This window comes from Paraburkholderia acidipaludis NBRC 101816 (assembly GCF_000684975.1).
GTDB classification, from domain to species: Bacteria; Pseudomonadota; Gammaproteobacteria; order Burkholderiales; family Burkholderiaceae; genus Paraburkholderia; species Paraburkholderia acidipaludis.
The window spans coordinates 57,231-113,678 of the sequence record NZ_BAXZ01000004.1; the positions used below are offsets into that span (position 1 = coordinate 57,231).

Consider the following 56,448-nt stretch of genomic DNA (forward strand, 5'->3'; position numbering starts at 1 on the left):
TGCCGGTGTTGACGATCAAAAGCCCTTTTTCGGCCGTGGCGGCCGCCTGCTTCTTTTCGTGGCCTTCACGGCGGCGTTGGGTCATGCGCAGGTGCGAATCGGGATCGGTTTTCATGGGCGAAACGAGGTTGGAGAATGCGGGGTTCTTGACGTGTGCGTATGCACGGTAAGCTCAGCGGGGCGCTTGCGCGATGGTGACGACCGCGGCCACCGCCACGGTCACGCCGTCCAGCGCGAGCTTGCCGCGCGCCAGCGGTCCGCCGCCGGCAGCGAGCCGGGCGCAAGGCTCGCTCACGCCGTCGACGCCGAACTTCGCGCGCGCTGCGCCTGATGGCCCGGCCTCGACCGGCATGGCGGCGATGGCTTGGCGCGCATACGCGCGCAGCGGCAGGCCGTGGGCCGCGCAGAACGCGAGCAGGGCGGGCTCGCCGGCTTTCGCGTCGAGCGTTCCCACGGCCGTTATGCGCGCGAGCGGCGTGTCGGCGAGCGCAGTCTGCACGGCGCGCTCGATCTGCGCGAGCGTCACGCCGCGGCGGCAGCCGATGCCGAGCGCGAGCGATGCCGGGCCGGTTGAACCTGACGAGCCTGGCGAGGCGGAGGGCACGGGTGACAGGCCTGCGGACGTAGCGGAATTCACGGTGAGCGCGTAGAAACTGGGCAGCGGATAAGGCGGTAGGCCAGGCAGTGGACCAGGGCGGCGCGGGCTTCGGCAACGTGCCCGGCGGATGCGCGCATACGATAGCACACGGCTTTTCGCGTCCGGGCGTGCGGCTTCGGCGCCAGGGGTAAACAACGGCGCGCGTTCGGGCCTTTCCTTGACGATCCCATGGCCCACGCCTACACTCGCACGCACTCTGGTGCTCGCGCGCGCGTTCCTTGCGCGCGCAGTTAAACGGGAATCAGGGAGCCATCCCGGCGAGGGACCGGCCAACCTGAACTGCACCCGCAACGGTACAACGATCGCTTCGCCCCGCACGGGCGAGGCAAGCCGCTTCGATGCATGCGTGCCGCATGCAGGTCATGCCACTGCGCGGCCGGTCCATGAGGACCGGCGCGCGGGAAGGCGGAGCGGCGTTTCGTCAGTCCGGATACCGGCCAGACACGAGGGATTCGCGCTGCGGGGAGGCGGCGCCGGATCCATGCTCCACGCCCGCGGCCATTCGCGCCGAAGGAATACCTCATGAACATGCGCAAGATCCCCGTCACCATCGTCACGGGCTTTCTCGGCAGCGGCAAAACCACGCTGCTGCGTCACATTCTTCAGCACGCGGGCGGCTTGCGCGTGGCGGTGATCGTCAACGAGTTCGGCGAGCTCGGCATCGACGGCGAAATTTTGCGCGGCTGCGGCATAGGCTGCGACGAGAACGGCAACGAACGGGAAGGCCAGCTCTACGAACTGGCCAACGGGTGCCTGTGCTGCACCGTGCAGGAGGAGTTCTTCCCGGTGATGGAGCAACTGCTCGAGCGCCGCGGCGAGATCGATCACGTGCTGATCGAAACCTCGGGGCTCGCGCTGCCCAAGCCGCTCGTGCAGGCCTTCAACTGGCCGTCGATTCGCAACGCCTTCACGGTCGATGCGGTGGTGACGGTGGTGGATGGTCCCGCCGCCGCGAGCGGCCAGTTCGCCGAGAACCCCGAAGCCGTGGATGCGCAGCGCAAGGCCGACCCGAATCTCGACCATGAGTCGCCGCTGCACGAACTGTTCGAAGATCAGCTTTCGGCCGCGGATCTCGTGATCCTCAACAAGACCGATCTGATCGAGGCGGCGGCGCAGGATGCGCTCATCGAAGAGCTGCGCGAGGAACTGCCGCCGCAGGTGAAGATCGTGCGCGCGCAGCATGGGCAGCTCGATCTGCACACGCTGCTCGGGCTCGAAGCGGCTTCGGAGGAAAGCATCCATCTGCGCCACGACCACCACGGTTCCGCCGACGATGCCGATCATCACCACGACGAATTCGATTCGGTTGTCGTGACGGCCAGGGTGGCGTCGCGCGAGGGCGCGATCGAGGCACTACGGCGCCTCGTGGATGCGCACACGATCTATCGCGTGAAGGGCTTCGCCGCGCTGCCCGGCGCGCCGATGCGGCTCGTGGTGCAGGGCGTGGGGCGCCGTTTCGACAGCTACTTCGACCGCCGCTGGAACGAGCAGGAAGCCGCAGCGCAGCCGCTCGCGAGCCGCTTCGTGCTGATCGGCGAGGATCTCGACGCCGCCACGCTGCAACGCGCATTCGAAGCCGCGCTCGAACCGGCCGCGCTGGCCTGATCGGCGCACGCTAACCGCAGCGGCCTTTCTCTCATGCATCTGTTGCGAACGACGCCGGGCGGCTTCGTCGACGATACGGCCGGCGTGGTCCGCATCGACCAGCAGCCCGCCGACATCGTCATCCTCAGTTCCGCCGACACGACGCTCGCGCTGCTCGCGAGTATCGTGCCGCGCCTGCCCGCCGGGTTCCCGAGCGTGCGGCTCGCGAACGTCACGTATCTGCGCCAGCCGGCCTCGGTGGACTTCTATGTGGACGACGTGCTGCGGCATGCGCGCGTCGTCGTCGTCGATCATCTGGGCGGCGAGGCCTACTGGCCCTACGGCATCGAGCAGGTGGTCGCACTGGCCGGGCAGCGCAACCAGTTGCTCGCGATGTTCTCCGGCGACCTGCAGGAAGACCCGGGCCTGATTGCGAAGAGCCGCGCCGAGCCCGAATTCTGCCGGCTGCTGTGGCGTTACCTGCGCGAAGGCGGCGCGGCGAACGCCGAGGGTTTCCTGCGCGCGCTCGCGTGGCGCGCCTTCGACTGGGGCAGCGAACCGGCGCCGCCGCTCGCGCTGCCCGCGGCCGCGCTCTATCATCCGTCGCGCGACGTCGCCACGATCGAAGACTGGCGCGCGCGCTGGCAGCCCGATGCGCCGGTGGTCATGCTGCTCTTCTATAAGGCGCATCTGCAGGCCGCCAACACGGCGGCGTTCGATGCCCTGATCGATGCCTTGACGGAGCGCGGCATGAATCCGCTGCCGCTTGCCGTTACGTCGCTCAAGGACACGCTGAGCCGCGACGTGATCGACGGGCTCTGCGCCGCGCACGACATCGCGCTCGTGCTGAACACCACGGCTTTCGCGGCCTCGTCGCTCGACGATCCCGCGCCGCTCGCGCTCGCGGGCGACGCCCCCGTGCTGCAGGTGATCCTCTCCGGCGGCAACCGCGAAGACTGGCTCAAGGACAATCACGGCCTCAATTCGCGCGACATCGCCATGCATATCGCGCTGCCCGAAGTGGACGGCCGCCTCATCACGCGCGCAATCAGCTTCAAGGGGCTCGCGTACCACTGCAAGGCAACCCAGGTCGACGTCGTGCGCTATCAGCCCGACGCGGAACGCGTGGCGTTCGTGGCGGAGCTGAGCCGCCGCTGGTGCCGTTTGCGCAGTCTGCCGAACGCGCAGAAAAAGCTCGCGCTCGTGCTCGCGAACTACCCGACGAGCGAAGGCCGCATTGGCAACGGCGTGGGACTCGACACCCCGGCCTCGGTGGTCGGCATCCTGCAGATGCTGCGCGACGAGGGCTACGGTGTGGCCGACTTGCCGGACGACGGCGGCGCGCTCATGGCGCGGCTCACGCAGGGCGTGACCAACGACCCGGACACGCGCGCGCTGCGGCCCGCGTGGCAAAGCCTCGCCCTCGACGACTACCGGCGCGCGTTTGCGCGCCTGCCCGCCGCCGCGCAGAACGCGCTCATCGCGCGCTGGGGACCGCCCGAGCAGGACCCTGCCGTGCGCCGCGGCCGCTTCATGATCGCGGGCTGGCGCTGCGGCGAGGTCTTCGTCGGCATCCAGCCGTCACGCTCGCGCGGCGACGACACCTACGCGAACTATCACGACGCCGATCTCGTGCCGCCGCACGCGTACCTCGCGTTCTACTTCTGGCTGCGCGAGACCTTCGGCATCGACGCGATCGCCCATGTGGGCAAGCACGGCAACCTCGAATGGCTGCCGGGCAAAAGCGTCGCGCTGGCCGACACCTGCTGGCCCGACATGGCGCTCGGCCCGCTGCCGCACCTCTACCCGTTCATCGTCAACGATCCCGGCGAAGGCAGCCAGGCCAAGCGGCGCGCGCAGGCGGTGATCATCGATCATCTGATGCCGCCGCTCACGCGCGCCGAAAACTACGGTCCGCTACAGGATCTCGAACGGCAGGTCGATGAGTATTACGAAGCATTGATGGTCGATCCGCGCCGCGCGAAGCTTCTGCGCCGGACCATTCTGGAGACGATCGTCGAGCACCGGCTGCACGAGGAACTCAGCATGCCGGCGCCGCGGGACGAAGCGACGGAAGACGCGTTGCTCACGCGCGCCGATGCCTGGCTCTGCGAACTGAAGGAAGCGCAGATTCGCGACGGGCTGCACATCTTCGGCGCCTCGCCGCAGGGGACGCAGCGGCGCGACACGCTGCTGGCGCTGGGCCGCTATGCGTGCGGCGACGGGCAGGGCGCGAATGCCGGGCTGATCGACGCGCTCGCGCGCGATCTGCGCATCGATCATCTGCTCGACCCGGCCGCCGTGGACTGGGCCGCACCGTGGACCGGGCCGCGCCCGGCCCTGCTCGAAGCGGCGAGCGACACGCCGTGGCGCCACGCGGGCGATACGCGCGAGCGGCTGGAGGCGCTGGCGGGGTCGCTGGTCGCTAACGTATGCGATGCCGGTACAGCGGACTGCGAAGCATCGCTGCCTCACGCGGCGAAAGTGCTCGCGCGCCTCGCCAACGACGTGCTGCCGAGCCTCGACGCCTGCGGCACGGAGGAACTGCGCCAGTTCCGCCGCGCGCTGGAGGGCCGCTTCGTGCCGCCGGGCCCGAGCGGATCGCCCTCGCGCGGCCGGCCCGACGTGCTGCCGACGGGCCGCAACTTCTATTCGGTCGACACGCGCGCGGTGCCGACCCTGGCCGCCTGGTCGCTCGGCATGAAGTCGGCGCAACAGCTGATCGAGCGCCATCTGCAGGAGCATGGAGACTACCCGCGCGCCGTGGGGCTCTCGGTCTGGGGCACGGCCACCATGCGCACGGGCGGCGACGACATCGCGCAGGCGCTCGCGCTGATCGGCGTGCGGCCGAAGTGGGCGGCGGGAAGCCACCGCGTGATCGACTTCGAGATCATGCCCGTGGAGGCGCTCGACCGGCCGCGCATCGACGTGACGCTGCGCGTCTCCGGCTTCTTTCGCGACGCGTTTCCGAACGTCATGCATCTGTTCGACGCGGCGGTCCAGGCCGTGGCCGACCTCGACGAGCCGCCGCATCTGAATCTGCTGCGCGAGCGCGTGCTGCGCGAGCGCGATGCGCTCGTCGAGCGCGGCGTGAAGGCTGACGAGGCGCGCCGCCGCGCCGGCTGGCGCGTGTTCAGCGCGCGGCCGGGCCATTACGGCGCGGGCCTGCAGGACCTGATCGACCAGCGCCAGTGGCAGACCGACGCCGATCTCGCGCAGGCCTACCAGGCGTGGGGCGGCTATGCGTATGCCCAGAACAGCGCGGGCGACGAAGCGCGCGACGCGTTCGGCGCGCGTCTCTCGGCCATCGACGTCGTGCTGCAAAACCAGGACAACCGCGAGCACGACCTGCTCGACTCGAACGACTACTACCAGTTCCAGGGCGGCATGGCGGCGGCGGCGCGGCATTTCTCGCGCGCGCAGCCGAGCCTCTATCACGCCGACCACAGCAACCCCGCGGCACCGCGCATTCGCCCGCTTGCCGAGGAGATCGCGCGCGTGATCCGTTCGCGCGTGGTCAATCCGAAGTGGATCGACGGCGTGAAGCGCCACGGCTACAAGGGCGCGGCGGAAATGGCGGCGACCGTCGATTATCTGTTCGGCTACGATGCGACGGCGCGCGTGGTGGGCGACCACCAGTACGCGCTCGTGGCGAACGCCTATGTCCACGACGACGCGACGCGCGCCTTCCTCGAACGGCACAATCCGCACGCGCTCCATGCCATCTGCGAGCGCCTGCTCGAAGCGATCCAGCGCGGGCTGTGGCAGCAACCCGGCGCCCACCGCGCGCAACTCGAACAACGTCTGCTCGAAGCCGGGCAGCAACTGGAAGGATCAGGCCCATGAGTGCTGCGGCGCTTCCCCTTGCTTTTCCGTTCACCGCCCTGGTTGGCCAGGCGCCCTTGCAGCAGGCGCTGCTGCTCGCGGCCGTCGATCCGGCCATTGGCGGCGTGCTCGTGAGCGGCCCGCGCGGCACCGCGAAATCCACGGCGGCGCGCGCACTGGCCGCGTTGCTGCCCGACGGCGCATTCGTCACGCTGCCGCTTGGCGCGAGCGAGGACAAGCTGATCGGCTCGCTCGATCTCGAGGCGGCGCTGCGCGAGAGCGCCGTGCGCTTTTCGCCGGGGCTGCTCGCGAAGGCGCATGGCGGCGTGCTCTATGTCGACGAGGTCAACCTGCTGCCCGACGCGCTCGTGGACGTGCTGCTCGACGCGGCGGCGAGCGGCGCCAACACAGTGGAGCGCGACGGCATTTCGCATACGCACGAAGCGCGCTTCGTGCTCGTGGGCACGATGAACCCGGAGGAGGGCGAGTTGCGGCCGCAACTGCTCGACCGCTTCGGGCTGATGGTCGAACTGGAGAACCGCTTCGATGCAGCGGAGCGGCAGCGCATCGTCAAGGCGCGGCTCGCTTTCGACGCGGATCCGCACGCGTTCTGCGCGTCGTGCGACGCGGCGCAGACGGCGTTGGCCGGGCGTTTGCGCGCCGCGCGCGAGCGCGTGGGCCTGCTCGCGCTGAGCGACGCGGTGCACGAGCGCGCAGCGACGCTGTGCGTTGAAGCGAAGGTCGACGGCATGCGTGCGGACATCGTGATGCTGCGCGCGGCGCGCGCGCTCGCGGCGTTCGAGAACGCACAGGAAGTGAGCGCGGCGCACGTCGATCAGGTGGCGGCGGCCGTGCTCGCGCACCGGCGCCGGGCGTTTGAGGATCCCGCACCGTCGGGCGGCAGCGCTGGTCGCTCGCCCGCAAGCGCAGACGATTTGCAGTCCCAGGCAGATGCGGACTGGGGTGCGCTTCCGCCCGAGCCGGTCGCGGCGGCACCCGTGAAGGGCGTGATTCCGCTGCCCGCAAAAAAACGCTGACCCGTCGGGCAAGGGCTGCCGCTTCTGCACAGGGCGGCGCCCGGCGGCTGAAAGACCCAGACCCGGGCACAGGCTTCGGCCCCGTTCGCGCAACGCGCGACGGCGGGCCGGGCGCGCGCATTGCGTGGACGCCCACGCTCGCCGCCAAACGCCGGGCGCCGCTGCATCTCGATCACCTGCGCTATGCGCGCAGACGGACCGCCACAGGGGCGCTGCACTGCTTCGTGCTGGATTGCTCCGCGTCGATGCTGGCGCGCGGACAGCTCGCGCTCGCCAAAGGCGTGCTCGTCGCCCTGTTCGACCGCGCGCGCCATGCCCGCTTCCAGGTCGCGCTGATTTCGTTCGCCGGCGCGGGGGCGGAACTGCGTTTCGGCCCGGCCGTGCCGCGCTGGTGGAACGAACGCTGGCTCGCGCCCATCGGCGCCGGCGGCGGGACGCCGCTCACGGCGGGCGTTGCGGCGGCGGCACGCGTGCTCGAATCGTCGGCGCGCCGCAATCCCGGCCGCCCCCGCCATCTATGGCTCATGAGCGACGGACGCAGCACGCAATGGCCCGCGCGTCCGCGTTATGCGGATCACATCACGGTAGTCGATTTCGAAGCGGCGGCGGTGCGGCTTGGCCGCTGCGCCGCGCTGGCCGAGGCGTGGGATGCGCAATGCATCGACGCGCGCGCGCTGCTGGATCACGCAGCGCCGGCATCAGCGGACTGAGCCGGTCCAGTAAAGCACGTCGTCCTGGCGGTCGAAGACGTAGACCTTCATCGCCATCTGCTCGGTGGCGCTGAGCTGGTCGAGTTCGAGTCCGAGCGTTGCGGGTGCGTCCGGGCCCGCATTGGTGCCGCCTTCGTGCTGCACGTTGCGGATCACGGCGCTCGTTTCGATCGGCGTGATCACCTCGCCCGACTGCACGGTGAAGGCAATGCGCAGCCGCTCGCCCACCTTGCCGAGCGCCCACGGCGCGGAGATGGACAGCCCCAGCGAACTGATGCTGCGCGCGAGCGCGATGCCCTCGTAGCCGGCGCCGTTTTCGCCGAGCCCGTAGCGCACGGGAATATGCGCGCGCACGCGGATCGATTTGCGCTCGCGCAGCCGGCGCACGGTGCCGGGCTTCGAGAGGACCAGATATTCGAGCGGCGCCTGGCAGATCGCCTCGATGGAGCAGACGAAGCGATAGACCGCCTGGCTCGCGATGGCGACGAGCTCGACGTTCTCGCCCGGCATCAGTTCGAGCATGCGTCCGCCCACATGCGGCGGCGTCACGAACATCATGTCGTTGGGTGCGAAACCAATCAGCCGGCACGGCTGCATCGGCCCGCTGCTGCCGCGCATCTGCGAGCGCAGGCCCATGAGCGCGCCGAGCGTGAGATGCATTTCGCGCAGGGCCGGCGGAGCATCGACGCTGCGCGGGCCGGCTTCTTCTTGCGGGGTCCCGGGCGCTTCGGGTGCACTGAGATCCCCGCGCTGCGGCGCGAAATGCTCGAAGAGGAAGCGCCGCTCTGCGTCGTTGACGAGAACGGCGCCGCGCGCGAGAAGCAGCGTTCCGTCGCGATCGACCACGGGCCAGGCGAGCGGCTGGCCAAGCGGCAATGATTCGGGCGTGAGCAGAACCGCATGCGTAATGGATTCTTCTGCAAGGATCATCGGCGCGCTCCGGGGAAATGACACAATTTACATGTTTACGGCGCGCTGCGAAAAAAATCCAGAAGAATCGCGGGGGGCGCAACGCGTTTCGGCAGACTCACGGCGAAAGCCGCAAGTCCGCGTCCGTCGCGCCGGGCGCGTGCCGCGTCAGAACTTGTGGAGCATCGCCACGCGGGCCACGACCTGGTTCTCCGTCGAAGAGGCGCCCGGTGCGGCGACGATCTGCGCGTCGTCGAACTGCGTGCCCGTGTTGCCGCCCGCGACGTGCTGCCAGGCGCCCTGGATGTAGACCGACGTGCGCTTGCTCAGGTCGTAGTCGAGCATGATTTCAGCCGTGTGCCACTTCGGGCTGTAGTTGCCCGCCGTCGTGTCGAGCTTGCCCATCGTGTAGATGTACGAGGCGCCGAGCCAGAGGTTCGGACGCAGGAAGTACTGGCCGTTGATCTGGAAGTTGTCGAATTGCCAGCGCGTCCATGCGCCGCCGTTGGCCGGCGTGAGCGAGCCGGAGAGGTAGCTGTTCGCGGTCGGCTGGTCGACGTTGGTGTGCGAATAGGCGAAGGCGACGTTGAACGTCTTGAAGTCGTACGCGATGCCCGCGTCGATGTTCTCCTGCGCCGAGCCGGTGAACACCGAGTCGTTGGTCACGGCGCCGGACGTGCCCTGGCCGGGGTTGTCGATGCGCATATAGGCGGCCACGGCGGTCAGGCCGGCGTACTGGTACTGGCCCGCGAGGCTGATGAGACGGTTGTCCGCGAAGCCGCCCGCGGTATTGCTGAAGCCGTACATCGCTTCGCCCGTGAGGCCCGCGATGGTCGGCGAAACATACTTCACCGAGTTGTTGACGCGGTAATCCCAGTCCGTATTGTCGTTGTCGAACGGCGTGGCGCCCACGTCGCCGGCCCAGTTGCCGCCGGCGGTGATTGCGCTGAACAGGTCGACGGTCGGATCGTACTGGCGGCCGAGCGTCAGCGTGCCGTAGTTCTGCGAAGCCAGTCCCACGTAAGCCTGGCGGCCGAACATGCGCTGGCCCTGTCCTGCCTCGCCGTTGCTCGCATTGAAACCGTTTTCGAGGCGGAAGATGGCGCTGTAGCCGCCGCCCAGGTCTTCCGTGCCCTTGAGGCCGAAGCGGCTGCCTGCCACGTCGCCGCTCTTCATCGTCCAGGCTTGTCCGCCGCCGGCGTTGTTGGTGAAGTTGATGCCTTCATCGAGCATGCCGTACAGCGTGACGCTGCTCTGTGCGTAAGCGCCGGTGCTGATCAGCAAGGCCGGAATCAGCACTTTCCACTGGGTACTCATTGTCCTTTCATCCCATGTCAGGTTTGGCGACACCCCTTCGTCGCCGGATCGGTTTTATTTGCTGCAACGAACGGCGTAACGGCGACGCCGCCCGAGCCTGCGGGGCGGGTTGCATATTATTGGCAATATGTGTCAATTTTGGGAAATTGTGGCGTGGACGAGGCAGGCCAATGCGAGCGCCAGGCGTGGCGTATGCGGGCGGATTCCCGCCTTACGATTGGAAAACAGGGGATTGGCCGGTGCAGTATTGAATTGGCGACCGGCTCGGGGAGTTTGCACGCGAATGGTGCATTATGTGGAAATCAGTGGCGGATTGGGTGACGGGCGTTGCGCCCGCCACATTTCAGTTTTCGGGCGCTGCATCCTCGCGATACCAGCGCGGCGTATAAACCCACTCGCCGCCGCCGTCACGCCCGAAGCCCCGCGTCGCCGACGACCCGACGATCACCATCGTGCGCATGTCCACGTCTTCCGCGCGCAGCGCGCCGAGCGTCGTATTGCGCAGCGTCTGCGCAGGCCGCCCCACGTCGCGGCCCAGCACCACGCGGGTTTGCGCGGTGCGATGCCGGCGCACGATTTCCAGCGCGCGGTCGAGTTGCCACGGCCTCGCGCGCGAGATGGGGTTGTAGAAGGCCATCACGAGGTCGGCCTGCGCCGCGTGCGCGAGGCGCTTTTCGATGACGGCCCAGGGCTTGAGGTTGTCGGAGAGCGACAACAGGCAGAAGTCGTGGCCAAGCGGCGCGCCGGCCAGCGCGGCCGTGGCGAACGCCGCCGAGATGCCGGGGACGATCTCGAGTTCGACCGCATGCCAGTGTGCGTTGTCCGAGGCTTCCAGGGCTTCGAGCACGGCGGCGGCCATCGCGAACACGCCAGGGTCGCCCGACGAGACCACGGCCACGCGCCGTCCGGCGCTCGCCAGCTCGAAGGCATGGCGCGCGCGCTGCAACTCTTCGCGGTTGTCGGTGGCGTGGCGGACCTGGCCCGCGCGCAGCGGGCCGGCCATCTCGACGTAAGTCGCGTAGCCGACGATATCGGTGGCGTCGTCGAGCGCGGCCCGGGCGGCGGGGGCGAGCAGGTCGGCGCGGCCGGGGCCGAGGCCGAGCACCGTGAGCTTGCCGCGCGCCACGCCGAGCGTGTGTGGGGCGACGGGTGCATCGCCAACGGAGCAGGCGATGCCGTTGGCCTCGAAACGCGCGGCGAGGCCGCAGGCTTCGAGCAGCGCACCGGAGGTCGCGGCCGGCGCATCCGCGAAGCGCAGCGGCACGCCGAGGCCGGCGGCGGCCTCGGCCCATGCGGGATCGCTCATGCGCGCGGCCGGCGCGAGCAGCGCGGCGAGCGCGAGCGGCGCATAGCCTTGCGAGGCGAGCGCTTCGCGCACCGCGTCGGCGAGATTTGCGTGCGTTTCGCTCACGGCGGCGACGATGCTGCGCGGATGAATCACGAGTGCCTCGCGCGTGCCGTCCCAGGCCTGCGGACTCACGCGAATCGCGTGACGCGCGGCTGCGTCGCGCGGCAGGTCCACGTCGTCCAGCCAGGGCGCGGGGCCTTCGATGCGCGTGGACTCCCCCGCGAGCAGGTCGGAGACGAAGCGCTTCCCCTGATCGAGACTCGAGAGCGTATAGCCCGCGGGCGGGTCGAGCAGGCAGGTGCCGAAGCGCAATTCGCCGCTCGTGGTGATGGCCGGCGCGATGCCGAGCGTTTCGCCTATCGTGCGCGCCATGACGTTCACGCCGGCGAGGCCGCCCAGCAGCGGCACCACGGCGCTGCCGTCTTCGGCGAGCGCGAGCACGGCGGGCTCGGCGCCCTTGTTGGCGAGCAACGGCGCCACGCAGCGGATCACGATGCCCGCCGCGCACAGCGCGACGATGGGCGTGCCTTCGGCATAGAGCGCGCGCAGATGCGCGCCGAGTTCGGTGAATGCCACGTCGCCTTCCACGCGCCCCTGCAGCGCATGCACCCGGGAGCCTTCGTAGCGGCGCTGCACGCGCCGTGCCGTTTCGCGCGCGCCCGGTCCGAGGATCACGATGGCGGGCGGCATTTGCGACTTCGCCCTCAGCGTTGCCATTTTTCCCCCGGCACCACCAGCAGCGAGAAGTAGGGCGAGGCCATGGGATCGACCTCGTCGAGCGGCACGATGCGCTGATTGGCCATGGTCGCGCGTTCGACGTACAGCGCGCGTTCCGCGAGCCCGAGTTCGCCCAGCACGCGGCGCACTTTGTCGAAATTGCGGCCGAGCTTCATGATCACGGCGGCGTCCGCGTCGGCGAGGCGGCGGCGCAGTTCGTCCTCGGGCAGCACGCCCGAGAGCACCGAAAGGCTCTGGTTGCGGTAGACGAGCGGTGCGCCCAGCACCGCCGCGCCGCCCAGCATCGAGCACACGCCGGGCACGACCTCGGCCTCGTAGCGCGCGGCGAGCCGGTCGTGCAGATACATGTACGAGCCGTAGAAGAACGGGTCGCCTTCGCAGATCACGGCCACGTCGCGGCCCGCGTCGAGATGCTGCGCGAGGATCGTCGACGCCGTGTCGTAGAAGTCGGCGATGATCGCTTCGTACGAGAGCGGCGGCTCCAGCGCCTCCGTCGTCACGGGATAGACGAGCGGCAGATGCGTCTGGTCCGATTCGAGATGGGCCTCGACGATACCGAACGCGTTGCCCTTCTTGCCTTTCGCGACGAAGTACGCGACCACGGGCGCCGCTTTCAGCAATCGCACGGCCTTGAGCGTAAGCAGCTCGGGGTCGCCGGGGCCGACGCCGATGCCGTAGAGACGTCCCTGTCGTGCCATTTATTCGGTCTCCGAAGCGAGTGCGTTGACGGCAGCCGCCGCCATGGCGCTGCCGCCGCGGCGGCCGTGCACCGCGACGAACGGCACGCCATGCGCGCCCTCGGCGAGCAGCGCCTTCGATTCCGCGGCGCCGACGAAGCCCACCGGCATGCCGACGATGAGCGCGGGGCGCGCCGCGCCGGCGGCGAGCAGGTCGAGCAGATGGAAGAGCGCGGTGGGCGCGTTGCCGATGGCGACGACGCTGCCGGCCAGATGCGGCCGCCACAACTCGAGGGCGGCGGCCGAGCGCGTATTGCCGATCTCGCGCGCGAGACCGGGCACGCGCGGATCGTCGAGCGTGCAGATCACTTCGTTGGCGGCGGGCAGGCGCGCGCGCGTGATGCCGTAGGCCACCATCTTCGCGTCGCAGAGGATGGGCGCGCCGGCCGCGAGCGCCGCGCGGCCCGCGTGGCCCGCGCCCGCGGAAAACGCGAGATCGGCGGCGACGTCGACCATGCCGCACGCGTGGATCACGCGCACGGCGAGTTTTTCGAGGTCGGGCGGAACGTGCGCGAGGTCGGCTTCGGCGCGGATCGTCGCGAACGACTCGCGGTAGATCGCCGCGCCGTCGCGAATGTAGTCAGGCATTGGGGATGCTCCGGGGCCGCGGCGAGAGCACATCCGCAGCGGCATCGATCGTCAGGTGGGGCGCGACGAGGCGGCCGAATCCGGCTGCGGCTTCGTCGCGGGCGTAAAGGTCGTAACAGTCGGGGGCGACGGCCAGCAGCGTCCACGCTGCGCGGTGGGCCGCCGCGCACGAGCGCTCGCAGCCGCTTAGATGCGCTTCGGCAGGCGCGTTTTGGCGCAGGCGGGCGGCGAGGCGCAGCGCGTCGGCCTTGGTGTCGGCGCGGCTTTTCGCGCAGCCCTCGGAGCCCGCGCAGGCGATCAGCCGCGCGAGCGGCGCGGCGCATTCGGTAATCAGGCCGAGTGCGCTCAACTGCGTTAGCGTGGGCGCAAGCTGATGCGACGCGACGCCGGGCAGCAGCACGCCTTGCCATGGCGTGATGCGCAGCGTGGCCGCGCCATGCGATTGCGCGAGCGAAGCGAGTGCGTCGAGCGTGGCGGCGTCGAGCCGGCCGAGCGCAGGCTGGGCGCCCACATAGCCGCTGCCATCGGCCCGCAACGCGTGGGTGCCGAGCCGTGCCGCCGTGTCGACCGGTGTGCGCCGCCACTGGCGCACGGCTTCGTCGCGTGTCGGCGTGAAGTTCAGATACCGTTGCGCCTGCAACAACACGGCTTCTGAGCCATGGCTTGCGCGCACGTCGCGCATGCGCCGCTGGCCGGCTTCGGCGAGGTCGAGGAAAGCATGCAGCAGCGCGCGGAGCAGGGTGGGAACATCTTGCGGTTCGATGGCGCCCAGCGCTGCGTCGCCGGGGCCGCCCGCGAGGCCGAACATGAACATGAGGCGTTCGCCGTGCGTTGCCGCGGCGAGCCAGATGTCGTGCGGATGATCGAGCGCCGCGAGGCGTTCGCCGCCATCCGCTAGCAGTGCGAATTTAGGCGAAAGCGCGGCAAAACGCGCTTCGTGCTGCAACAGGTGGAGGATCGGCGCGGTCAGCGTCGTCGTATCGAACAGCGCGCCGGGGTCGCTGCCCGCCAACGGGCTCAGCATCAGGTTGCGCAGATCGTCGGCGATTTCGGCGTGGGTCGAGGCGCTTTCATCGTCGCCAGATGCTGGTGCGGGTGTGTCGGGGCCGAGGCCCGCGCGCAGGAGCGCTTCGCCCAAGGCGCGCTCGTGGCCGGCGCGCACGCCGCGCAGCTGCACGTTCGCGCGATTCGTCAACTCGATCACGCCGCTCGCATGCGCACGCGCGGCTTCGGCGACGGCATGGGCTTCGGTGGAGGCGAGCACGCCGCCTGGCAGGCGAATGCGGCACAGGCCGCCGTCGCGCGCCGCGACGACGCGCAGCAGGCCCGGGCACGCAGAACGGCGGGCGGCGTCGGTGGCGGCGGCAATGGGCCTGTCGTGCTTGTTGTGCTTCAAAGAGATACCAGGTTGAGCGCTCGGGGTGCGGGCACAGCGTCGCTGTGTTCCGTTTTCAGCCCATCGGGCACCGGCGGACACGGTATTATGCCCGTTTTCATGGGCGGCTCGAGACTCGGGGCTGCCTCGGCGGGACTCGAACGGAGATGGCATGCAGGGCACGCGTGCGTGGCTGACGGTGGTCGGCATCGGCGACGACGGATATGCGGGACTGGGACGCGCGGCGCGGCATGCGCTCTTCGACGCGCAGGTGGTGACGGGCGGCGCGCGCCATCTGTCGATGCTGCCTGCGCGCATACGGGCGCGCCGCGAACCGTGGCCGCAGCCGTTCAGCGTCGAGCCGCTGCTCGCGCTGCGCGAAGCGGGCCTGCGCGTGTGCGTGCTTGCGAGCGGCGACCCCATGCTGTTCGGCGTGGGCGCCACGCTGGCACGCCATCTCGTGCCCGGCGAGATGGCGGTGCTGCCCGCGCCGTCGTCGTTGTCGCTCGCCGCGGCGCGGCTTGGCTGGGCGCTGCAGGACGTCGCGGCGGTCTCGCTCGTCGGCAGGCCGATCGACGCGCTGCGGCGTCATCTTTACGCGGGTTCGCGCGTGCTGGTCCTGAGCGCGGACGGCCGTACACCCGCCGCGCTCGCGGCTTGGCTCGCATCGGCCGGCTTCGGCGCCACGCGTCTCACGGTGTTCGAGCATCTGGGCGGCGAGCGCGAACGGCGCCTCGATGGCCGTGCCGATGCCTGGCACACCGATGAAGTTGCCGCGCTCAACCTTGCCGCATTCGAATGCGTGGCCGCTGCCGGCGCACGAGCGTGGACGCTCACATCCGGGCTGCCCGACGACGCCTATCTTCACGACGGCCAGCTCACGAAGCGCGACGTGCGTGCGCTCACGCTCGCGCGGCTCGCGCCCACGCCGGGCGCGCTGCTCTGGGACGTGGGCGCGGGCAGCGGATCGATCGGCATCGAATGGATGCGCGCGCACCCGGCTTGCCGCGCGATTGCGATCGAAGCGAACGAAGCGCGCCAGCGTTTCATCGCACACAACCGCGACGCGCTGGGCGTGCCCGCGCTGCAGCTCGTGGCGGGCCGTGCGCCCGACGCTCTTGCGGGCCTGGCCGCGCCCGACGCCGTGTTTGTCGGCGGCGGCGTGACGGCGCCGGGCGTGCTGGAAACGTGCTGGGACCGGCTCGCGCCCGGCGGCCGGCTCGTGGCGAACGCCGTGACCGTGCAGAGCGAGGCGGCGCTCGTAATGTGGCGCGAACAGCATGACGGCACGCTCACGCGCATCGGCGTTGGCGAGGCGCAGCCGCTTGGGCGCTTCGACACGTGGCGTCAGGCGCTGCCCGTCACGCTCTACGAGGCGACGAAGCCGTGATGCCGCGTTTGCTGCTGCTGGGCGGCACCGGCGACGCGCTGCATATTGCACGTCGACTCGCGCCGCAGCACGTCTACAGTCTCGCGGGCCTTGGGCGCGTGCCGGACGACCTCGCGTGCGAGGTGCGTGTCGGCGGCTTCGGCGGCGCCGAGGGGCTCGCGCGCTATCTGACCGAGGCGCGCATCGATCTGGTGGTCGACGCGACGCATCCCTACGCCGCGCGGATCAGCGCCAATGCGGCGCACGCATGCGCCGAGACAGGCGTGCCTTATTGGGCGCTGCGTCGCGCGCCGTGGCAGCCGCAAGCCGGCGACGACTGGCGTTTCGTCGCTGGCTGGGCGGGCGCGATGGCCGCGCTCGCGCCCTTCGAACGTCCGCTCTTCACGCTCGGGCGCGAGCCGCTCGCGCATCTGGACGCGCATCGAGATGAAATCCCGCTGCATCAGTACTGGACGATACGCTGCCTCCAGGCGCACCCCGGCCACGCGCGCGCACGCGTGATCGACGCGCGCGGCCCGTTCACGCCCGAGGGCGAGCGAGAACTGTTCGTCTCCGCGCGCATCGACGTCGTCGTCAGCAAGAACAGCGGCGGCGCGGCCACGGAGGCGAAACTCGGCGTCGCGCGCGAACTGGGTCTGCCGGTCGTGATGCTGCGGCGTCCGCTGCTACCCGCCGCCACGCGCGAGTTCGATTCGGTGGACGATCTGCTCGCGGCGCTGGCCTTCGCCCAAATGCTTCGGAATACCACGCAATGACCGTCTTTTTCATCGGCGCCGGACCGGGCGACCCGGAACTCATCACGGTAAAAGGGCAGCGCCTCGTGCGCAGCTGCCCCGTGATTCTCTATGCGGGCTCGCTCGTGCCGCCGGCCGTGCTGGACGGGCATCGCGCCCGCCAGGTGGTGGACACCGCGCCGCTCACGCTCGACGAGATCGTCGCGCTGCTGCGCGAGGCGCATCGCAACGGCCACGACGTGGCGCGCGTGCATTCGGGCGATCCCTCGCTCTATGGCGCGATCGGCGAGCAGATCCGCCGCCTGCGTGCGCTTGGCATTCCTTATGAAATCGTGCCGGGCGTCACGGCCACGGCCGCCTGCGCGGCGGCGCTGGGTTGCGAGCTCACGCTGCCGGGTGTTTCGCAGACGCTCATCCTCACGCGCTATGCGACGAAAACGGCGATGCCCGAAGGCGAGCAACTGGGCGACCTTGCCCGCCATCGCGCGACCATGGCGATTCACCTGGGCGTGCGCCATCTCGCGCGCATCGTGGACGAACTGCGCCCGCACTACGGCGAGGCCTGCCCGATCGCAGTCGTCTATCGGGCGAGCTGGCCCGACGAGGAGCGCGTGACCGGCACGCTGGGCGATATCGTGGAGAAGGTGGCGGCGACCGATATCGAGCGCACCGCGCTGATCCTCGTTGGCAACGTGCTGGCCGCGGAGGGTTTCGCCGATTCGACGCTCTACGGCGCGGCGAAACGCTGAGCGTCAGCGCTGCGCGAGGCGCCCCGCGACGGCGCTTCAGTGCACGCTGGCGTGCGTATGGCCCGCGTGTGCGCGCGGCTGCGTCACCGCGCTCACGACCGCAAGCACGACCACGTTGACGCCGAGTGCGAGAAAGCCGATGTTGATGTCCTTGAGCGCGTCGGGCGCGAACGGCATGAGCTGCGCGACGCTCACGTGCAGCAGCGTGGTGGCGACCACCACCGCCACGCCGGCCAGAATCCCGCAGAACGCCCCTTGTTTCGTGGCGCGATTGCGCGGCGCGAGGCTGCACACGAGCGCGGGAAAGAGCTGCGTCACGAAGCTGTAGCCCATCAGCAGCAGCGCGACGATGGTGTCGCCGCCCTTGAGCGTGAAGCCTACGGCAACGAGCGCGATCACCGGCACGAGGAAGCGCGCGAGACGGGCGACGCGCTCGTCGTCCGCGTTCTTCATCAGGGCGCCGCGATAAACGTCGTTGGCGAGCAGCGTGGAGGCGGTGGTGAGGATCATCGAGCCCGGCACGAGGGCCGTGAGCACGCCCGCCGCGCCGATGATGCCCACCACCCACGGGTCGAAGGTCTGCAGCGAGAGCCGGAAGAGCGAGAGGTCGATGTCGGCGCCTTTGAGGCCGGGCACCTTCAGCACGGCCGCGAAGCCGCAGAAGAACACGAATAGCAGGATCAGCTGATAGAGCGGCAGCAGCATGGCGTTGCGCCGGAAGATGCGTTCGTTCTTCGCGGTATAGATCGAGCCGAAGCTGTGCGGCCACATGAAGAAGCCGAGCGCCGTGAGCAGCACGGTGGACTGGAACCACGTCACGCTCTGGCCTTTGGGCGGAAACGTCAGGAAACCGGGCTTTGCCGCGTCGACGGCGCGGAACATGTCGCCGAGGCCGCCGTAGTAGCGGATCGGCAGATAGATGCCGAGAAAGATCGCCACGCTGAGGATCAGCACGTCCTTGACAACCGAATTCCACGCGCAGCCGCGCACGCCCGAGACGATCACATAGGCGGTGACGACGAAGGCGCCGCACCAGACGGCGGCCGTCGAGGGAATGGCGCCATACGAGGTTGTCGCGACGATGATGCCGAGACCCTTCAGTTGCAGCACGAGATAGGGCACGAGAGCGGTCACGCCCACGAGCGCGACCAGCACGCCGAGCGCGGGGCTCCGGTATTTGCGCGCGAAGAAGTGCGGCTGCGAGACGAGCCGGTACGTTTTCGCGAAGCGCCAGATGGGCGGCAGCATCCAGTACGAGAGGATGTACGCGAGCGTGGCATAGGCGAGGATGTAGTAAACGGGCGCGCCCTTGCCGTAGGCGAAGCCGCTGCCGCCGAGAAATGTGAAGGTGGTGTAGATCTCGCCGGCCATGAGCAGGAACACGAAGGCCGTGCCGAAGCTGCGGCCTCCCACCGACCACTGCTCGAGATTCATGTCGTGGCCGCGCCGCGCGCGCATGCCGAGGCCGAGCGCGACGAGCGTGATCGCCGCGATGAGCACGAGCGCGCTCATGATCGCACCTCGCCTGCGTCGTCTGCATGGTCGTCTTGCGCCCCTGTGCGGCGATTGGCGGGATCGAGCCGGTAGACGGCGGCCATGATCGCCGAGGTCAGCACGACCCACATGACGATCCACGCGAGCACGAACGGCATGCCGAGCACGAGCGGTTCGGTGCGGTTGACGAACGGCACGCCGAGCAGGATGCCGATGAAGGGCAGGGCAGCGAGCAACTTCAGTGACATGGGCAACTCCTCTTCCGGTAGAGGCAGGAACGATCGCGTGGCGAGAGACGGTTTGAGCACTCTATGCCGGGCGGGGCCGCGCGGTAAAGGCTTCAAAAAGGCCGTATGTCTTTCGAAAGCATGGTGCGGCGCGGGATTGCAAGCCGGATTGTGGCGCCGCGCGCCTGGCATCGAGCCGTCACGCGCCCTGCCGATCCAGTTACACTTCTGGCAGCCCGGCCGGCGCGGCCCAAACCCCGGATCGACTTCATGATCGAAAGCTTGATTTCAGACATCCTGTTCGGTTTTACCGGACTGATCAGCATCATCAATCCTGTTGGCGTCGCGTTCGTTTTTCTCGACCGCACGGCCACGCTCAACGACGAGGAGCGGCGCCTGCTCGCCAAGCGCGTGGCGATGAACGCATTCTTCGTTCTGCTCGTGGCGTTTTTCGTCGGCACGCCCATTCTGCATTTCTTCGGCATTTCGATGGAGGCGCTGCGCATCGGCGGCGGTCTTGCAGTGGCCGTGAGCGGCTGGCAAATGCTCAACGCGCCCGAAGCCGCGCCGCGCCCGGCCGACGAAGCCGCGCTCAAGGCCTTCAATGCCGAGTCCGCCTCGGGCAAGGCCTTCTTCCCGCTCACGGTGCCGCTCACCACCGGGCCGGGCTCGATCGCCACCGCCATCGCGCTGAACGCGAACCGCACGCACAAGCTTTCGGCGTGGCTGCTTTCGAGCATCGCCTCGGTCGTCATTTCGGTGCTCGTGATGATCGTCATCTATTACGTCTACAGCCGGGCGGCGCGTCTTGCGCAATACCTCGGCGTGGAAGGCACGCGCGTCGCCATGCGGGTGTCGTCGTTCCTGCTGTTGTGCATCGGTGTGCAGATCATTCTGACCGGCCTCGACGGTTTTCTCACGCCGATCGCGGCCCTGCACGTCACGAAGTGAGTACGCCGTTATAGAGGAGTGCATCATGTGCCGCTGGCTCGCCTATTCGGGCAATCCCGTTCATCTGCAAACCGTGCTGTTCCGCTCGCGCCATTCGCTGATCGACCAGGCCCTGCACTCGAAGCTCGGTGCGACGACCACCAACGGCGACGGCTTCGGCCTCGGCTGGTATCAGCAGCCGCACGACATTCCCTATCGCTATCGAAGCATTCAGCCTGCCTGGAACGACCACAACCTGCACGAACTCGCGCGCGCCGTGAGAGCGCCGATGTTCATCGCGCACATCCGCTCGGCCACGCACACCGCGGTGCAGGAGACCAACTGCCATCCGTTCCGGCACCGGCGCTGGCTTTTTGCCCATAACGGGCTGATCGAGAACTTTCCGCTCGTGCGCCGCGATCTGCTGGTGGCGATCGATCCGGGGCGCTTCAACGGGCTCGAAGGATCGACGGATTCGGAGGTGATGTTCTATCTCGCGATGTCGTTCGGCCTCGAGCACGAACCGGTGCCCGCGCTCGAGCGCATGGCCGGTTTCGTCGAGGCGAAGGCGCGCAGCCACGGCGTTGCGAATCCACTCAACATGACCGTGGTCGCGACCGACGGCGAGCAGATGGTGGCCGTGCGCTATTCGAGCGGCGGCAATTCGCGCTCCCTCTTTCACAGCACGTCGTTCAGGCATCTGCACGAACTCTATCCCGACGACCCGCGCATTGCGGCCGCGGGCGACGACGCCTACCTGATCGTTTCCGAGCCGCTCGTCGATTTGCCCGATGCCTGGGCGGAAGTGCCCGAGGCCACGGCGATCGTCGTGCGCGGTCCGCAGGTGGATTACCGCCAGTTCGTGCCGGTCGCGCCCGTCACGGCCTGAGCGCGCCGCTCGGCCGCGCGCGCGAGCACCTCGTCGAACAGCGCGGCGTCCACGGGCTTCACCAGATGCATTTCGAAGCCCGCCGCGCGCGTGAGCTCGACGTCGGCGGCCTGGCCGAAGCCCGTCATGGCGGCGAACAGCGTGCGCGCGAGCGGCGCATGGGCGCGCAATGCCTGCAGCGCCGCATAGCCGTCGATCTCGGGCATGGCGATGTCGATCAGCGCTGCGTCGGGCGCGAAGTCTTCCACCTGTTCGCGGGCATGCGCGGCGCTGTAGGCGACCCGCACCTCGTGCCCCTTCAGTTCGAGCAGCATGGCGAGGCTATCGGCGGAGTCGCGGTTGTCGTCCACGATCAGCACGCGCAGCGCGGGCGATTCGTGCAGGCGGTGCGGATCGTGCGTCACCTGCGCGGGCGCCGGCGGCTGGCCCCCCGGCACGTAGGCGCCGGTGCGCTCGAGCGGCAGACGGATCGTAAACGTGCTGCCGGTGCCGGGCCCCGCGCTCGTCGCCGAGATCGTGCCGCCGTGCAGCTCGACGAGCGAGCGGCAGAGCATGAGGCCGATGCCGAGGCCGTTTTCGCTGGGGCCGGGCATCAAGCGGTCCTGACTGAACAGACCGAAGATCGATTCGAAGGTGCCGGGCCGCAGGCCGCACCCGTTGTCGCGCACCTGGATCTGCACGGTGCGCGCGCCGGCCTGCACGTCGATGGCGATGCCGCTGCCGTCGGGCGAAAATTTCGAGGCGTTGTGCAGCACGTTCTGCAGCACCTGGACGAGCCGCGTGTGGTCGCCGATCATCCGCAGCGGGCTCGCGGGCAACTGCACGGCCACTTGCTGCTGGCGCGCGCCGGTGAAAGGCTGGGCGGCTTCGACCGCGTGTTCGATCACCTCATGCAGATCGAGCGGTGCTTCGCGCAGCTCGATCCTGCCCGACGTGATGCGGCCGACGTCGAGCAGGTCGTCGACGAGCCGCGTGAGATGCGCGATCTGCCGTTCGATGAGGTCGCCCGCGCGGCGGGTTTCGGGGTTTGCGTGCGGCGCGAGCCGCATCGCGGCGACGGCGTTGCGCACGGGCGCAAGCGGATTGCGCAGCTCGTGGGCGAGCAGCGCGAGGAACTGCTTCATCTGCTCGCTCGAATGTTCGAGCTCTTCGTTGCGGCGGCTTTCGGTCATGTCGCGCGTGACCTTCGCGAAGCCGGAAAGGCGTCCCTGGCTGTCGTGGATCGCCGTGATCGTGACGTAGGCCCAGAACATCGAGCCGTCCTTGCGCACGCGCCAGCCTTCGCTCACCGAGCGGCCGTGGCTGGCGGCGCGGCGCAGCTCGCGTTCGGGCACGCCGTCGGCGACGTCCTCGGTTGGATAGAACACCGAAAAATGCTGGCCCACGATCTCGGCCGGACGATAGCCCTTCAGGTTGGTCGCGCCGCTGTTCCAGCTCACGACGAAGCCTTCGGGGTCGAGCATGAAGATGGCGTAGTCGCTCACGTTCTCGACGAGCAGCCGGAAGCGCTCCTCCGACTGCCGCAGCGCCTCGACCTGGCGGCGTTCGATCGTGAGGTCGCGCGTGACCTTCGCGAAGCCCGCGAGCGAGCCGTCCTGTTCGTAGAGCGCGGTGATGACGACATTGGCCCAGAACATCGAGCCGTCCTTGCGCACGCGCCAGCCTTCGTCATTGAAGCGGCCATGCAGCACGGCCTGTTCGAGTTCGTGCTCGGGCCAGCGGCGCGCTTTGGCCTCTTCGGCATAGAAGCGCGAAAAATGCTGGCCGATGATCTCGTGCGCCTCGTAACCCTTGATGCGTTGGGCGCCGCGATTCCAGGTCGCCACGTTGCCGTGGGGATCGAGCAGGAAGATCGCGTAGTCCTCGATGGGCTGCACGAGCGCCTCGAAACGGCGGTCGTTGTGACCGGCGGCGGCGAAGCTCGCGTCCTTCCGGGCGGAACTCCGTTGCTGGGCGATGCCGGGTTCGGGCGTCGTCATGGTCCTTGAATGGGTGGAGGGCCGTTCAGGCGGGGCAGCTTACCACGCACGCTGTCCCGATCGATCGTACTTCTCGGCCATCGCAGGAATGCCGAGGCGCACCTGGTGCTGGGCGCGGCGCACCTGGCGCGTGAGCAGCACGACATGCGGCGGCACCACGCGGCGGCGGCGCAGCGTCCAGAACGCGCCGCGCAACAGGGCGAAGCCCGCCGGCCCGAGCGAGCGCTGGCGCGCGAAGACCGCAAGCGCGCGGCCGGTGGCGGCGAGCGCGTCGCGCGCCGGCAGGCGCATCCACGCGACCCACGCGGCGTTGCGCGCGAGCGTGCAATGCTGCGCGCGCGTGAACCAGCGATAGAGCGGCTCGCGATGTGCGAGCGCGCCCTCGCAATAGACGATCACGTGGCCGGCGGAAAGCACGTCGAGCGCGGCGAGCTCTTCGGCGCCGCCGCGCGAGAGCCGCTCGTCATAACCGCCCAGTTCGCGGAACACGTCCGCGCGGAAGAGGCAGGCGCCCGGCATGAAGCTCGCGAGCGCGGGGCCCGGGAGGCCCTCGCTGCCGGGAGAGGTGGCGGCGAACATCAGGCAGGCGGGATGGATCTCCCGTTCGCCCGCGTCGGCAACACGGGCGCTCAGGACGGCGACGTTCGGATACGCGTCGAGCAACTGGGCCGCGCTCGCGAGCGCGCCCGGCGCGAACCAGGTGCTGTCGTCGCAGCAGGCGACGTAATCAGTCCGCGCGAGCGAGACGGCGCGGTTGAAGCCGGCCATGCCGAGGTCGCGCAGACCCTGCACGATGTGCACCTGCGGAAACAGCGAGGCGAGCAGGCCGACGGTGGAATCGCTCGAGCCGTTGTCGGCCACGATCACCTCGGGCCCCTCCGGCAGCGCAAGGAGGCGGGCGACGGTATCGACAGTCTGGCGGACGTGGTTGCGCGTCAGTACGACCACCGTCACGCGCGGCGCGGACTGGGAACCTGAAGCAGGAGCGGAGGCGTTCATCGCGGTCGAACGGCGCAAGCCGGACGTCTATGTCGTAGTAATCGCAATCAGCATACGCCTATGGCGCGCGGTATGCACCACGCCCTATGGGCCGTGGCGGCGGCCTGCCGGCAGCCCGGCGATGACCCGGCGGTCACTGGCGGCGCATTGCTCGCGCAGGCCGCCGGCCGCCACGCCGGGAGCGGCAGCAAACCCTGTGCCTGGCTTAACCGGCACGGTTTCACGGCGCCGCCGGCGCATCCGCGGCCGAAGTTCCCGATGTGGCGGTGTGCGGATACTTGAGAAGCAGCACGCGCAACACCCCGTTGGTCCAGCCAAAGCCGTCCTGCAGCGGATATTCGCCGCCGCCCGCCGATGCAGCCTTCGTTGCCGCCGCGCTCACGTCATATTTTTCGACGAGCTTTTGCGTGCGCCGGTAATAGACGAGGTTCGTCGCGATCCACCGTGTAGCGATGGTCTGCGCGAGCGCATTTTCTCCATAGCGGCGCAGTCCCATGACGGCGAGATATTGCAGCGGCGCCCAGCCGTTGGGCTCGTCCCATTGCTGGCCGCTCGACACCTGGGTCGTCGCGAGGCCGCCTGGACGGAGCAGGCCGGCGCGCACGGCGGCGGCCGCTTCGCGCGCCTCGCCGCGCGTGGCGACGCCCGCATAGAGCGGATAGACGGTGGCCGCCGTGAGGCGGTGCGTGAGTGTGCGGTGCACGAAGTCATAGTCGCCGAACGCATGCAGTTTCGGATCCCATAGCACGCGCTCGATCGCGGCGGCGCGGCGCTGTGCGCGCTGCGAGAACGCCTGCGCGGCGCCCGCATCGCCCTGGATGCCATAGGCCTTCGCGAGCGTGCGTTCGAGCACGACCAGCAGGCAGTTCAGGTCGACGGGCACGAGCGAGGTGACGTCGATGGTGCCGAGCGTGCGGTTGTCCGCCAGCCAGCGCGAGCTGAAATCCCAGCCTGTTTCGCCGCCCGCGCGCAGGTTGCGCCACAGATCGGCGGGATCGCGCTGCGGCGTCGCCTGCGCGGTCAGCACGTCTTCGCGGTACGACTCGTCGCGCGGCGTGTCGCGCGCGTCCCAGTAGCGGTTCAGGAGCGTGCCGTCGGCAAGGCGCACGACGTGGCGCGCGGCTTCGCCCGCCTTCACGCTGTCCGCGCCGTCCATCCAGTAGTCGTACTCCTTGCGCAGCTGCGGCAGGTAGCGCAGATACACGGCGTCGCCGTCGCGCTCCGCGACGAGGCTCACCATCTGCGCGAAGAACGGCGGCTGCGAGCGGCTCAGGTAATAGCTGCGGTTGCCGTTCGGAATGTGGCCGTAGCGGTCGATCAGCGTGGCGAAGTTGTTGAGCTCGTCGAGCGAGAGGTCGTGCCGGCCGCTCGCTTCGAGGCCGAGCATGATGAAATAGGAGTCCCAGTAGTAGATCTCGTTGAAGCGGCCGCCCGGCACGACATAGTGGTACGGCAGCGGCAGCAGCGACGAACCCGCGTGCTGCGCGGCGTCCGGGCCGCGGCGCAGCACGTTCCAGAGCGTGTCGATATGGGCCACGACGCTCTGGTTCGGATCGGAAACATAGTGATCGTCGGCAAGCGCCGGGGCCGTGAAGTAGCGTTCGACGAACTGCGTCAGCGCGGCCTTGCGGGCAGCGGGGTCCCGCAATGCGCTGTTTTGTTGCCGCCAGGCCGTGTAGGCGGCAACGATCTGCGCGGGCGGCGCGTTGGGGATCATGTCAGCGAACGTCTTGCTGTCGGGGTAGACCTGGGCGAGCTCGACGTCGCGGTAGAGCTCGCCGTAGAGCTCCGAAGGCGGCAGCGGCGTGGCCGGTAAATCCTGCCCGGCCTGTGTAATCCGGTCCGGTTGAGCCGGCGTCGATGCGGGCGTTGCGCTCGCCGCGGGTGTATCGGCGGCCGTTGCCGACGCGTACGCTATTGGCGCGGCGGCGAGCGCGAGGCATAGCGCGAGCATCAATGCGAGCGCCCCAGTGCGTGGACGATGCGAACGGCGCGGGTGGCTCTGAGAGGGCGGGACAAAAAGACGGATGGGCTTGAGCATGACTCTCGGATGAGGTTGAGCGGAAGGCGGCAGGTGCCGGCGCCGCAGCGCACAGCAAATCGCATTCCGCGCGGCCGTCTTGCTCCTGCCCGGTGCGTCCCGAACCGGAAGGCCCGCTCCCGGGCGCGGCTTACGACGCGCGGGCTGCCGCGAGCGGCGTCACGCCCAGTTGCGCGGCGAGCTCGCCAAACGTTCTTTGCACCGAATCCGGCAGATCGATCGTGAGCGTGTGGCGCGCGCGGTTCTCCGCCTCGTACTGGCCGGGGTATTGCACGGGCGCGTCGGGATGCTGCGGCGGGCACCCCAGCAGATAGTCGAGAAAGGTTTCGACTTCCTGCGAACGCCACGTCTGGTTGAAGTCCACTTGCGGATCGAGCACCAGCGCAAACAGGTTGTTGGTTGCGATGCCGTTGCGCGGGTTGTCCGCATGGATCGTGCCGCCGCCCGAAAGCACGCCGGCCAGCAGTTCCGCGACGAGGCCGAGCGCATAACCCTTGTGAGCGCCGAACGGCAGCAGTGCGCCGGGCGGATCGGAAAACAGCGCGTTCGGGTCGGTGCTGGGGTCGCCGTTGGCGTCGATCATCGTGCCGGGCGGCGCGGGCCGGCCGTTTTCCGCGAGCACGCGCGCCTTGTTCACGGCGATGGCGCTCGTCGCGATATCCACGACGAACGGAGGGCGCCCGCCAGGCAGCGGGCCTGCGAAGCACAGCGGATTGGTCGTGAGGCGCGCTTCGCGTCCGCCATACGGCGCGACGACGGGCGGCCGGTTGACCACGTTGCTGAAGGCGAGCAGCACGTAGCCTTGCTGCGCGACCATCTCGCCGTAATGCCCCATGCGCCCGAGGTGATGGCTATGGCGCAGCGTCACGATGCACTGGCCATGCTCGCGCACGCGCGCGATGGCGTCGTCGATCACCACTTTGCCCACGTGCTGGCCGAAGCCGTGATGGCCGTCGTAGGCGATCAGGCTGCCGCGGTCCACGACCCGCTCCGGGCGGCCGTCGGGCGTGACGAACCCCGCTTCGAGCCCGAGCCGATAGTTCGGCAGGATCGAGAGGCCGTGGCTCGCATAGCCCACCCGGTCGGATTCGATCAGGTGCTCGGCGACGTCGGCGGCGATGTCGGCCGGCACCGAGAGTTTGGCCAGCACGTCGGTGGCGAAGCGGCGTGCGGCGTCGATTGCAACTTCCATCTGCGGCTCCTTGCCGGTTGTGTCTCACGGTTGTGCCTCACTACGGCAACGCGCGATGCGTGGGCGGGCAACCAACGGGTGATGTCAAGGCAAGCGTAATCGTTTCGACGCCGTCATGTTCTCAATCTGTCCGGGCTCCTTCATTGAGCGCTTGCGACGCTGCCGCGGCGCAGCGTCCAGGTTATGCGGGCGAATTTCGTTCGTCATCCTCTGCGTTGCGGCCGTTGCCGTTCTAGAGGCGCGCCGCCGCTTCATGAACTAGCCGCGTGCGCGCCGCCACCAGCGCCGCATTTGCGGCTAGTGCACGCTCCACGACGGCGCGCGGCGCGGTGTCGGGGCTGCCCGCTTCGAAGGGGGGCGCCGGCGCATATTCGAGTTCGAGCTGCAGCGCCTCGGCGGCTTCGCGGCCCATCAGCTCCGCCGCGAGCACTAGTGCGAAATCGATGCCGGCCGTGATGCCGCCGCCGGTGATGAGGTTGCCGTCGCGCACCACGCGCTCGCGCACGGGAATCGCGCCGAACGGTTCGAGCAGCGCGTGGAAGGCCCAGTGCGTGGTGGCGCGGCGCCCGCGCAGCAGGCCGGCCGCGCCCAGCACGAGCGCACCCGTGCAGACCGAGGTGATGTAGCGCGCATGCGCGGCCTGACGGCGCAGGAACGCGAGCGTTTCCTGATCGGAAAGCAGGTCGCCCACGCCATTGCCGCCGGGTACGCAGAGCACGTCGAGCGGCTGACAGTCCTCAAAACTAGTATCGGACCTCATGACAAAGCCGTTATTTGACGTGATACAGTCGCGCGTTTTCGAAATAAGCCGGACCTCTGTGTCCGCCATCGACGCGAGCACGTCGTAAGGCCCCGTAAGGTCGAGCAGCTGCACGCGAGGAAAGAGGAGAAAGCCGATCTGGAGTGCCATGGCGAAATCCCGTGCGAAAGAAGAGGGAAAGGCGGCGATTGCCGGTTATGTCCCCACTCTATCGCCGCGAATTCGCCCGGGGCTGCCAAAAAAGGCGCAATGCCTGCCAGGCAGGATGCCGCCGCCCCGCAGCACGAGGTCGGCGCCCATATCGGATGCGTTTTCAGGCAAGGAGAACAATGACTACCCCCGCTTCGCCAACCCGTTCCCAGACCCGTTCGTTCACGACGGTCTTCCTGATCGAAATGTGGGAGCGCTTCGGCTTTTACGGCATGGCCGCGCTGCTCGTCCTTTTCATGGTGAGCAAGCTCGGCTTTGAAGACAGCCAGGCGAATCTCACATGGGGCGCCTTCACGGCGCTCGTTTATGCGGCGCCGGCCATCGGCGGCTGGATCGGCGACCAGATTCTCGGCGCGCGCCGCTCGATGGTGGCGGGCGCGCTGATTCTTGCGGCCGGCTATCTCATGCTCGCGATGCCCGACGACAGCCTCCATCACATGTTCGCCTCGCTCGCCGTGATCGTGGTGGGCAACGGGCTCTTCAAGTCGAACGCGGCCAACCTCGTGCGCCGCATTTACGAAGGCGACGATGCGCGTCTCGACAGCGCCTTTACCATCTATTACATGGCGGTGAACATCGGCTCGACCGTGTCGATGCTCGCCACGCCGTGGATCAAGGACCAATGGGGCTGGCACGCGGCATTCGCGGTGTGCTGCGCGGGCATGCTGCTGGGCGTGCTCAACTTCCTGCTGATGCGCCGCACGCTCGCGCATATCGGTTCCGTGCCGGACGACGCGCCGCTGAACTACGGCCGGGCCGCGCTCGTTGCCGTAGGCGCCGTCGCGCTGGGCGCGGCGACGCTGTTCGTGCTGCAGCACAAGGCCGTGGCCGTGGCCTGCGTCTATGCCGCGGGCGTTGCCGTGCTCGCGGTGTTCGCGTGGATGCTCGTGCGCTCACAGCGCGCCGAGCGCGCGGGCCTTGCCGCCGCGCTGATCCTCACGCTGCAGGCGATCCTGTTCTTCGTGTTCTACCAGCAGATGTCGACCTCGCTCACGCTCTTTGCGCTGCGCAACGTCGATCCGCAGTTCTCGCTGTTCGGCGTGCCGCTCTTCAAGTGGAGCGCGGCCCAGTTCCAGGCGCTCAATCCCATCTGGATCATGCTGCTTTCGCCGGTGCTTGCTTCGCTCTATACGTCGCTCGCGCGGCACGGGCGGGATTTTCCGGTGGCGGTGAAGTATGCACTGGGTTTCGCGGTAGTCGCGGCGGGCTTCTTCGTGTTTGCGGCGAGCGGAAACTATGCCGTGGCGGGACGCGTCTCGTCGTGGTTCATGGTGGGCGGCTACGGGCTCTACTCGCTTGGCGAGCTGCTCGTGAGCGGGCTCGGCCTTGCCATGATCGCGCGCTACGTGCCGGCGCGCATGAGCGGCTTCATGATGGGCGCGTACTTCGTGGCCAGCGGCGTTTCGCAGTATCTCGGCAGCGTGGTCGCGAATTTCGCGCAGATGCCCTCGGGCGAGCTCGATCCGCTTGTCTCGCTGCCGCTCTATACGCGGCTCTTCTTCGGGCTCGGCTGGCTCGCCGCGCTGGGCACGCTCGTCGCCATCGTGCTGCTGCCGCTGATGCGCCGCCTGTCGCGCGAGCATCACGAGGCCGGCGCGCACAGGGTTGCTCAGGTCGCCACGCAGCACGAAGGCGCACACTGAGCGAACTTCGGCGGCCAGGCCGCCTGCATTCAGGCTGTGCCGAACAGCTGGCTGGCCGCAGAAAAGCCCGGACGTCCACGACGTGTCCGGGCTTTTTTCTTCGGGCTCGCTACACGTAGCGCAGCGCTCACCCGCAGAAAAACGCCATACGTATTGCCTTCTTGCGTCGCGGCGCCATGCTCCGCGAACGCCTGTCCAGGGTATTCGAGGAGGTGGCGAGCACGTTTACCCCTGTAAACAGGCGTCAAAATGCACACGGCAGTCAGCGCCGCGCAACAAATTTGCATCGGCAATGCAAAAGAGTCACGCAAAACGCTTGCGCGCTTGTAGAATCCGCCGTTGAAGTACATGCATTCCGCGGTGCTTCGCCGATTCACTGACCAACACTGGTAGGAGAAACATGCCGACTTCCGCAAAGAAAGTGGCCAAAAAGGCAGCTGCCCCGGCCAAGAAGGTTGTTGCAAAGAAAGCACCGGCCAAGACGGCCGCAGCTAAGAAGGTCGCCGTGAAGGCGTCCGGCGCTCCGTCGCCGATCAAGGACACCTTCACGAAGGCCTCGCTGGCTGCTCACGTCGCTGAGCGCGCCGGTGTCGAGCCGAAGGCCGCCAAGGCCGTGCTCGCCGCTCTGGAAGACACGATCCTCGGTTCGGTCCACAAGAAGGGCGCCGGCGAATTCACGCTGTCGGGCCTTCTGAAGATCGTCGTGCAGGCCGTGCCGGCGAAGAAAAAGCGCTTCGGCAAGGATCCGTTCACGGGCCAGGAGCGCTGGTTCCCGGCGAAGCCTGCCTCGGTTCGCATCAAGGCACGCGCGCTGAAGAAGCTGAAGGACGCAGCGGCTGCGTAAGCGCCGTTCGCCGCAGCCGCGAGGCTGTGTGCGCGTCAGTACCCAAAAATCCCCGCCGGCGTCGAGCTCGCGGGGATTTTTCATGCGCGCTCGCCGGGCGTCGTTCGATCCACGCGGGCAGCCCTTTGCGAGGGCATACGACCGATGGGTCATACGCGAATGTTATGGATGACTGACCTTGCTGACGATTTTTTGCCGCGCCTGCTTCGCGTGAGGGTCTGCTTGCGCCCATGAAAAAACCAGCCCCGGCTTGCACCGAAGGCTGGTTTTTCCGTAGAGCGTGTGGTTTTTAGCGGCCACGCCATTCTGACACGGCCGGAACCGGTTGGGAACCGGCTCCGACGCCGGGCCGAAGCCCGGCGGTGCAGTTCCTTTAGAACTTGTGGCGAATGCCGAGGCTGACCAGCTCCTGCGAACTGGAGGCCGAGTTGTAGCCGTACGAACCGATCGATGCGCCGGCGGATACACCGGAGGCCGCGCCCGGCTGCTGGCCGTTGGCGTGCTGGTACGCGGCGAGCGCGTACAGGTCGGTGCGCTTCGAGAGGTTGTAGTCCGCGCCGAGCGACACCTGGTTATAGGTGTTCGACGCATTGCCCGAGCCGTGCGTGTAGGTGTAGCCGAGACCGAGCAGCACGGCCGGGTTCACCCGGTAGCCGAAGTAGCCGCCGGCGACGTTATAGCGCTGCGTCGTGGCGAAGGTCGAGAAGCCGTCGGCCTTCAACTGGACGTTGCTGTAGCGTGCGGCGAACGTGAACGGGCCCGTGACGTACTGAGCGGCAACCGCCGCCGTGCCGACCGACTTCGCCGAGGCATAGGCCTGGTTGATCTGGCTGTCGAACATGGCGCCCGACGTTGCGCCCGAGGCCCAGCCCACTGTGCCGTCCGTTCCTGTGCGGTCGGCCAGCGACGACGCGTTGTCCATCATGAAGTAGCCGGCCGCGATGTTGAACGAGCCGATGGCGTAGGTGCCCGCCGCGCCCCAGCTCTGGCCCGAGCCGTTCGAACCGGCAACGCCGTCCAGTGCGTACAGGCCTTCGAACTGGAAGCCATCCAGAAGCGGCGAGGTGTACTTGATCGCATTGTTCGTGCGCGAGCTGTTGTCGTTGTTGTCGACGTCGCCGGGCGTCGCGAAGGTGGAGCCGAAGTCGTTGTCGCCGGTGAGCGGCTGGATCATGTCGACGAGCGGATCGTACTGGCGGCCCAGCGTGAGCGTGCCGTAGCGATCCGAAGCCAGACCGACGAAGGCCTGGCGGCCGAACATCTTGCCGCCCTGGCCAGCCGCGCCGGTGTTGATGTCAAAACCGCTTTCCAGCTGGAAGATCGCCTGCAGGCCGCCGCCCAGGTCTTCCGTGCCCTTCAAGCCCCAGCGGTTGCCGGAGAGGTTGCCGCCGTACATGCCGACCAGATTCTGGTTCTGGCTCGGGGCGTTCGAATTCGTGGTGTTGTGGGCCCACTGGATCGATTCGTCGATCACACCGTAGAGGGTCACGCTGCTTTGGGCATGTGCGGCACCGGCACCGGTCAGCATTGCCAGCGAGAAGGTCGAGAGGGCGACGCGTTTCATCCAGAATTTCTCCACGCAGATGAGGGATTCGTTATTGCGAAATGGAGAATAACGCAGTTGTATAAATTGAAAGAAATGAAAAGTTTCGATTGTGGCAAAAAGCTGACGATTTCATCAATGCATTGTCAGGTGGGGAATTGATGAACGGAATCCGGGTTTGTCAGATTTGATTGCGGCTTTCAATTATTGTTATTTTTGAAGATAATAAGTCAGGTATTTGTTAGCTTTCCTGCCGGCTTTCGGGGTCCGTTGCGTCCGCATCGGTGTTCTCGCCGGCGCCATTGCGATGTGCCGCGGCAGCCGTCATTGCGATGGCCGCGCCGGCCGCAAGCAACGCCGCGCTCCACGGATGACGCTTGACGTAGCGATCCGCGGCAACGACCGTGCGTCCCGCGCGAACCAGCGTCTGCGCGGCGGCACGGGTCGCGCCGTCTTCCATCCGCACAACGGAGCGGCCAATCTGCAAAACAGCGCCGGGGCGGCGCCCGAACACGCCGCCCCGGGCGCTGGCCTGCGCCATGGCGCGCAGCGGTGCGCCGGCGTGCGGTGCGTCGTCGTGCACGGCGGCCGAGGCAGCGGCATATAGAGGCACTTCGCCGGCCGCCGCAATCGGGTTTCCGATCGGCGCGGACTGCGCGCCGTGGATTGCGGCGGCGTTCTCATGCGGCTTGACGATAGTCGAAGCGGCCAGCACCGAGGCGAGCTTGGCGCGACTGCCGGGCGGAGTTTCCTCGAGGAAACCCCATGCGCCGCGCGGATCGTGCAGCCGGCCGCGCGCCGCGGAGAACTCGGCGCCAAGCAGCAGCACGGCGGCGGAAAAGTACAGCCACATCAGCAGCACGGCGAGCGAACCGGCGGCGCCGAACGTCGTGGCCATGCCCGCGTGGGCAAGGTAGAGCGCGAAGAGTTTCTTGCCCGCGAGGAACAGCAGCGCGGCAAGGCCGCCGCCTGCCAGCGCGTCGCGCCAGAGCACGTCGGCGTCGGGCAAAAAACGCAGCAGCGCCGCGAACGCGACGGACAGCACGATCAGCCCGACCGCAAACTGCAGCAGGTTTCCGATGATCACATAGGGCGTATAGCCCCAGAGCCACTGGCCGACGAAGGTGATGGCCGTGTCGAGCACGAGCGAGACGATCAGCAGGAACGCGACGCCGAGCACGAGCGAAAACGAAACCAGCCGTACCCGCACGAGCGCGAGCACGCTGGAGGCCCGCTTCACTTCCGGCGGCCAGACGACATTGAGCGCGGAATGCATCGATGAAAACGTTGCCGAAGCGCCGACCACGAGCATGGAGAGCGAGATGAGCGTGGCGATGCCGCCCGCCTTGCCCGCGCGGTGCGCATTCTCCACGATGGTCGTGACGCCGGCGGCGGCCTCGCTCCCGAGGACGCTGTGCACCTGGCGGAACAGATCGCCGCGCGCGGTATCGTCGCCGAAGAACCAGCCGGCCACGGCGATCACCATGACGAGCGTTGGCGCAAGCGAAAACGCGGAATAGAACGCGATGCCCGCGGCGAGCGCCGGGCAGCGGTCGTTGAAGAACTGCCGGAAGGCGCCGACAACCCACGACGCTTCTTTGCGTGCGGCGGATTGCAGTCGTTCGGTGGAGAGCGTTGCCATGATGTCCGTTCCGCATGCCCGTTCAGCTTTCAATATAGCAAGCGCGGCTCCCGGGCGCGCTTTTGCTGTGTCTCTGTGCAGCTTCCGTGATCCGTCGCTGAAATCCGCCTATACTGAAAATCACCCACAACTCGACAGGCCGAGGACGCACATCATGCTGCAAATGTCCCGGCGCCAGTTTCTCAAGGTCACGGCAACGTCGCTGGCGGGTTCCAGCCTCGCGTTGATGGGCTTCGCGCCCGACAACGCGCTTGCCGAGGTTCGACAATACAAACTGGCGCGTACTACCGAAACCCGCAACACCTGCCCGTATTGCTCGGTCGGCTGCGGGATCCTCATGTATGGGCTCGGCGACGGCGCGAAGAACGCCACGGCCAGCATCATCCACATCGAGGGCGATCCCGATCATCCGGTCAACCGCGGCACGCTCTGCCCGAAAGGGGCGAGCCTGATCGACTTCATCCATAGTCCGAACCGTCTCAAGTACCCCGAGTACCGGGCGGCGGGATCGAACGAGTGGAAACGCATCTCGTGGGACGAGGCGCTCGACGGCATCGCGAAGCGGCTGAAAGAGGATCGCGACGCGAATTTCCTCGAGAAGACGGAGGACGGCAAGACCGTCAACCGCTGGCTCTCCGTGGGCATGCTCGCCGCTTCGGCGGCCAGCAACGAGGTGGGGTATCTCACGCACAAAGTGGCCCGCAGCATGGGCCTGCTCGCATTCGACAACCAGGCGCGTGTCTGACACGGCCCGACGGTGGCAGGTCTTGCCCCGACGTTTGGCCGTGGTGCGATGACGAACCATTGGGTCGACATTCGCAATGCGGACGTGATTCTGGTGATGGGCGGCAATGCGGCCGAGGCGCACCCGTGCGGCTTCAAGTGGGTCACGGAGGCGAAGGCGCACCGCAAGGCGCGCCTCATCGTGGTCGATCCGCGCTTCACGCGCACCGCTTCGGTGGCGGACTTCTATGCGCCGATCCGTACCGGCACGGACATCGCGTTCCTGGGCGGGGTCATCAATTACCTGCTCGCGAACGACAAGATCCAGCACGAGTACGTGCAGAACTACACGGACTTCTCGTTCATCGTGCGCGACGATTTCGCGTTCAACGACGGCATCTACTCGGGCTACGATCCGCAAAAGCATGCGTATCCCGACAAGTCGTCGTGGGATTACGAGATCGGCGACGACGGTTTCGTGAAGACCGACGCCACGCTGCAGAATCCGCGCTGCGTCTACAACCTGCTCAAGCAGCACTACTCGCGCTATACGCCCGAGATGGTGGAGAAGGTCTGCGGCACGCCTAAGGAAAAATTCTTCAAGGTGTGCGAAATGCTGGCCAGTACGGCCGTACCGGGGCGCGCGGGCACCATCATGTACGCGCTCGGCTGGACGCATCACTCGGTCGGCTCGCAGATGATCCGCACCGGCGCCATGGTACAGCTGCTGCTCGGCAACATCGGCATTGCGGGCGGCGGCATGAACGCGCTGCGCGGCCACTCGAACATCCAGGGGCTCACCGACCTCGGCTTGATGTCGAACCTGCTGACCGGCTACATGACGTTGCCGAACGAAGCCGAGCAGGATTACGACGGCTACATCAAGAAGCGCGCCTCGCAGCCGATGCGGCCGAACCAGCTCAGCTATTGGCAGCATTACGGCGCCTTCTTCGTGAGCTTCATGAAGTCGTGGTGGGGCGACAACGCGACGAAGGACAACAACTGGGGCTACGACTGGCTGCCGAAGCTCGACAAGCCCTACGACCTGCTGCAGACCATCGAGCTCATGAATCAGGGCAAGCTCACGGGCTATATCTGCCAGGGCTTCAACGTGATCGCCTCGGCGCCGGACAAGGCCAAGACGCTGGCCGCGCTCGGCAAGCTGAAGTGGCTCGTCATCATGGACCCGCTGGAGACGGAAACGTCGGTGTTCTGGAACAAGTACGGCGACTACAACGACGTCGATACGGCTTCGATCCAGACCGAAGTGTTCCGTCTGCCTACCACGTGCTTTGCGGAGGAAAACGGTTCGCTCGTGAGTTCCAGCCGCGTGCTGCAGTGGCACTGGAAGGGCACGGAGGCCCCCTACGAGGCGAGGAGCGATCTCGAGATCATGTCGGGCCTGTTCCTGCGCATTCGCGCCGCGTACCAGAAAGACGGCGGCAAATGCCCCGACCCGATCCTCAAGCTGAGCTGGCCCTACTCGGATCCCGCGAGCCCGACGCCGGAAGAGCTGGCGATGGAATACAACGGCAAGTCTCTCGCAGACCAGACCGATGCGAAGGATCCCACGAAGGTGCTCGTGAAGAAGGGCGAGCAGCTTTCGGGCTTCGCGCAGTTGAAGGACGACGGCACGACGGCGAGCGGCTGCTGGATCTTCTGCGGCGCGTGGACCCAGGCGGGCAACCAGATGGGCCGGCGCGACAACTCGGACCCCACGGGCATTGGGCAGACATTGAACTGGGCATGGGCATGGCCCGCGAACCGGCGCGTGCTCTATAACCGCGCTTCGTGCGATACGGCGGGCAAGCCCTTCGACCCCACCCGCAAGCTGATCGGCTGGAACGGTGCGGCATGGACCGGCGCCGACATCCCCGACTACAAAGTGGACGAAGCGCCCGATCTGGGCATGGGGCCGTTCATCATGAATCCGGAGGGGGTGGCGCGGTTTTTCGCGCGCGACCAGATGAACGAGGGGCCATTCCCCGAGCACTACGAACCATTCGAGAATCCGCTCGGCTACAACCCGTTCCATCCGAACAACCCGCAGGCGACGAGCAACCCCGCCGCGCGCGTGTTCCCCGACGACCGCGCAACGTTCGGCACGGCGCAGTCGTTCCCGCACGTCGCCACCACCTATCGCATCACGGAGCATTTCCACTTCTGGACCAAGCACGCGCGCCTGAATTCGATCATCCAGCCGCAGCAGTTCGTGGAGATCGGCGAGGAGCTCGCGAGTGAAGTGGGCGTGGTCGACGGCGGGCGCGTGAAGGTGTCGAGCAACCGCGGCTACCTGATCGCAGTGGCGGTGGTCACGAAGCGCATCAAGCCGCTCACGATCGAAGGCAGGAAGGTGCATACGGTGGGCGTGCCGCTGCACTGGGGCTTCACGGGGCTGACAAAGCCGGGATATCTGACGAATACGCTGACGCCGCCGGTAGGCGACGGCAATTCGCAGACGCCCGAGTTCAAGTCGTTCCTCGTGAAGGTCGAAAAGGCATAAGGGGGCGCGAGACATGGCACTGCAATCGCTTGACATCAAGCGCCTTTCCGCGACCACCACGCCGCCGCCGGGCGTGCGCGAACCGGTCACGGGCACGGTGGCGAAGCTCATCGACGTCACGAAGTGCATCGGCTGCAAGGCCTGCCAGACAGCCTGCATGGAGTGGAACGACCTGCGCGACGAGATCGGCGTGAACCACGGGGTCTACGACAACCCGATGGATCTCACCGAGCATTCGTGGACCGTGATGCGCTACACGGAGTACGAGAACCCGAACGGCAACCTCGAATGGCTGATCCGCAAGGACGGCTGCATGCACTGCGAAGATCCCGGCTGCCTCAAGGCCTGTCCCTCGCCGGGCGCGATCGTGCAGTACACGAACGGCATCGTCGACTTCCATGAGGAGAACTGCATTGGCTGCGGCTACTGTATTGCCGGCTGCCCGTTCAATATCCCGCGGCTTTCGAAGAAGGACCATCGCGTCTACAAGTGCACGCTCTGCTCGGATCGCGTGGCCGTGGGGCAGGAGCCGGCCTGCGTGAAGACCTGTCCTACGGGGGCCATCGTGTTCGGCACCAAGGAGGACATGAAGCAGCATGCGGCGGAGCGCATCGTGGATCTGAAGGAGCGCGGCTTCGAGAACGCGGGTCTTTACGACCCGCCGGGCGTGAGCGGCACACACGTGATGTACGTGCTGCACCACGCCGACCAGCCTTCGCTCTATCACGGTCTGCCCGACAACCCGCGCATCAGCCCGTTCGTGCGGCTCTGGAAGGGCGTGGCCAAGCCGCTCGCGCTGGCGGGCATTGCGCTCGCCGCGCTGGCGGGCTTTTTCCACTACACGCGGATCGGCCCGAACGAAGTGAGTGCCGAGGACGAAGCGGCCGCGGTCGACGAAGCGCGCCGCATCAAGGGCGAACCCGAGGAGCGCGACAATGAGCGACCGTAAAGACGATGAGCCCCGGCTGATCGAGCGCTATACCCCGAACGAGCGCACCAATCACTGGATCACCGCAATCAGCTTCGTGCTGCTCGCGCTTTCCGGTCTCGCGATGTTTCATCCGGCCATGTTCTGGCTTTCCGCGCTGTTCGGCGGCGGCCAGTGGACGCGTATCCTGCATCCGTTCATCGGCATCGTGATGTTCGTGTCGTTCCTGATTCTCGTGCTGCGTTTCTGGCATCACAATTATCTGGACCGCAACGATGTGCAATGGCTCAAGCAGATCGACGACGTGCTGCACAATCGCGAGGACAAGCTGCCCGAGATCGGCAAATACAATGCGGGGCAGAAGCTGCTATTCTTCACGCTGGTGGCTTGTCTCGTGCTGTTGCTCGCGAGCGGCATCGTGATCTGGCGGCGCTACTTTTCTTTCTATTTTCCGATCGAAGTGGTCCGCCTCGCGGCAGTCGTGCATGCAGCCGCAGCGTTCGTCCTGATCGTCAGCATCGTCGTGCATATCTACGCGGCGTTGTGGGTGAAAGGCTCGATCGGTGCGATGACGCGCGGCACGGTCACATGGGGCTGGGCGAGGAAGCATCATCCGCGCTGGTTCCGCGAGAGCATCAAGTAGCGCAGAGACTGCGCGAGGGCGCTCGCAACGAGGCCCCGTGCGTTCCGGCAAGCCGCCGGCCCGGCAGGGCGCGGCGGCTTTTTCGTTTTCGGAGAAACCAGGTCGTGACGCAACGCATACTTGACCCCGGCGAGATCCAGGCGCTCGATCCCTCCGCAATTCCACGCATCCGCCTGCCCGAGCGTGCGGCGCATTTCGCCGCGCGCGCCGCGCGCCTGCGCAAGCTCGCGGAGCACAACCCCATCGGCGGCTATGTGCGGCTCATGGCGGTACTGGTCGACGCGCAGCAGCAGGCGCTCGAATGCATGAGCGCGCGGATGCCGGAGCGCGAGGCCATCGAGCATGCGCGGCGCCATTGCATGCCGATCCTGCCCGCGCTTGCGGGCGAGCGCGATTCGCAGTGGCCGCAGTGGCGCGACGTGTTGCGGCGCCTCGTTGACCACGTGGAGGCGGCGGGCGCCGTGACGCCCGCACTCGCGAAGGTGCTCGATACGCTGCGCGCGATGAGCGATGCGGAACTCGACGGGCAAGCCGATGCGCTGCTCGCGCAACGCTACACGGAAGTCGCGCCTGCCACGGCCCCCTTCATCATGGCCGCTCTGCAGGTGGTGTGGACCGACCTGGCGAGCCGGATCGACGCGCGGGACGTGCCTTACGTCGATGCGCCGGGCCTGTGTCCCGTGTGCGGCGTGCCGCCCGTGGCGAGCATCGTGAGGGTGGGCGGCGCGTACCAGGGCTATCGCTACACGCAGTGCAGCCTGTGCGGGACCGAAACGCATGGGGTGCGCGTGAAGTGCACGAACTGCGATTCGACCAAAGGCATCGCGTACCACGGCATCGACGGCGGCAACCCCGCACTCAAGGCCGAATCGTGCGACGAGTGCCACACCTACCGCAAGATCGGCTATCAGGAGAAGGACTTCGACTTCGAGCCGCTCGCCGACGATCTCGCGAGCCTGACGCTCGACTTGCTGATGAGCGACGCGGGCTACCGTCGCGCGAGTCCGAATCCGCTGCTGTGGCCCGAAGTGCCTGCCGACCAGTAGATGAGCGTAGCCGCGATGAGCGAAACCGTGGGACACGAAACGGAGCGTGACGCGCGCACGCTCAATGCCTTGCTGGCGAGGATGCCGGCCGTCGAGCGCGTGATCGCTTCCGTGCCGGCGCAGCCGCTGATCGCCGAATACGGGCGCACGCAGGTACTGGCGGCGATCCGCGCCACGCTGGACCAATGGCGGCATGAAGCGCAAGCCGGCACGCTGGCGATCGCGACGAGCGACGACGAACCGTTCCCGCTCGAACGCGTGATCGATAACGTGGCGCGCGCGCTGGCCGTCCGCGCGCAAGGCCGGTTGCGTACCGTATTCAACCTCACGGGCACGGTGCTGCATACGAATCTCGGCCGTGCGCTGCTACCCGACGAATCGGTTCGCGCCGTCGTGCAGGCGCTCACGCAACCGGCGAATCTGGAGTTCGATCTCGCAACGGGCAAGCGCGGCGACCGCGACGACCTGATCGACGAATTGATCTGCGAGCTGACCGGCGCCGAGGCCGCGACGGTCGTGAACAACAATGCGGCGGCCGTGCTGCTCGCGCTCTCGGCGCTCGCCGCGCGCAAGGAAGTGATCGTCTCGCGCGGCGAGCTGGTCGAGATCGGCGGCGCGTTCCGCATTCCCGACATCATGAGCCGCGCGGGCGCGCGCCTGCGCGAGGTGGGCACGACTAATCGCACGCATCTGAAGGACTACGAAGCGGCGATCGATCCGCGTACCGCGCTGCTCATGAAGGTTCACTGCAGCAACTATGCGATCAGCGGCTTCACGAAGAGCGTCGAGCTCGACGAACTGGCGCCGCTGGCCCATGCGCGCGGTCTTCCCGTGGCGGTCGATCTGGGTAGCGGCACGCTGACCGATCTCACGCAATGGGGCCTGCCGGCCGAGCCGACCGTGCGCGCGACCGTCGAAGCGGGCGCGGACCTCGTGACGTTCAGCGGCGACAAGTTGCTGGGCGGCCCGCAGGCGGGGTTGATCGTCGGCCGCAAGGAATTGATCGCGAAGATCAAGAAGCATCCGCTCAAGCGCGCGCTGCGCGTGGGCAAACTCACGCTGGCTGCACTGGAACCGGTGTTGAGGCTCTATCAGGCGCCGGAATTTCTGCGCGAAAGACTTACTACGCTGCGTTTGCTCACGCGTCCCGCCGCCGAGATGCAGGCGGCCGCCCAGCGCGCGCTGCCGGCCTTGCAGCGTGCGCTGGGGGAAGGCTACGCGGCGAGCGTGGAGCCGATGTTCAGCCAGATCGGCAGCGGCGCACTGCCTGTGGACGTGCTGCCAAGCAGCGGTCTTGTCGTGCGCCACGCCGCCGGCAAAAGCGGCAGCGGCCGCGCGCTGCTGAAACTCGAGCGCGCGCTGCGCGGGCTGCCGCGCCCCGTGATAGGCCGCATTGCGGACGACGCGCTGCGGCTCGATCTGCGCTGCCTCGAAAGCGCCGACGAAGCCGTGTTCATTAGCCAACTCGCGGAGCTGCGTCTGTGATCGTCGGCACGGCCGGTCACATCGACCACGGCAAGACCACGCTGATCCGCGCGTTGACGGGCGTCGACACCGACCGGCTCAAGGAAGAGAAGGCACGCGGCATTTCGATCGAACTAGGCTACGCCTACGTGCCGCTCGCCAATGGCGACGTGCTGGGCTTCATCGACGTGCCGGGCCACGAGAAGCTCGTGCACACGATGGCGGCAGGGGCATGCGGCATCGATTTCGCACTGCTTGTGATTGCCGCCGACGACGGCGTGATGCCGCAAACGCGCGAACATCTCGCGATTCTTCAGTTGTTGGGCGTGACCCAGGGTGCGGTTGCGCTTACCAAGACCGATCGCGTGGACGCCGCCCGGCTAACCGAGGTGCGCAAGGACATCGACGCATGGCTCGCGCCTACGGTGCTCGCTGGCGCGCCGTGTTTCGAAACGCGCGCCACGCAGGCCGGCGACGCAGGCGTCGCGAGACTGGACGCCTGGCTGCGCGAGCGCGCCATGGCCTGGCAGGGCCGCCGCGACGACGGACTTTTCCGGCTGGCGATCGATCGTGTGTTTACGCTCGCGGGCCAGGGCACAGTCGTGACAGGCACGGTGTTCGCGGGCCGTGTGCGGGTGGGCGATACGCTGATGCTGGCGCCGGCGGGACTGCCCGTGCGGGTGCGCAGCATTCATGCACAGAACCGCGCGGCAGAGCAAGGCCACGCGGGGCAGCGGTGTGCGTTGAATCTCGCGGGCGTCGATCGCGAGCAGATCGCGCGCGGCGACTGGATCGTCGATGCGAGGCTCGCGGAGGGCGCGACGCGCATCGATTGCGAACTGAGCCTGCTCGACGATGCGGATCTGACGCTGCATCACTGGTCGCCGCTGCACGTCCATCTCGGCACGGCGCACCGCGTGGCGAACGTCGCGCTGCTGGAGGGCGAGACGCTGGAGCCCGGCGAGCGCGCACGCGTGCAGCTCGTGTTCGATGCGCCGCTTGGCGCGTTACCGGGCGACCGTCTGATCGCACGTAACGCGCAGGCGACGCGCACGGCAGGCGGCGGCCGTGTGCTCGATCCGTTCGCGCCGGCAAGACGCAGACGCACGCCGGAGCGGCACGCATGGCTCGACGCGTTACGGACCTGGCTCGACACGGGGCGCGCCGATGCGCTGATCGCTCAGGCGCCGAGGGGTATTGCGCGTACGACGCTGACGCAGTTGACCGGTTACGCGGCCGATGCGCTCGCGCTGCCCGACGACGCGATCGAGGTGACATCGTCGGGCCGTGGGGCCGAGGGTGTGGTGATGGCGCGGCAGCATTGGGAGAGCATGGCGGCGCGGATCGTCGAAGTGCTCGGCGAGTTTCATCGACGTGTTCCTGACGAGCAGGGCCCCGACGCCGCACGATTGAGGCGCATGGCCGCGCCCCTGGTGACGGACGCCGTGTGGCGCGCGGTGGCGGATGCGTTGGTGGACGAAGGCCGCGTGACGCGCAGCGGGCCGTGGCTGCACCTGCCTTCGCACGCGGTGACGCTCGACGCGCGGGAAGTCGCGCTCGCGACGCGCTTGCGGCCGTTGCTTGCACAAGGACGTTACGATCCGCCGTGGGTGCGCGATCTCGCACGCGAAACGCGGGAAGACGAGGATGCCGTGCGGGCGCTATTGCGCAAGCTTGCGCGGCTTGGCGAGCTGTACCAGGTGGTGCGCGATCTGTTCTACGAGCGCGAGGCCGTGCACGAGCTCGCACGGCTCGTGGCGAACGCTGCGGTCGAGCAGAACGGGGCGCTCACCGCGGCGGCGTTTCGCGACGCAACGGGGCTGGGCCGCAAGCGCGCGATCCAGATTCTGGAGTTCTTCGACCGCGTTGGATATACTCGGTTTCACCGCGAGCGGCATGTTTTGCGTCCAGACAGCCGCTTGCGCGAAGTGCTCTGAATGCCGCGCCGTCGCAATACCCTTGGCGTAGCTTCAGGATGTAAGGTGTACGAAGGAAGCCGTTCGAGGAAGGCATTCGTATCGGGTGGTACGGCCAGGCTTCAAACCTGGTTGGGGACGTCAGCCGTTCCCAGGATGGTTCGACTCCATCTGCCTTCCGCCGTTCAAGGTTCGCGTGGTGCTGGTTGCGGCTGTGTAGGTAATCATCAGTCTTCCAAACGGAAGTTTTATGATTACCTACACACTTGATGCGCTACGTGTGGTCGACAAATGCATTCATCCAGTTGCTCCGGCCAGCCGCATGAACCGGCTGCGCATCGTCGTGGACGGCACGGGGGTTCCCATACAGGCGCGCTTCACGTGCTTCGCTCGGCGTGTAGCCGAACTGTTCCTTGAAGCAACGGCTGAAGTGTTTGGCGTCTTCGAAGCCGTGACGCCATGCGACCTGGGCGATCGATACGCGCGAGGCGTTCGTGCTGGCCAGGACGTCATGGGCGTGGCGCAGCCGCCTGTGTCGAACCGTGCGGGCGATACCCCCCGCCGATTCGAATAGCTGATAGAGCGATGAGCGCGCGATCCCGACCGCCTTGCAGATTCGATCGACGTTTAGATTCGGGTCGAAGAGGTTGTCGTCGATGTAGCGCTTGACGCGTCGAATCATCAATTCGTCGAGTTCAGTCCTGGCTTCGGCAATCGCGTCTGGATGGGTTTGCAGGCAGGCGCGCAGCACCGCCGTTGTCGCGTCTATGAGGCGTGGCGCATCGGAAGCGTCGATATCCCGCAGGCGGTCATGCAGCACCTTCAGGTAATCGGCAAGGAATCCGGCCAACCCGCTCTTCAGGACGCTCATGTGGTAATGGCTCAGGGATCCGCGCATCACGTCGCGTTGAATCATCAGGCAAAGCGAGTCGCCGCTCGTGACCTGGACATCCATCGGCAGTGCCTCATCGACCAGAAACAAGTCGCCCGGTCCGGCGCGAAGGTGACGGGCTTTTCGATCGGGATTGACCGCGACACGCGCCTCGCTCAATTGAAGCTGCAGGAAGTAGTAGTCCAGACCATCGCGCCGGATTCGCCGTTGCGGGCGGCGCATCCCGAACGTCACGGAATGGTCGGAATTCAGCCAACGCTTCTTTGGGAATGCGAATGGCCCAAGAACAGTCACGTGCGACTCCAGATCAAACGACGCTTCGTTTTGATCAACTCGATACAGTTCCGCAAAACTGCCGCAGTCCGCAGCCCATGCGTCGAAGCGCTCTTCGGGAGGAGCATGTAAAGTAGAAAACTGGTACGTGACAGGCTGTCGAGACCGGGATTCCAAAGCGATTCCTCAAGAGTGGCCTTCGAGATTTGGCTGTTCCTGCCGGAATAATTAAAGCGGGAGCTTGACTGGAAAAAATTGCCGAGGCGTTTGCCGGCGGCATTTCCAATAAGTCATATCGACATTCGAAGGATGTCGAACGATATTGCGAACCGCGTGACGCCGCGCCGAGTCTCGGCTTATCGCATCACTGTTTCTACGCACTTTGCGTGATCTATATAACGACAAGGGTGCCGGGTAACTAAATCAGAAAACGCCGGAAAAATGACTCGGGCTTTACCGATGCGATTGTCGGGAAATCCTTAATGCGGTGGCCGGAGTAGCCGGACGGTGTGTCATCGAGTGCGTGCGGCACGCGCCTCGGGTGCAGCTTCGTTAGCGCGAGCGTTTGGATCTGATGCGTTGCGGCGGCCGCTTGCCTCTGGTCTGCAGCGGCCGCCTCAAGTTTCTCGGTGGAGTTCAGTTGACCTGCAGAGTGCCGCCGGTTCCGAGCCCGCCCTTGACGCTTTGCGCTTTGTATTGCTTGACTGCGTTGATCAAATTGTTGAGGGAGTCGGTAAAGGCCGCGACAATGACCTTGCCTTGGGCGGTGTTGGCGTAAGCACCGCCTGCACCCGCACCGGCACCGCCGCCACCGGCCATGCCGAGGCCGGCAAGCATGCCGTAGTCGATGTTTTTCGCAGATCCCTCCGCGGCAGCGAGTTGCACGCTGCTGCGATTATCGACCAGCGTCAGCAGGGTCGAAGCTTCCTGCGTTTTCATCGTGCCCGCTACGCCGGCGAGCGCACCACCGACAACCGGCACGAAAGCGAGTAGGCCTGCCGCGCCGCCGCCTGCATTTCTGTTGCTGAAAGTGATGCTGGGGCTGATCGTGTAGTCAGCGGCCACCATCTGGCCTTTATGCATCTTGGACGTGCTGCGCAGCTCGCCCGAGTCGTTCAGCGCGCGCTCCTGCATCGCGGCGTCGAGCCCACGACCACGGTCGACCACGACGAAGCAGTTCGACTGCTGCACGAGCAGCTTGAGAACGGGAACCGTGCTGCCCAACTGGTATTGGCCCGTCAGCATGCCGTACCACGGTGCAGACGTATCCTCGACGATCGAGACCGTACCTAGCGACGCTGAACAATGTTGCAACCCCGCGTTCGCATTCTGCGACGTCTCGCCGCCGGCAGAACCGGTTGCCGTGGTCTTGGCCGACGTGGCGCCCATCTGCATGTCTGAACAGGCTGACAATAAAAGCGATGTCAGACATGCAACCCCGATCAATGTGTTTTTCATGGCTTCTCGTTCCCGGGTTTCTCTTTAAAATCGTGTGTTTTGGCGTATGCAAATCAGATAGAAACAGCGTGAAATAAAATTCTCACCATTGGCGGGGCAAGAATGCGTAATCCGCGCAATTCATCAAGCACATCTAAGTTTTTAGATCAGAAAAGCCGTGAATTGACCTGCCCGGTGTGCGTCGAGCGATCGCTCGCCAAGCTCCGTCCTCGTCCCGGCTGTGAACAACCTGCTGGATTTTCAGCCCTCTGATTGAGGCAGAAGATGAACTAATGGTGATTCGCCTGCGTCAGTTCGACGCCATTCTCGCAAATATTTTGATCGACGATGGTGCATTGCGTCTCGAAAGAGTGGATTTCCGTCTACGCATTTGTCGATGCCGGCCGGTTGGCGATGCGATCTATTCGATAGGCGGCATTAAAGCTTGAGTGGATTTCGGCGCTATATTCGATGTGCCGCCGCCCACACATTATTCGGAAATATTTGTATGGTAGGGCGGCATGCGATCCGGCATTCATTTAATCGGAAGGGGCAGGCACAAGAGTCCGTGTGCGTCCCGGGGTGAGGCCGAAGCGTGCCTTGAACGCCCTGTGGAAGTGTGCAGCCGAAGCAAAACCGCATTGGTAGCCGATCCACTCTACGCTGCGCAAAATGTGCTGCGGTTCGCGCAGCATCGAACGTGCCTTGAGTAGTCGCTCCTCCAGAAGCCACGCGGAAAACGTTTCGTCGGCATTTGCGAACCGGTGCTGGATCGTGCGACTGGTGCAATGAAACGCCTCGGCCACCGTCGCCGCCGACAAGCCGGGATCGGAGAGTCGCTCCCCGGCGTAGTTCTTCAGGTGTTCGAGTGCCGTCCGGGGTGCCTCTAGGGCCGGACGAGATCGATGACTTTCCTGCGCTAACGTCAGGACCAGCGCTTCGAGCGAACGCCCGAGGGCAGCCGCGGCCCGGGGCTGGCCCAGATGCATCGCCTGGCACACCAGTTGAAACTGTTCGCCGATCAGCCGCCCCAATGGCGACATTTCGAGCGCGGAGTTCAGGGCCGCGAAAGATGGAACCCCACCGAACGCGCTCCGGGGCAAACGAAGCGAGTTCAACGTCATGCGGCGCCGTTCTGGGAAATGCACGGCGAAGCTCGCCGCGTTGTCGTGCAGCCTGGGCGTACGTCTGGGAATGACGGACTTCCCGAGGCGATCCTCGACGATGTAGTCACTGCTTTCGCAGTAATTGATAAACACGCTGTCGTCAGGAATCCTGCTCAAAGCGGCAGCATCCCGGCGCGCGCTATGACCTGGGGCGGTGATTCTGCCAATACTCGCATGGTCGAACGAGAGCGTTTCGAAACACCCGTCGAACGATGGCTCGCCCGGTGGTTCAGGTTCGATCCCGGCGTAGACGGTACACACGGCTTGCCGCCACCAGGCAAACCGTTCAGCAGCCGGAATGCCGGCAGTCGAGACGTGAAGAATGCGTGTTTCGCTATGGGTCATGGATTTTCGGTGCTGGTCACTACAGCGACGGAGCCAAGCCCTCTATGCTGCTCGGAAATACCACGCCAACCATAAGGGAAAACGCGCATGTCCCCAGACCTCCCGGCTTTCGTCTTCGTTCACGGCTTCTGGCACGATGCCGGAACGTGGCGCGATGTGTTACCAGGCCTCGCGGCCCGCGGATTTCCCGTGCATGCGGTCGACCTGCCTGGTGCCGGCGCGAAGGCGAGGACGCCTATGTCCTGTTCCAGGAAACCGTTCGATGCAGCCGCTTTCGCCGCGGAACCGTCGCCCAATGCCGGTGTGACACAGGAGGAGCGCACCCGCGCTGTTGTGGAAGTGCTCAAGTCCGCCGGTCGACCGGTGATCCTCGTTGGGCACTCGATGGGCGGCGCTACGATCTCGGATGTCGTGGAGACCGCGCCGGAACTGGTGGAGGCCGTTGTTTACCTTACCGCGTTCCTGTTGCCGCCGGGTATGCCGCCGCTCGCCATGATCGAGCACGAGACGATGGTCGAGTCCCTGGTGCTCACCTTGTTCGTGGCCAATCCCGCCGAGGTCGGGGCGCTGAGGCTGAATTCCGGCGCGGAGGATCCTGTCTATCGAGGCAGGCTCAAAGCTGCGTTCTACGAAGATCTTGCCGATGCGGATCTGGCCGATGTGGTTGCTCGTCTGCACTGCGACGAGCCGGTTGCAACCGTCACGTATCCGTCGGCTGTGACGCCGGGGCGATTCGGAACGGTCAAACGCCACTATATTCGGTGTACTGAGGACCGCGCCATTCCGATTACTGGACAGGACTATATGATTGCCGCCGTGGATCATGCCATGGGCAATGCGACGATACGGCATACGCTCGCGTCCAGCCATTCGCCGTTCTTTTCACGGCCCACCGAACTGGTCAATCTGCTTGCCGAAATTGCCGGCTGATTTGGCCTGGCCTCGTGACGATATTGGCCGAATAAGGCCGCCATCATTGATATTGGTGGTCGGGGTTAAACAAAGGGTAACGCTCAATCACCCCAAATTGGGCGATACTCGCACGGATATCGGGGCTCTCAAGGGTGTGTTGAAGCCGCTGCGACAGTAGCCCATCATATACGGTGGGGTTAGATACAGGCAGATACGCTTGATCGGCTGCTAATTCTGCGTTCCTTGTCCTCGCCGAACTGAGCGTCGTGATTGCAGCCGGTCAATGCACGTGAATGACCCCGCCTATACCAACGCTAACCGGTGGCGCCGCATAATACGCGGGCGCATATCCGTAGTAGTAGCCCGGCGCGGGAGCATAGCCGTAAGGCGGCGCGACGACGCAACCGCCCAGGCCGCCGATCAGGGTGAGAATGAGGAGCGTTCGGATCATCGACTTGTTCCCGCGTGCGTGTGATAGGAGAGAACGGTCGCGGCTGTCACACGAATGTCGCCGTGCCGTTTTTCAACGAGGCGGCTGAAGTTTAGTGCGCGGACGGCGGTATTGGGTTTCGCAAGCGATTACACGTGTAACGTGTTGTGACTGCCGATTCTTCGGATTGGCCCATTCAATTCCCTGACTCATGAACCTGGCGGCACTCAAATGACCGATTCTGCCGATATCCGTTTTCTCCTTGCCATCCAGCAGAACGGGAGTCTGATTGCCGCTGCGCGAAAGCTGGGCCTCACGCCCTCCGCGGTCACTCAGCGCCTGCAGCAACTCGAAAAGAAACTCGGTGCGAGGCTGATCGACAGAACCGCACGCAAGTTGATCTTCACCGAGGAGGGTGCGCTGTTGTGCCAGCGCGGGGCGGAGCTGATCCAGCAATTCGACACGCTGCTGGAAGATCTGCGAATTCGCCAAGGCGGATTGGTCGGGACGTTGAAGGTCAATGCACCGCTCGGGTTCGGCCGCCGGTATCTCGCCCCGGTCATCGCCGATTTTCAGCAAGAGAACCCCGACGTCGACGTGGCGTTGACGCTATCCGACCAGCCATTGACCGAAGCGGCCGACCGTTTCGACGTCGTGGTGCACATCGGTGAACTGCGCGCATCCAATCTCGTCGGCCATGCCATTGCACCCAACGCGAGATTTGTCTGCGCCTCGGCGGCGTTCATCAAACGTTTTGGCAATCCGGACACGCCTGACGATCTCGCACGATTGCCGTGCATCGTCCTTCGCGAGAACAATGAAGACGTATCGCTATGGCACTTCAGCAAAGGCAAGACCAGTCGCAGCGTCAGGGTCGCGTCGAAGCTCAGCTGTAACGACGGCGATGTGATTCGCCGCTGGGCTTGCGAGGGACGAGGCATCATTCTGCGTTCCGAATGGGATGTTGCGGACGATATCCGGCAAGGAAAGCTGGTGCGTCTGCTGCCCGCATGGAAGGCGCCGGACGCGAACGTCATCGCCCTGACGCACAACCGCTCCGGCTTGCCGAGAAGAACCCGGGATTTCATGCAATACCTGCAGGCACGCTTCAGGCCGCTCCCGCCGTGGCGGGTTTGACGACGACGCTGTGCCTTGCAGCGGATCACGCTTCGGCTGCGGGGGATTACATGGCCGCATGACATACTCGATATTTAGTCAATCTGAACTATTGAGTTAATTCTCCTTAACTCATGGCGGGACGCCGAAACCTATAATCGAGTCAACCTCTGGATTCCGACCGTCAAGGTGTATGTCCATGGAAGACGCTTTGCTGCATCCCCGCTATCCGAAAGCCGTCCTGTTCGACCTGCTCACCGCATTGCTCGATTCCTGGACACTCTGGAACCGTTCCGCCGGATCGGAGGAGGCCGGCCGGGCCTGGCGTGCCGAGTACCTGCGCCTCACCTACGGCAGCGGGCAATACGTCGAATATGAAACGCTGGTAGGACAGGCGGCGCAACATGTCGGCCTTCCTGCGTCCGCGCCGCAAGCGCTCGAGGATAACTGGCTTGAGCTGGCTCCGTGGGGTGGCGCCGTAGCCGCGTTGCAGCAACTGCAGCCTCATTGCAAGCTTGCCGTCGTGACGAATTGCTCGAAGCGACTCGGCCGGCAAGCCGCAGCGATTCTGCCCATACGATGGGATGCGGTCGTGACGGCGGAAGAAGCCGGCGCCTACAAACCCGATCCTCGTCCTTATCAGCTTGCGCTCGACGCACTCGACGTCGCGCCGCACGAAGCGGCGTTCGTGGCCGGCTCCAGTTACGACATGTTCGGTACGGCTGTCGTCGGATTGCGAACCTATTGGCACAACCGGGTCGGTTTGCCGCTCGTTTCCGGCGCGCGGGCGCCGGAAATCGAATCTTCGACACTCGACGCGCTCGTCCCATGGGCGAGCGGCTTCGAGCCAGCGACTCAACCCTGATAGCCGATAACATCATGATGCTCGATTCACTCGATACGCCCGCGGCCATTATCGACGTCCGCCGGATGAACAAGAACATCGCCTTGATGCAGGCGAGGATGAACGCCCTGGGCGTGAAATTCCGTCCACATGTGAAGACGTCGAAATGTCTCGACGTCGTGCGGGCGCAGCTATCGGCCGGCGCGCAAGGCATTACGGTTTCCACCCTGAAAGAAGCGGAAATCTTCTTCGCGGCGGGCATCACGGACATTCTCTACGCCGTCAGCATCGTTTCTTCCAAACTCTCCCGAGCCATGGCGCTCAGGAAGCAGGGGTGCGATCTGAAGATCATCGTCGACAATGCCGGCGCCGCTGCGGGTATCGTGGCGTTCTGCCGCGACGTGAACGTGGGTGAACCGCCCGAAGTGTGGATCGAAGTCGATACCGACGGTCATCGCTCCGGCATCACGCCCGAAGACGATGCGTTGCTGGAAATCGGCCGTATTCTGCAGGCGGGCGGCGTCAAGATCGGCGGCGTCATGACACACGCCGGCTCGAGCTACGAACTGAACACGCAGGAAGCCTTGGCGGCGCTCGCCGGGCAGGAACGTGCCGGCTGTGTGCGCGCAGCACAACGCCTGCGTGCTGCCGGCATTGCTTGCGAGAACGTCAGCGTCGGCTCGACGCCGACCGCGCTGGCCGCAAGCCGCCTGGATGGCGTCACCGAAGTCCGCGCCGGCGTTTACGCATTTTTCGATCTCGTGATGCATAACGTCGGGGTATGTGCGATCGATGATCTCGCGCTCAGCGTGCTCACCACCGTCATCGGCCATCAGCAGGACAAGGGATGGATTATCGTGGACGCGGGCTGGATGGCGATGAGTCGCGATCGCGGCACGTCGAAGCAATCCCGCGATTTCGGCTACGGACTGCCCTGTACACTGGACGGCACCCCGCTCGACGGCTACCTGATGATGGGCGCTAACCAGGAGCACGGCATTCTGGCCCCTGCCGGTCACGCCCCTCACGAAGGCGACCTCGAAGCACGCTTTCCGGTTGGCACACGACTGCGCATCCTGCCGAATCACGCTTGTGCGACGGGTGCGCAATTTCCCGAATACCATGCCCTGGAACCGACCGGGGAACTTACTGTATGGAGACGCTTTCATGGCTGGTGAAAATCGTTCGCAGGAGCCCGTGCATCCCGCTACCCCTGGGCTTGCAACGCCTGGCGGCCACTATAGCCACGTGACGGTCGCAAACGGCTTGGTTTTCGTTTCGGGCCAACTGCCCATTACCGTCGCCGGAACGCGGCTGATCGACAGTCCCTTCGCCGGGCAGGTTCAACAGGTACTCGACAACGTGGAACAAGCGCTGCTCGCCGCAGGCAGTTCCATCGACCGGCTGGTGCAGGTTCGCGTCTACGTCGACGACATCGCCAACTGGCCTGAATTCAATCGCATATATACCGATTGGGCCGGCGAGGCACGTCCTTCCCGAGCCGTCGTTCCAACGGGTCCGCTGCATTTCGGTCTGAAGGTCGAGGTAGAGGCGGTGGCGGTTTTATAAATGCGCTGTGAAAATCGCCTCGCAGTCCTTGGTAACTGATTGATCAAGCATCCCAGGAGTCTTTCCGATGGAGCTTCGGCAGTTGCAGTATTTCCTCAAGATCGCGGAAGCCGGCACGCTGTCGCGGGCGGCGATCCTGCTCTCGATCGGCCAGCCGGTTCTGACCCGGCAGATCAAGGCGCTCGAAGAGGAGATGGGCACGCCGCTGCTGCATCGCACCGGGCGCGGCGTCACGTTGACCGAAGCGGGGCGCATTCTGGAGCAGCAGGCGCGCCGCGTTGTCGACACGCTCCACGACACGGAAGTCGAGATCAGGATGCTGCGCGTGTCGCCGGCCGGGCGCGTGGTGATCGGCATGCCGCCTTCGGTGGCCGCCGTGCTGACCACGCCGCTTGTCCAGCAGTTCCGGCATGAACTGCCGGACGCCGCGCTTGGCGTCGTCGAGGGCTTTAGCGGCCATGTGCTCGACTGGCTGATGACCGGCGCGATCGACGTGGCCATCCTGTACAACGCGCCCCGGCTGCGCGCGCTGGCTACCGATCCGCTGCTTACCGACGAAATCTTCCTGCTGGGTCCGGCATCGGATCCCGCCGGGGTGGGCGACGGCGCGGTGGCCGCGAAACGTCTTGCCGACCTGCCGATGATCCTGCCGAGCCGTCCGCATAGTTTGCGCGTGATGCTCGACCGCGTGCTCGCGAAGGCCGACCTCGCGGCCAACCCCAAGCTCGAAATCAACGCGATGCCTTCCACGCTGCATCTGGTCGAGGCGGGGTTTGGCTATACGATTCTTTCGTATTCGTGTGTGCATCAGCTCGTGGTGGACGGGCGCATTCGCTGCTGGCGAATCGTGCAGCCCACGATGACGCGCTCGCTCGTGATGGCGACTTCCACGCAGCGGCCAGTGACGCGCGTGGCGCGCATGCTGATGCGCATGGCGCACCGGCAGATCGAGCGGCTGATCGACGACGGTCATTGGTCGCCGACCGGAATCTGAGTTCAGCTAACCGGGTCGACGTCGAGCCGCACGATCCAGCCTTCGGTGCCCGGCCGCGCGGCCGGGTAGCGCTGAAGCACCAGCGGATCGTGCCCCGGCACGATATGCGCCGGCGAACTGGCCAGGCGGCGCAGCGTCGCATAGCCTTCGAGCAGTGCGTCGATCTGGTAGACGATCGGAAACACGCGCCCTTCGTCCATGTGCGCATAGAAATGGCTCGCGTCGGAAGCGAGCACGACCCAGCCGCGCTCCGTGAAGACGCGCACGACCTGCAGCCCGCGCGTATGCCCGCCGATATGGTGCACCTCGACGCCGGGCGCGACTTCGCCGGCTCCATCGTGGAACTGCACGCGATCGGCAAATACGCGCTGAACCATCCGGGCGACATCGTCGGCCTCGTACGCGCCGCGCAGCATACGGTGGCACATGCAGCGGCCGGTCGCGAACGCCATTTCGCTATCCTGAAGATGAAAGCGCGCGTGCGGCAATAGTGCGTGGTTGCCCGCGTGGTCGTAGTGCATATGCGTGATGATCACATCGCGCACGGTATCCGGCGCGATGTCGAGCGCAAGCAGTCCTGCTTCGACCGGATGCAGCATCTCGCGACCGCGCCGCGCGCCGACGTCGCGGTCGAACCCGGTATCGACGACAAGCGTGCGCCCGCCGCCGACAATCGCCCACACGTAGTAGGCGAGCGGCATGTCGGTGTCGTGCTCGTCGCCGCCGATGAAGTTGTCCGGCGAGCGCCGTTCGAGCGACGCATACCGGATCGCATAGACGCGGTAAGCGGAGGGGGGCATCGTGCGTTCCATCGGCGGTCTGTTGGCAGGGCTCAGGCGCTGGCCGCCTGTTCCGCGAACACTTCACGCGCGAGCCGGAACGAATCGACACCGGCCGGCACGCCGCAGTAGATCGCCACCTGCAAAAACACCTCGCGAATTTCTTCGCGTGTGACGCCGTTGCGCAGCGCGCCCGCAATATGCATCTTCAGTTCGTGCGGCCGGTTCAGCGCGCTGATCATCGCGAGATTCAACAGGCTGCGCACCTTGCGCGGAATGTCGTCGCGTCCCCATACGCCGCCCCAGCAGTACTCCGTGGTCAGGCGCTGCATGGGCATGTTGAAGTCGTCGGCAGAGCTCATCGACTTTTCGACGTAGGCGTTGCCGAGAATCGCCTTGCGGATTTCCATGCCGCGCTCGAACAGTGCGTCGTCGCCGGAAAATTCGGCGTGGGTATTGCGTGCGTTCATGCTGTTTCGCTCCGTGAAAGTGAGTGAGTGTTCTGTAAAGCCAGGGATGGCGGCGCTAACGGGTGGCCCGAACTGCCGGAGGGATCGATTCCGCGGGTACGTCGCCGGATACCGGCATTTCGGCGTGCACTTCTTCGAGCGAGCGCAGCCGTGTTTCCACGCCCAGCACGAGCAGTACGACGGCAAGCAGTACGAACATGCCGGCCATGAAGCACACCACGCCGAACAGGCCCGCTATCGAGAAGACCGCCACCACCGCATAGGGAACGCCGACGTTGGCGAGCCGCCCGAGCGCGTTGCACAACCCCATGCCGCGCAGGCGCAGCCGCGTCGGAAACAGTTCGGGCGTGTAGGTCGCGAGGCCCAGCGCCGAGAGCACGTAGATGCAGACCGTGACGGCGAAGCCGAACGCGGCGATCGTCGCCATGCTGGTCGCGAACGGATACACGATGCCGAATACCGCGCCGAGCACGGAAAACAGCACGAGGCCCCATTTGCGGCCCAACCGGTCGGCAATGGCGAACGAAATGAGCGAACCGACCGGGCCGCCGGCGAACATCACGGACGTCATCAGCAGCGAATGCGAAATGTCGAAGCCGCGCTTCACGAGCAGCGTCGGCACCCACGAGACGAACGCGTACATCACCGAAAAGCCGATCACGACGACCGCGATGCCGACAATCGTGCGGCTCAACTGGCCGCGCGCGAACAGTTCGCCGAGCTGGCCGCGGTCGGGACTGGCCTGCGGGATCAGCGCCGGATCGCCGGCACGCGCGCTGCGGCTTTCGATGTCGCGCACGATCGCATCGGCCTCCTCGGTGCGCCCGACCGAAGCCAGCCAGCGCGGCGACTCCGGCAGCGCTTTGCGCAGATACCAGACGACGAGCGCGCCGACGCCTGGGATCACGAACATCCAGCGCCAGCCGAAATGCGGGATCACCACGTAGCTCGCCATGGCCGAGAGGAATAGCGAGAGGTTCGTGATCAGGTTCAGGATCGCGGCATAGCGCCCGCGCGAATGGGCGGGAATGAACTCGATCAGCGTGCTGTAGCCCACCACGATTTCGGCGCCCAGTCCCAGCCCCATCACGAAGCGGAAGAACACGAGCCAGCCCATCGAAGGGGAAAGGGCCGCCGCGATCGAGCCGACGCCGAACACCATCAGATTGAACTGGTAGGAAAACCGGCGGCCGAAGCGGTCGCCGAGTATGCCCGCCATCCACGCGCCGATCGTCAGGCCGACAAACCCCATCGAAATGAAGAGCGCATTGAGATGGATGTCCGAAATGCCCGCGTTGACGAGCGCCCCCAGTACGCCGCCGGACAGATAGTTGTCGAACGCGTCGAAGAACATGCCGCCCGCGATCAGCGCCAGCAGATGCCGGTGGAAAGGCCCGATCGCGAGCGCATCCAGCCGCTGCCCGACGCCAGGTTGCCTCGTGTACATGATGTCTCCTTGATATGAATAGTTATGCAGGCGCCAGCGTGCCCCGCATTCAATGGGGCGGCACGGTCAGACGGATCAGCTCGCGCACGTCGGCCAGCCGGTCGATCTGCCAGCAATGCTCGATGACGCGGCCGGCGACGTCGCGGGTGATCACGCGGGTCTGGTCGTAGAACTTGGCTTCGAGATCCGCATTGCTCATCGGGCGCGCCAGATTGCCGATCGACTGCGCGAGCGTCTTGTGCAGCACGCGGCCGTCCGTCAATTGCACCTCGACTTCGACGGCGTCCTCGCTTACGCGCGCGTCGGCGGTGGCTTCGGTCAGATTGCGCAGCCGCATGAGCACCGGGTCGGTCGCAACGTTGTCGGCGAATTCGTCGAGCCCTGCCTTGCCGCGTGCAAGGCCGATGGCGGCCGCGTGATAGATCGAGAACTTGCCTTCGAGCCCGCAGGTGATGTGCT

50 protein-coding genes, 1 tRNA gene and 1 riboswitch (2 of these 52 running past the window's edge) are annotated in these 56,448 nt (G+C 66.3%); of the genes, 25 read left to right on the forward strand and 26 right to left on the reverse strand.

What is annotated here, in order from left to right; all coding sequences use genetic code 11:
- Positions 1-115, reverse strand: the beginning of a protein-coding gene (cobO, locus tag BAC01S_RS05440; protein ID WP_027793846.1) for a cob(I)yrinic acid a,c-diamide adenosyltransferase. 488 nt of this gene lie to the left of the window's left edge; the window shows 115 of its 603 coding nt (coding positions 1-115); its start codon is at positions 113-115; its stop codon lies off the left edge, out of view.
- Between the two features lie 57 nt (positions 116-172).
- Positions 173-637 carry a cobalamin biosynthesis protein gene (locus tag BAC01S_RS05445; protein WP_245616509.1) on the reverse strand — a complete coding sequence of 155 codons (465 nt, stop codon included), beginning with the start codon at positions 635-637 and terminating at the stop codon, positions 173-175.
- 201 nt (positions 638-838) lie between these two features.
- Positions 839-1,114, forward strand: a riboswitch (cobalamin riboswitch).
- Between the two features lie 66 nt (positions 1,115-1,180).
- Between BAC01S_RS05445 and cobW the strand changes: the two genes are divergently transcribed.
- From cobW to BAC01S_RS05470, 4 genes are read left to right on the forward strand one after another with little or no spacing between them, the layout of a single operon-like run.
- Positions 1,181-2,263, forward strand: coding sequence for a cobalamin biosynthesis protein CobW (gene cobW, locus BAC01S_RS05455; RefSeq protein ID WP_027793848.1), 1,083 nt, complete (start codon positions 1,181-1,183; stop codon positions 2,261-2,263).
- 33 nt (positions 2,264-2,296) lie between these two features.
- Positions 2,297-6,088, forward strand: a complete 3,792-nt coding sequence (cobN, locus tag BAC01S_RS05460; protein WP_027793849.1) for a cobaltochelatase subunit CobN — start codon at positions 2,297-2,299, stop codon at positions 6,086-6,088.
- The gene (locus tag BAC01S_RS05465; RefSeq protein WP_027793850.1) at positions 6,085-7,104 is read left to right on the forward strand and encodes an ATP-binding protein; all 1,020 of its coding nucleotides are present in this window, start codon (positions 6,085-6,087) and stop codon (positions 7,102-7,104) included. Before cobN ends, BAC01S_RS05465 begins: the two co-directional genes overlap by 4 nt.
- A 47-nt stretch (positions 7,105-7,151) precedes the next feature.
- On the forward strand, positions 7,152-7,814 hold the full coding sequence (locus tag BAC01S_RS05470; protein ID WP_156954320.1) for a vWA domain-containing protein: 663 nt from the start codon (positions 7,152-7,154) through the stop codon (positions 7,812-7,814).
- Here the strand turns inward: BAC01S_RS05470 and BAC01S_RS05475 are convergent.
- The 6 genes from BAC01S_RS05475 to cobG form a co-directional block, all read right to left on the reverse strand.
- Positions 7,803-8,744 (reverse strand): flagellar brake protein, encoded by a 942-nt coding sequence (locus BAC01S_RS05475; protein WP_027793852.1) that lies wholly within the window; start codon positions 8,742-8,744, stop codon positions 7,803-7,805. The two genes, BAC01S_RS05470 and BAC01S_RS05475, sit on opposite strands and share 12 nt — an antisense overlap.
- Positions 8,745-8,891: 147 nt before the next feature.
- The gene (locus BAC01S_RS05480) at positions 8,892-10,040 is read right to left on the reverse strand and encodes a porin (RefSeq protein ID WP_043201298.1); all 1,149 of its coding nucleotides are present in this window, start codon (positions 10,038-10,040) and stop codon (positions 8,892-8,894) included.
- A 343-nt stretch (positions 10,041-10,383) separates the two neighbouring features.
- A complete protein-coding gene (gene cobJ / locus BAC01S_RS05485) occupies positions 10,384-12,105 on the reverse strand; it encodes a precorrin-3B C(17)-methyltransferase (RefSeq protein WP_245616510.1) in 1,722 nt (573 codons plus the stop codon).
- Positions 12,093-12,824 carry a precorrin-2 C(20)-methyltransferase gene (locus tag BAC01S_RS05490; protein ID WP_027793855.1) on the reverse strand — a complete coding sequence of 244 codons (732 nt, stop codon included), beginning with the start codon at positions 12,822-12,824 and terminating at the stop codon, positions 12,093-12,095. Before BAC01S_RS05490 ends, cobJ begins: the two co-directional genes overlap by 13 nt.
- Positions 12,825-13,451 carry a precorrin-8X methylmutase gene (locus BAC01S_RS05495; RefSeq protein ID WP_027793856.1) on the reverse strand — a complete coding sequence of 209 codons (627 nt, stop codon included), beginning with the start codon at positions 13,449-13,451 and terminating at the stop codon, positions 12,825-12,827.
- Positions 13,444-14,847 carry a precorrin-3B synthase gene (gene cobG / locus BAC01S_RS05500; RefSeq protein ID WP_245616511.1) on the reverse strand — a complete coding sequence of 468 codons (1,404 nt, stop codon included), beginning with the start codon at positions 14,845-14,847 and terminating at the stop codon, positions 13,444-13,446. Before cobG ends, BAC01S_RS05495 begins: the two co-directional genes overlap by 8 nt.
- Positions 14,848-14,998: 151 nt before the next feature.
- On the opposite strand from cobG, the gene BAC01S_RS05505 reads away from it, so the two are divergent.
- Genes BAC01S_RS05505 through cobM form a run of 3 tightly spaced genes read left to right on the forward strand, consistent with a single transcriptional unit; the run spans position 14,999 to position 17,699 of the window.
- On the forward strand, positions 14,999-16,216 hold the full coding sequence (locus tag BAC01S_RS05505) for a bifunctional cobalt-precorrin-7 (C(5))-methyltransferase/cobalt-precorrin-6B (C(15))-methyltransferase (RefSeq protein ID WP_027793858.1): 1,218 nt from the start codon (positions 14,999-15,001) through the stop codon (positions 16,214-16,216).
- The gene (locus BAC01S_RS30390) at positions 16,213-16,971 is read left to right on the forward strand and encodes a cobalt-precorrin-6A reductase (protein WP_156954321.1); all 759 of its coding nucleotides are present in this window, start codon (positions 16,213-16,215) and stop codon (positions 16,969-16,971) included. The genes BAC01S_RS05505 and BAC01S_RS30390 overlap by 4 nt, the downstream gene beginning before the upstream one ends.
- Positions 16,968-17,699 carry a precorrin-4 C(11)-methyltransferase gene (gene cobM, locus BAC01S_RS05515; protein ID WP_027793859.1) on the forward strand — a complete coding sequence of 244 codons (732 nt, stop codon included), beginning with the start codon at positions 16,968-16,970 and terminating at the stop codon, positions 17,697-17,699. Before BAC01S_RS30390 ends, cobM begins: the two co-directional genes overlap by 4 nt.
- A 36-nt stretch (positions 17,700-17,735) precedes the next feature.
- Here the strand turns inward: cobM and BAC01S_RS05520 are convergent, their stop codons facing one another.
- Both BAC01S_RS05520 and BAC01S_RS05525 read right to left on the reverse strand, forming a co-directional pair.
- Entirely contained in the window at positions 17,736-19,211 is a 1,476-nt protein-coding gene (locus BAC01S_RS05520) for a sodium:solute symporter family protein (RefSeq protein ID WP_027793860.1), read from the reverse strand.
- Entirely contained in the window at positions 19,208-19,441 is a 234-nt protein-coding gene (locus tag BAC01S_RS05525) for a DUF3311 domain-containing protein (protein WP_027793861.1), read from the reverse strand. Before BAC01S_RS05525 ends, BAC01S_RS05520 begins: the two co-directional genes overlap by 4 nt.
- A gap of 249 nt (positions 19,442-19,690) precedes the next feature.
- On the opposite strand from BAC01S_RS05525, the gene BAC01S_RS05530 reads away from it, so the two are divergent.
- Positions 19,691-20,371: a MarC family protein gene (locus tag BAC01S_RS05530; protein ID WP_027793862.1), complete on the forward strand. Its 681-nt coding sequence runs from the start codon at positions 19,691-19,693 to the stop codon at positions 20,369-20,371.
- 25 nt (positions 20,372-20,396) lie between these two features.
- Entirely contained in the window at positions 20,397-21,239 is an 843-nt protein-coding gene (locus tag BAC01S_RS05535) for a class II glutamine amidotransferase (RefSeq protein ID WP_027793863.1), read from the forward strand.
- On the opposite strand, the gene BAC01S_RS30395 is transcribed toward BAC01S_RS05535, so the two are convergent.
- The 5 genes from BAC01S_RS30395 to BAC01S_RS05560 all read right to left on the reverse strand — a co-directional run bounded on the left by BAC01S_RS30395 (position 21,200) and on the right by BAC01S_RS05560 (position 28,360).
- Complete coding sequence (locus BAC01S_RS30395) at positions 21,200-23,218, reverse strand: PAS domain-containing hybrid sensor histidine kinase/response regulator (protein WP_084168257.1); 2,019 nt, start codon at positions 23,216-23,218, stop codon at positions 21,200-21,202. The genes BAC01S_RS05535 and BAC01S_RS30395 overlap by 40 nt on opposite strands.
- Before the next feature lie 39 nt (positions 23,219-23,257).
- A complete protein-coding gene (locus tag BAC01S_RS30400; RefSeq protein WP_043201439.1) occupies positions 23,258-24,217 on the reverse strand; it encodes a glycosyltransferase family 2 protein in 960 nt (319 codons plus the stop codon).
- A gap of 220 nt (positions 24,218-24,437) precedes the next feature.
- Entirely contained in the window at positions 24,438-26,171 is a 1,734-nt protein-coding gene (treF, locus tag BAC01S_RS30405; protein ID WP_084168259.1) for an alpha,alpha-trehalase TreF, read from the reverse strand.
- Between the two features lie 217 nt (positions 26,172-26,388).
- Positions 26,389-27,450, reverse strand: a complete 1,062-nt coding sequence (locus BAC01S_RS05555; RefSeq protein WP_027793864.1) for an Ldh family oxidoreductase — start codon at positions 27,448-27,450, stop codon at positions 26,389-26,391.
- A gap of 232 nt (positions 27,451-27,682) precedes the next feature.
- On the reverse strand, positions 27,683-28,360 hold the full coding sequence (locus BAC01S_RS05560) for a DJ-1/PfpI family protein (RefSeq protein ID WP_027793865.1): 678 nt from the start codon (positions 28,358-28,360) through the stop codon (positions 27,683-27,685).
- A 179-nt stretch (positions 28,361-28,539) separates the two neighbouring features.
- Here BAC01S_RS05560 and BAC01S_RS30410 point away from each other — a divergent pair, with 179 nt between their 5' ends.
- The gene (locus BAC01S_RS30410; RefSeq protein WP_043201304.1) at positions 28,540-30,063 is read left to right on the forward strand and encodes a peptide MFS transporter; all 1,524 of its coding nucleotides are present in this window, start codon (positions 28,540-28,542) and stop codon (positions 30,061-30,063) included.
- A gap of 29 nt (positions 30,064-30,092) precedes the next feature.
- Here BAC01S_RS30410 and BAC01S_RS34420 read toward each other — a convergent pair whose 3' ends face one another.
- Entirely contained in the window at positions 30,093-30,413 is a 321-nt protein-coding gene (locus tag BAC01S_RS34420) for a hypothetical protein (protein ID WP_156954322.1), read from the reverse strand.
- Between the two features lie 50 nt (positions 30,414-30,463).
- Here BAC01S_RS34420 and BAC01S_RS05570 point away from each other — a divergent pair, with 50 nt between their 5' ends.
- Positions 30,464-30,907, forward strand: a complete 444-nt coding sequence (locus BAC01S_RS05570; protein ID WP_027793866.1) for an HU family DNA-binding protein — start codon at positions 30,464-30,466, stop codon at positions 30,905-30,907.
- A 373-nt stretch (positions 30,908-31,280) separates the two neighbouring features.
- Here the strand turns inward: BAC01S_RS05570 and BAC01S_RS05575 are convergent, their stop codons facing one another.
- A complete protein-coding gene (locus BAC01S_RS05575; RefSeq protein ID WP_027793867.1) occupies positions 31,281-32,471 on the reverse strand; it encodes a porin in 1,191 nt (396 codons plus the stop codon).
- A gap of 220 nt (positions 32,472-32,691) precedes the next feature.
- The gene (locus BAC01S_RS05580; protein ID WP_027793868.1) at positions 32,692-34,092 is read right to left on the reverse strand and encodes a YihY/virulence factor BrkB family protein; all 1,401 of its coding nucleotides are present in this window, start codon (positions 34,090-34,092) and stop codon (positions 32,692-32,694) included.
- A gap of 154 nt (positions 34,093-34,246) precedes the next feature.
- On the opposite strand from BAC01S_RS05580, the gene fdnG reads away from it, so the two are divergent.
- From fdnG to BAC01S_RS34425, 7 genes are all read left to right on the forward strand, one after another.
- A complete protein-coding gene (gene fdnG / locus BAC01S_RS05590; RefSeq protein ID WP_156954323.1) occupies positions 34,247-37,318 on the forward strand; it encodes a formate dehydrogenase-N subunit alpha in 3,072 nt (1,023 codons plus the stop codon).
- Positions 37,319-37,331: 13 nt separating this feature from the next.
- Positions 37,332-38,267, forward strand: a complete 936-nt coding sequence (gene fdxH, locus BAC01S_RS05595) for a formate dehydrogenase subunit beta (protein WP_027793871.1) — start codon at positions 37,332-37,334, stop codon at positions 38,265-38,267.
- Positions 38,254-38,889, forward strand: a complete 636-nt coding sequence (locus tag BAC01S_RS05600; protein ID WP_027793872.1) for a formate dehydrogenase subunit gamma — start codon at positions 38,254-38,256, stop codon at positions 38,887-38,889. The genes fdxH and BAC01S_RS05600 overlap by 14 nt, the downstream gene beginning before the upstream one ends.
- A gap of 104 nt (positions 38,890-38,993) precedes the next feature.
- A complete protein-coding gene (fdhE, locus tag BAC01S_RS05605) occupies positions 38,994-39,935 on the forward strand; it encodes a formate dehydrogenase accessory protein FdhE (protein ID WP_027793873.1) in 942 nt (313 codons plus the stop codon).
- Between the two features lie 15 nt (positions 39,936-39,950).
- Positions 39,951-41,420: an L-seryl-tRNA(Sec) selenium transferase gene (selA, locus tag BAC01S_RS05610; RefSeq protein WP_043201444.1), complete on the forward strand. Its 1,470-nt coding sequence runs from the start codon at positions 39,951-39,953 to the stop codon at positions 41,418-41,420.
- Entirely contained in the window at positions 41,417-43,336 is a 1,920-nt protein-coding gene (selB, locus tag BAC01S_RS05615) for a selenocysteine-specific translation elongation factor (RefSeq protein ID WP_027793875.1), read from the forward strand. The genes selA and selB overlap by 4 nt, the downstream gene beginning before the upstream one ends.
- Positions 43,337-43,403: 67 nt before the next feature.
- Positions 43,404-43,496, forward strand: a tRNA-Sec gene (locus BAC01S_RS34425).
- A 93-nt stretch (positions 43,497-43,589) separates the two neighbouring features.
- Here the strand turns inward: BAC01S_RS34425 and BAC01S_RS05620 are convergent.
- Together BAC01S_RS05620 and BAC01S_RS05630 are read right to left on the reverse strand one after the other, a co-directional pair.
- Positions 43,590-44,657, reverse strand: a complete 1,068-nt coding sequence (locus BAC01S_RS05620) for a helix-turn-helix domain-containing protein (protein WP_156954325.1) — start codon at positions 44,655-44,657, stop codon at positions 43,590-43,592.
- 459 nt (positions 44,658-45,116) lie between these two features.
- On the reverse strand, positions 45,117-45,938 hold the full coding sequence (locus BAC01S_RS05630; RefSeq protein ID WP_027793878.1) for a CsgG/HfaB family protein: 822 nt from the start codon (positions 45,936-45,938) through the stop codon (positions 45,117-45,119).
- A 272-nt stretch (positions 45,939-46,210) separates the two neighbouring features.
- On the opposite strand from BAC01S_RS05630, the gene BAC01S_RS34430 reads away from it, so the two are divergent.
- Positions 46,211-46,366 (forward strand): hypothetical protein, encoded by a 156-nt coding sequence (locus tag BAC01S_RS34430; RefSeq protein WP_156954326.1) that lies wholly within the window; start codon positions 46,211-46,213, stop codon positions 46,364-46,366.
- Between the two features lie 90 nt (positions 46,367-46,456).
- Here the strand turns inward: BAC01S_RS34430 and BAC01S_RS05635 are convergent, their stop codons facing one another.
- Positions 46,457-47,428, reverse strand: a complete 972-nt coding sequence (locus BAC01S_RS05635; protein ID WP_027793879.1) for a helix-turn-helix transcriptional regulator — start codon at positions 47,426-47,428, stop codon at positions 46,457-46,459.
- A gap of 87 nt (positions 47,429-47,515) precedes the next feature.
- Between BAC01S_RS05635 and BAC01S_RS05640 the strand changes: the two genes are divergently transcribed.
- Positions 47,516-48,358 (forward strand): alpha/beta fold hydrolase, encoded by an 843-nt coding sequence (locus BAC01S_RS05640; RefSeq protein ID WP_027793880.1) that lies wholly within the window; start codon positions 47,516-47,518, stop codon positions 48,356-48,358.
- Between the two features lie 262 nt (positions 48,359-48,620).
- Here BAC01S_RS05640 and BAC01S_RS35020 read toward each other — a convergent pair whose 3' ends face one another.
- Complete coding sequence (locus tag BAC01S_RS35020) at positions 48,621-48,791, reverse strand: hypothetical protein (protein ID WP_169740101.1); 171 nt, start codon at positions 48,789-48,791, stop codon at positions 48,621-48,623.
- A 210-nt stretch (positions 48,792-49,001) separates the two neighbouring features.
- Here BAC01S_RS35020 and BAC01S_RS05650 point away from each other — a divergent pair, with 210 nt between their 5' ends.
- From BAC01S_RS05650 to BAC01S_RS05670, 5 genes are all read left to right on the forward strand, one after another.
- Complete coding sequence (locus tag BAC01S_RS05650; RefSeq protein ID WP_027793881.1) at positions 49,002-49,907, forward strand: LysR family transcriptional regulator; 906 nt, start codon at positions 49,002-49,004, stop codon at positions 49,905-49,907.
- Between the two features lie 178 nt (positions 49,908-50,085).
- Positions 50,086-50,751, forward strand: coding sequence for an HAD-IA family hydrolase (locus BAC01S_RS05655; RefSeq protein ID WP_407667908.1), 666 nt, complete (start codon positions 50,086-50,088; stop codon positions 50,749-50,751).
- Positions 50,752-50,765: 14 nt separating this feature from the next.
- On the forward strand, positions 50,766-51,908 hold the full coding sequence (locus tag BAC01S_RS05660; protein ID WP_027793883.1) for a DSD1 family PLP-dependent enzyme: 1,143 nt from the start codon (positions 50,766-50,768) through the stop codon (positions 51,906-51,908).
- Complete coding sequence (locus BAC01S_RS05665) at positions 51,898-52,299, forward strand: RidA family protein (protein ID WP_043201306.1); 402 nt, start codon at positions 51,898-51,900, stop codon at positions 52,297-52,299. Before BAC01S_RS05660 ends, BAC01S_RS05665 begins: the two co-directional genes overlap by 11 nt.
- A 67-nt stretch (positions 52,300-52,366) precedes the next feature.
- Positions 52,367-53,293 (forward strand): LysR family transcriptional regulator, encoded by a 927-nt coding sequence (locus BAC01S_RS05670; RefSeq protein WP_027793885.1) that lies wholly within the window; start codon positions 52,367-52,369, stop codon positions 53,291-53,293.
- A gap of 2 nt (positions 53,294-53,295) precedes the next feature.
- Here BAC01S_RS05670 and BAC01S_RS05675 read toward each other — a convergent pair whose 3' ends face one another.
- The 4 genes in view from BAC01S_RS05675 to BAC01S_RS05690 are tightly spaced (at most 55 nt apart) and all read right to left on the reverse strand, a layout consistent with a single transcriptional unit that may run on beyond the window.
- Entirely contained in the window at positions 53,296-54,093 is a 798-nt protein-coding gene (locus tag BAC01S_RS05675; RefSeq protein ID WP_027793886.1) for an N-acyl homoserine lactonase family protein, read from the reverse strand.
- Positions 54,094-54,125: 32 nt separating this feature from the next.
- Positions 54,126-54,542, reverse strand: coding sequence for a carboxymuconolactone decarboxylase family protein (locus BAC01S_RS05680; RefSeq protein ID WP_043201308.1), 417 nt, complete (start codon positions 54,540-54,542; stop codon positions 54,126-54,128).
- 55 nt (positions 54,543-54,597) lie between these two features.
- Positions 54,598-55,989: an MFS transporter gene (locus BAC01S_RS05685; RefSeq protein ID WP_027793888.1), complete on the reverse strand. Its 1,392-nt coding sequence runs from the start codon at positions 55,987-55,989 to the stop codon at positions 54,598-54,600.
- Positions 55,990-56,038: 49 nt separating this feature from the next.
- Positions 56,039-56,448, reverse strand: partial view of an MmgE/PrpD family protein gene (locus BAC01S_RS05690; protein ID WP_027793889.1) — the final stretch only. Its footprint extends 958 nt past the window's final position; the window shows 410 of its 1,368 coding nt (coding positions 959-1,368); the start codon falls outside the window, past its right edge; it ends in the stop codon at positions 56,039-56,041.

Excerpts from the sequence above, each read along its gene's own strand:
- cobW (WP_027793848.1), top strand. The coding sequence starts at position 1,181 with ATGAACATGCGCAAGATCCCCGTCACCATCGTCACGGGCTTTCTCGGC.
- BAC01S_RS05480 (WP_043201298.1), bottom strand. The coding sequence starts at position 10,040 with ATGAGTACCCAGTGGAAAGTGCTGATTCCGGCCTTGCTGATCAGCACC.
- selA (WP_043201444.1), top strand. The coding sequence starts at position 39,951 with ATGAGCGAAACCGTGGGACACGAAACGGAGCGTGACGCGCGCACGCTC.
- BAC01S_RS05505 (WP_027793858.1), top strand. The coding sequence starts at position 14,999 with ATGCAGGGCACGCGTGCGTGGCTGACGGTGGTCGGCATCGGCGACGAC.
- treF (WP_084168259.1), bottom strand. The coding sequence starts at position 26,171 with ATGCTCGCGCTATGCCTCGCGCTCGCCGCCGCGCCAATAGCGTACGCG.
- BAC01S_RS05600 (WP_027793872.1), top strand. The coding sequence starts at position 38,254 with ATGAGCGACCGTAAAGACGATGAGCCCCGGCTGATCGAGCGCTATACC.
- BAC01S_RS05665 (WP_043201306.1), top strand. The coding sequence starts at position 51,898 with ATGGCTGGTGAAAATCGTTCGCAGGAGCCCGTGCATCCCGCTACCCCT.
- BAC01S_RS34420 (WP_156954322.1), bottom strand. The coding sequence starts at position 30,413 with ATGTACTTCAACGGCGGATTCTACAAGCGCGCAAGCGTTTTGCGTGAC.
- cobM (WP_027793859.1), top strand. The coding sequence starts at position 16,968 with ATGACCGTCTTTTTCATCGGCGCCGGACCGGGCGACCCGGAACTCATC.
- BAC01S_RS05630 (WP_027793878.1), bottom strand. The coding sequence starts at position 45,938 with ATGAAAAACACATTGATCGGGGTTGCATGTCTGACATCGCTTTTATTG.
- cobN (WP_027793849.1), top strand. The coding sequence starts at position 2,297 with ATGCATCTGTTGCGAACGACGCCGGGCGGCTTCGTCGACGATACGGCC.
- BAC01S_RS05670 (WP_027793885.1), top strand. The coding sequence starts at position 52,367 with ATGGAGCTTCGGCAGTTGCAGTATTTCCTCAAGATCGCGGAAGCCGGC.
- BAC01S_RS05660 (WP_027793883.1), top strand. The coding sequence starts at position 50,766 with ATGATGCTCGATTCACTCGATACGCCCGCGGCCATTATCGACGTCCGC.
- BAC01S_RS05530 (WP_027793862.1), top strand. The coding sequence starts at position 19,691 with ATGATCGAAAGCTTGATTTCAGACATCCTGTTCGGTTTTACCGGACTG.
- BAC01S_RS05655 (WP_407667908.1), top strand. The coding sequence starts at position 50,086 with ATGGAAGACGCTTTGCTGCATCCCCGCTATCCGAAAGCCGTCCTGTTC.
- BAC01S_RS05580 (WP_027793868.1), bottom strand. The coding sequence starts at position 34,092 with ATGGCAACGCTCTCCACCGAACGACTGCAATCCGCCGCACGCAAAGAA.
- BAC01S_RS05475 (WP_027793852.1), bottom strand. The coding sequence starts at position 8,744 with ATGATCCTTGCAGAAGAATCCATTACGCATGCGGTTCTGCTCACGCCC.
- BAC01S_RS30395 (WP_084168257.1), bottom strand. The coding sequence starts at position 23,218 with ATGACGACGCCCGAACCCGGCATCGCCCAGCAACGGAGTTCCGCCCGG.
- BAC01S_RS05650 (WP_027793881.1), top strand. The coding sequence starts at position 49,002 with ATGACCGATTCTGCCGATATCCGTTTTCTCCTTGCCATCCAGCAGAAC.
- cobJ (WP_245616510.1), bottom strand. The coding sequence starts at position 12,105 with ATGGCAACGCTGAGGGCGAAGTCGCAAATGCCGCCCGCCATCGTGATC.
- BAC01S_RS05640 (WP_027793880.1), top strand. The coding sequence starts at position 47,516 with ATGTCCCCAGACCTCCCGGCTTTCGTCTTCGTTCACGGCTTCTGGCAC.
- BAC01S_RS34430 (WP_156954326.1), top strand. The coding sequence starts at position 46,211 with ATGGTGATTCGCCTGCGTCAGTTCGACGCCATTCTCGCAAATATTTTG.
- BAC01S_RS05465 (WP_027793850.1), top strand. The coding sequence starts at position 6,085 with ATGAGTGCTGCGGCGCTTCCCCTTGCTTTTCCGTTCACCGCCCTGGTT.
- BAC01S_RS05490 (WP_027793855.1), bottom strand. The coding sequence starts at position 12,824 with ATGGCACGACAGGGACGTCTCTACGGCATCGGCGTCGGCCCCGGCGAC.
- BAC01S_RS30410 (WP_043201304.1), top strand. The coding sequence starts at position 28,540 with ATGACTACCCCCGCTTCGCCAACCCGTTCCCAGACCCGTTCGTTCACG.
- BAC01S_RS05525 (WP_027793861.1), bottom strand. The coding sequence starts at position 19,441 with ATGTCACTGAAGTTGCTCGCTGCCCTGCCCTTCATCGGCATCCTGCTC.
- BAC01S_RS05520 (WP_027793860.1), bottom strand. The coding sequence starts at position 19,211 with ATGAGCGCGCTCGTGCTCATCGCGGCGATCACGCTCGTCGCGCTCGGC.
- BAC01S_RS05570 (WP_027793866.1), top strand. The coding sequence starts at position 30,464 with ATGCCGACTTCCGCAAAGAAAGTGGCCAAAAAGGCAGCTGCCCCGGCC.
- BAC01S_RS05495 (WP_027793856.1), bottom strand. The coding sequence starts at position 13,451 with ATGCCTGACTACATTCGCGACGGCGCGGCGATCTACCGCGAGTCGTTC.
- BAC01S_RS05555 (WP_027793864.1), bottom strand. The coding sequence starts at position 27,450 with ATGGAAGTTGCAATCGACGCCGCACGCCGCTTCGCCACCGACGTGCTG.
- BAC01S_RS05560 (WP_027793865.1), bottom strand. The coding sequence starts at position 28,360 with ATGGCACTCCAGATCGGCTTTCTCCTCTTTCCTCGCGTGCAGCTGCTC.
- BAC01S_RS05635 (WP_027793879.1), bottom strand. The coding sequence starts at position 47,428 with ATGACCCATAGCGAAACACGCATTCTTCACGTCTCGACTGCCGGCATT.
- BAC01S_RS30400 (WP_043201439.1), bottom strand. The coding sequence starts at position 24,217 with ATGAACGCCTCCGCTCCTGCTTCAGGTTCCCAGTCCGCGCCGCGCGTG.
- BAC01S_RS05680 (WP_043201308.1), bottom strand. The coding sequence starts at position 54,542 with ATGAACGCACGCAATACCCACGCCGAATTTTCCGGCGACGACGCACTG.
- BAC01S_RS05575 (WP_027793867.1), bottom strand. The coding sequence starts at position 32,471 with ATGAAACGCGTCGCCCTCTCGACCTTCTCGCTGGCAATGCTGACCGGT.
- BAC01S_RS05535 (WP_027793863.1), top strand. The coding sequence starts at position 20,397 with ATGTGCCGCTGGCTCGCCTATTCGGGCAATCCCGTTCATCTGCAAACC.
- BAC01S_RS05675 (WP_027793886.1), bottom strand. The coding sequence starts at position 54,093 with ATGCCCCCCTCCGCTTACCGCGTCTATGCGATCCGGTATGCGTCGCTC.
- BAC01S_RS05685 (WP_027793888.1), bottom strand. The coding sequence starts at position 55,989 with ATGTACACGAGGCAACCTGGCGTCGGGCAGCGGCTGGATGCGCTCGCG.
- fdxH (WP_027793871.1), top strand. The coding sequence starts at position 37,332 with ATGGCACTGCAATCGCTTGACATCAAGCGCCTTTCCGCGACCACCACG.
- BAC01S_RS35020 (WP_169740101.1), bottom strand. The coding sequence starts at position 48,791 with ATGATCCGAACGCTCCTCATTCTCACCCTGATCGGCGGCCTGGGCGGT.